At 44.3% G+C, this 56074-nt stretch carries 61 protein-coding genes and 1 tRNA gene (1 of these 62 cut by a window edge); 25 read left to right on the top strand and 37 right to left on the bottom strand.

What is annotated here, in order from left to right:
- Nucleotides 1–1897 carry the 3' portion of an AAA family ATPase gene (locus BP688_RS09215; protein WP_290623962.1) on the top strand. Its footprint begins 1568 nt before the window's first position, so only the last 1897 of its 3465 coding nucleotides appear in the window; its start codon lies beyond the left edge, outside the window; it ends in the stop codon at nt 1895–1897.
- Here BP688_RS09215 and BP688_RS09220 read toward each other — a convergent pair.
- Nucleotides 1875–3575, bottom strand: a complete 1701-nt coding sequence (locus tag BP688_RS09220; RefSeq protein ID WP_290623960.1) for a hypothetical protein — start codon at nt 3573–3575, stop codon at nt 1875–1877. The two genes, BP688_RS09215 and BP688_RS09220, sit on opposite strands and share 23 nt — an antisense overlap.
- Nucleotides 3576–3891: 316 nt before the next feature.
- On the opposite strand from BP688_RS09220, the gene BP688_RS09225 reads away from it, so the two are divergent.
- From BP688_RS09225 to BP688_RS09240, 4 genes are read left to right on the top strand one after another with little or no spacing between them, the layout of a single operon-like run.
- Nucleotides 3892–4080, top strand: coding sequence for a hypothetical protein (locus BP688_RS09225; RefSeq protein ID WP_290596762.1), 189 nt, complete (start codon nt 3892–3894; stop codon nt 4078–4080).
- A gap of 49 nt (nt 4081–4129) precedes the next feature.
- Nucleotides 4130–4591: a hypothetical protein gene (locus BP688_RS09230; protein WP_290623958.1), complete on the top strand. Its 462-nt coding sequence runs from the start codon at nt 4130–4132 to the stop codon at nt 4589–4591.
- A gap of 19 nt (nt 4592–4610) precedes the next feature.
- On the top strand, nt 4611–4940 hold the full coding sequence (locus BP688_RS09235; protein WP_290596761.1) for a hypothetical protein: 330 nt from the start codon (nt 4611–4613) through the stop codon (nt 4938–4940).
- Nucleotides 4941–4955: 15 nt separating this feature from the next.
- Nucleotides 4956–5300, top strand: a complete 345-nt coding sequence (locus tag BP688_RS09240; protein WP_290596760.1) for a hypothetical protein — start codon at nt 4956–4958, stop codon at nt 5298–5300.
- A gap of 261 nt (nt 5301–5561) precedes the next feature.
- Here the strand turns inward: BP688_RS09240 and BP688_RS09245 are convergent, their stop codons facing one another.
- Nucleotides 5562–6671 (bottom strand): 3-hydroxyacyl-CoA dehydrogenase, encoded by a 1110-nt coding sequence (locus BP688_RS09245; RefSeq protein ID WP_290623956.1) that lies wholly within the window; start codon nt 6669–6671, stop codon nt 5562–5564.
- Between the two features lie 122 nt (nt 6672–6793).
- Nucleotides 6794–7207 (bottom strand): Tfx family DNA-binding protein, encoded by a 414-nt coding sequence (locus BP688_RS09250; protein WP_290596758.1) that lies wholly within the window; start codon nt 7205–7207, stop codon nt 6794–6796.
- Nucleotides 7208–7247: 40 nt separating this feature from the next.
- On the opposite strand from BP688_RS09250, the gene modA reads away from it, so the two are divergent.
- Genes modA through BP688_RS09265 form a run of 3 tightly spaced genes read left to right on the top strand, consistent with a single transcriptional unit; the run spans nt 7248 to nt 9473 of the window.
- Nucleotides 7248–8078, top strand: coding sequence for a molybdate ABC transporter substrate-binding protein (gene modA / locus BP688_RS09255; RefSeq protein WP_290623954.1), 831 nt, complete (start codon nt 7248–7250; stop codon nt 8076–8078).
- Entirely contained in the window at nt 8050–8856 is an 807-nt protein-coding gene (locus BP688_RS09260; RefSeq protein WP_290597470.1) for an ABC transporter permease, read from the top strand. Before modA ends, BP688_RS09260 begins: the two co-directional genes overlap by 29 nt.
- Nucleotides 8853–9473, top strand: a complete 621-nt coding sequence (locus tag BP688_RS09265; protein ID WP_290597469.1) for an ABC transporter ATP-binding protein — start codon at nt 8853–8855, stop codon at nt 9471–9473. Before BP688_RS09260 ends, BP688_RS09265 begins: the two co-directional genes overlap by 4 nt.
- Before the next feature lie 110 nt (nt 9474–9583).
- On the opposite strand, the gene BP688_RS09270 is transcribed toward BP688_RS09265, so the two are convergent.
- From BP688_RS09270 to BP688_RS09290, 5 genes are all read right to left on the bottom strand, one after another.
- Nucleotides 9584–10399, bottom strand: coding sequence for an acetoacetate decarboxylase family protein (locus BP688_RS09270; protein WP_290623952.1), 816 nt, complete (start codon nt 10397–10399; stop codon nt 9584–9586).
- Nucleotides 10400–10409: 10 nt separating this feature from the next.
- Nucleotides 10410–11156: an acetoacetate decarboxylase family protein gene (locus tag BP688_RS09275; RefSeq protein ID WP_290597467.1), complete on the bottom strand. Its 747-nt coding sequence runs from the start codon at nt 11154–11156 to the stop codon at nt 10410–10412.
- 6 nt (nt 11157–11162) lie between these two features.
- Nucleotides 11163–12479 (bottom strand): acyl-CoA dehydrogenase family protein, encoded by a 1317-nt coding sequence (locus BP688_RS09280; protein ID WP_290623951.1) that lies wholly within the window; start codon nt 12477–12479, stop codon nt 11163–11165.
- A 25-nt stretch (nt 12480–12504) separates the two neighbouring features.
- Nucleotides 12505–13128, bottom strand: coding sequence for an SCP2 sterol-binding domain-containing protein (locus BP688_RS09285; RefSeq protein WP_290597465.1), 624 nt, complete (start codon nt 13126–13128; stop codon nt 12505–12507).
- Between the two features lie 110 nt (nt 13129–13238).
- Nucleotides 13239–13802, bottom strand: coding sequence for a hypothetical protein (locus BP688_RS09290; protein ID WP_290597464.1), 564 nt, complete (start codon nt 13800–13802; stop codon nt 13239–13241).
- Between the two features lie 130 nt (nt 13803–13932).
- On the opposite strand from BP688_RS09290, the gene BP688_RS09295 reads away from it, so the two are divergent.
- The gene (locus tag BP688_RS09295) at nt 13933–14649 is read left to right on the top strand and encodes an RAD55 family ATPase (protein WP_290597463.1); all 717 of its coding nucleotides are present in this window, start codon (nt 13933–13935) and stop codon (nt 14647–14649) included.
- On the opposite strand, the gene BP688_RS09300 is transcribed toward BP688_RS09295, so the two are convergent.
- The 3 genes from BP688_RS09300 to BP688_RS09310 are packed head-to-tail and all read right to left on the bottom strand — an operon-like array spanning nt 14619 to nt 16979.
- A complete protein-coding gene (locus tag BP688_RS09300) occupies nt 14619–15266 on the bottom strand; it encodes an energy-coupling factor transporter transmembrane component T family protein (protein ID WP_290597462.1) in 648 nt (215 codons plus the stop codon). The genes BP688_RS09295 and BP688_RS09300 overlap by 31 nt on opposite strands.
- The gene (locus tag BP688_RS09305) at nt 15263–16366 is read right to left on the bottom strand and encodes an ATP-binding cassette domain-containing protein (RefSeq protein WP_290624611.1); all 1104 of its coding nucleotides are present in this window, start codon (nt 16364–16366) and stop codon (nt 15263–15265) included. Before BP688_RS09305 ends, BP688_RS09300 begins: the two co-directional genes overlap by 4 nt.
- A complete protein-coding gene (locus tag BP688_RS09310) occupies nt 16359–16979 on the bottom strand; it encodes a biotin transporter BioY (protein ID WP_290597460.1) in 621 nt (206 codons plus the stop codon). Before BP688_RS09310 ends, BP688_RS09305 begins: the two co-directional genes overlap by 8 nt.
- 89 nt (nt 16980–17068) lie before the next feature.
- Between BP688_RS09310 and BP688_RS09315 the strand changes: the two genes are divergently transcribed.
- The gene (locus tag BP688_RS09315) at nt 17069–17836 is read left to right on the top strand and encodes a DUF169 domain-containing protein (RefSeq protein WP_290597459.1); all 768 of its coding nucleotides are present in this window, start codon (nt 17069–17071) and stop codon (nt 17834–17836) included.
- On the opposite strand, the gene guaA is transcribed toward BP688_RS09315, so the two are convergent.
- The 3 genes from guaA to BP688_RS09330 are packed head-to-tail and all read right to left on the bottom strand — an operon-like array spanning nt 17820 to nt 20504.
- Nucleotides 17820–18731: a glutamine-hydrolyzing GMP synthase gene (gene guaA / locus BP688_RS09320; protein WP_290623949.1), complete on the bottom strand. Its 912-nt coding sequence runs from the start codon at nt 18729–18731 to the stop codon at nt 17820–17822. The genes BP688_RS09315 and guaA overlap by 17 nt on opposite strands.
- Entirely contained in the window at nt 18721–20325 is a 1605-nt protein-coding gene (gene pyrG, locus BP688_RS09325; protein ID WP_290623947.1) for a glutamine hydrolyzing CTP synthase, read from the bottom strand. The genes guaA and pyrG overlap by 11 nt, the downstream gene beginning before the upstream one ends.
- Nucleotides 20322–20504 (bottom strand): methytransferase partner Trm112, encoded by a 183-nt coding sequence (locus BP688_RS09330; protein ID WP_290597456.1) that lies wholly within the window; start codon nt 20502–20504, stop codon nt 20322–20324. The genes pyrG and BP688_RS09330 overlap by 4 nt, the downstream gene beginning before the upstream one ends.
- A 73-nt stretch (nt 20505–20577) precedes the next feature.
- On the opposite strand from BP688_RS09330, the gene BP688_RS09335 reads away from it, so the two are divergent.
- Nucleotides 20578–21765: a sodium:calcium antiporter gene (locus tag BP688_RS09335; RefSeq protein ID WP_290597455.1), complete on the top strand. Its 1188-nt coding sequence runs from the start codon at nt 20578–20580 to the stop codon at nt 21763–21765.
- Between the two features lie 2 nt (nt 21766–21767).
- On the opposite strand, the gene BP688_RS09340 is transcribed toward BP688_RS09335, so the two are convergent.
- The gene (locus tag BP688_RS09340; protein WP_290597454.1) at nt 21768–22103 is read right to left on the bottom strand and encodes a hypothetical protein; all 336 of its coding nucleotides are present in this window, start codon (nt 22101–22103) and stop codon (nt 21768–21770) included.
- Nucleotides 22090–22374: a hypothetical protein gene (locus BP688_RS09345; protein ID WP_290597453.1), complete on the bottom strand. Its 285-nt coding sequence runs from the start codon at nt 22372–22374 to the stop codon at nt 22090–22092. The genes BP688_RS09340 and BP688_RS09345 overlap by 14 nt, the downstream gene beginning before the upstream one ends.
- A 123-nt stretch (nt 22375–22497) precedes the next feature.
- Between BP688_RS09345 and BP688_RS09350 the strand changes: the two genes are divergently transcribed.
- Complete coding sequence (locus BP688_RS09350; protein WP_290597452.1) at nt 22498–24204, top strand: long-chain-fatty-acid--CoA ligase; 1707 nt, start codon at nt 22498–22500, stop codon at nt 24202–24204.
- Between the two features lie 5 nt (nt 24205–24209).
- On the opposite strand, the gene BP688_RS09355 is transcribed toward BP688_RS09350, so the two are convergent.
- From BP688_RS09355 to nrfD, 6 genes are all read right to left on the bottom strand, one after another.
- Complete coding sequence (locus BP688_RS09355; protein ID WP_290623945.1) at nt 24210–26138, bottom strand: heterodisulfide reductase-related iron-sulfur binding cluster; 1929 nt, start codon at nt 26136–26138, stop codon at nt 24210–24212.
- Nucleotides 26131–26574, bottom strand: a complete 444-nt coding sequence (locus BP688_RS09360; protein WP_290623943.1) for a hypothetical protein — start codon at nt 26572–26574, stop codon at nt 26131–26133. Before BP688_RS09360 ends, BP688_RS09355 begins: the two co-directional genes overlap by 8 nt.
- Complete coding sequence (locus BP688_RS09365; protein ID WP_290597450.1) at nt 26571–26927, bottom strand: hypothetical protein; 357 nt, start codon at nt 26925–26927, stop codon at nt 26571–26573. The genes BP688_RS09360 and BP688_RS09365 overlap by 4 nt, the downstream gene beginning before the upstream one ends.
- A 73-nt stretch (nt 26928–27000) precedes the next feature.
- Nucleotides 27001–27414: a multiheme c-type cytochrome gene (locus BP688_RS09370; RefSeq protein WP_290597449.1), complete on the bottom strand. Its 414-nt coding sequence runs from the start codon at nt 27412–27414 to the stop codon at nt 27001–27003.
- A 12-nt stretch (nt 27415–27426) separates the two neighbouring features.
- Nucleotides 27427–28164, bottom strand: coding sequence for a 4Fe-4S dicluster domain-containing protein (locus BP688_RS09375; protein ID WP_290597448.1), 738 nt, complete (start codon nt 28162–28164; stop codon nt 27427–27429).
- Nucleotides 28161–29363 (bottom strand): NrfD/PsrC family molybdoenzyme membrane anchor subunit, encoded by a 1203-nt coding sequence (gene nrfD, locus BP688_RS09380; protein ID WP_290597447.1) that lies wholly within the window; start codon nt 29361–29363, stop codon nt 28161–28163. Before nrfD ends, BP688_RS09375 begins: the two co-directional genes overlap by 4 nt.
- A 165-nt stretch (nt 29364–29528) precedes the next feature.
- Here nrfD and BP688_RS09385 point away from each other — a divergent pair, with 165 nt between their 5' ends.
- On the top strand, nt 29529–31124 hold the full coding sequence (locus tag BP688_RS09385; protein WP_290623941.1) for an amino acid permease: 1596 nt from the start codon (nt 29529–29531) through the stop codon (nt 31122–31124).
- Here BP688_RS09385 and BP688_RS09390 read toward each other — a convergent pair whose 3' ends face one another.
- Nucleotides 31125–32093: an amidohydrolase family protein gene (locus tag BP688_RS09390; protein ID WP_290597445.1), complete on the bottom strand. Its 969-nt coding sequence runs from the start codon at nt 32091–32093 to the stop codon at nt 31125–31127.
- 37 nt (nt 32094–32130) lie between these two features.
- Between BP688_RS09390 and BP688_RS09395 the strand changes: the two genes are divergently transcribed.
- Nucleotides 32131–32313 (top strand): preprotein translocase subunit Sec61beta, encoded by a 183-nt coding sequence (locus BP688_RS09395; protein ID WP_290597444.1) that lies wholly within the window; start codon nt 32131–32133, stop codon nt 32311–32313.
- The gene (engB, locus tag BP688_RS09400) at nt 32297–32914 is read left to right on the top strand and encodes a GTP-binding protein EngB (RefSeq protein ID WP_290597443.1); all 618 of its coding nucleotides are present in this window, start codon (nt 32297–32299) and stop codon (nt 32912–32914) included. Before BP688_RS09395 ends, engB begins: the two co-directional genes overlap by 17 nt.
- On the opposite strand, the gene BP688_RS09405 is transcribed toward engB, so the two are convergent.
- On the bottom strand, nt 32889–33626 hold the full coding sequence (locus BP688_RS09405) for a Nif3-like dinuclear metal center hexameric protein (protein WP_290597442.1): 738 nt from the start codon (nt 33624–33626) through the stop codon (nt 32889–32891). The genes engB and BP688_RS09405 overlap by 26 nt on opposite strands.
- An 87-nt stretch (nt 33627–33713) precedes the next feature.
- On the opposite strand from BP688_RS09405, the gene BP688_RS09410 reads away from it, so the two are divergent.
- Nucleotides 33714–34421, top strand: coding sequence for a TrmJ/YjtD family RNA methyltransferase (locus BP688_RS09410; protein ID WP_290597441.1), 708 nt, complete (start codon nt 33714–33716; stop codon nt 34419–34421).
- 4 nt (nt 34422–34425) lie between these two features.
- A complete protein-coding gene (locus tag BP688_RS09415; protein WP_290623938.1) occupies nt 34426–35442 on the top strand; it encodes an AI-2E family transporter in 1017 nt (338 codons plus the stop codon).
- Here the strand turns inward: BP688_RS09415 and BP688_RS09420 are convergent.
- Together BP688_RS09420 and BP688_RS09425 are read right to left on the bottom strand one after the other, a co-directional pair.
- The gene (locus tag BP688_RS09420; RefSeq protein ID WP_290623936.1) at nt 35417–36097 is read right to left on the bottom strand and encodes a TIGR00153 family protein; all 681 of its coding nucleotides are present in this window, start codon (nt 36095–36097) and stop codon (nt 35417–35419) included. The genes BP688_RS09415 and BP688_RS09420 overlap by 26 nt on opposite strands.
- On the bottom strand, nt 36094–37095 hold the full coding sequence (locus BP688_RS09425) for an inorganic phosphate transporter (RefSeq protein ID WP_394335552.1): 1002 nt from the start codon (nt 37093–37095) through the stop codon (nt 36094–36096). Before BP688_RS09425 ends, BP688_RS09420 begins: the two co-directional genes overlap by 4 nt.
- Nucleotides 37096–37189: 94 nt before the next feature.
- Between BP688_RS09425 and BP688_RS09430 the strand changes: the two genes are divergently transcribed.
- The 4 genes from BP688_RS09430 (at nt 37190) to BP688_RS09445 (ending at nt 41048) form a co-directional block, all read left to right on the top strand.
- Entirely contained in the window at nt 37190–38155 is a 966-nt protein-coding gene (locus BP688_RS09430) for a phosphate signaling complex PhoU family protein (protein WP_290597437.1), read from the top strand.
- Between the two features lie 37 nt (nt 38156–38192).
- Nucleotides 38193–38759 carry a 6-phospho-3-hexuloisomerase gene (gene hxlB / locus BP688_RS09435; RefSeq protein WP_290597436.1) on the top strand — a complete coding sequence of 189 codons (567 nt, stop codon included), beginning with the start codon at nt 38193–38195 and terminating at the stop codon, nt 38757–38759.
- Between the two features lie 69 nt (nt 38760–38828).
- A complete protein-coding gene (locus tag BP688_RS09440) occupies nt 38829–39803 on the top strand; it encodes a M42 family metallopeptidase (protein WP_290597435.1) in 975 nt (324 codons plus the stop codon).
- 66 nt (nt 39804–39869) lie between these two features.
- Entirely contained in the window at nt 39870–41048 is a 1179-nt protein-coding gene (locus BP688_RS09445) for an inositol-3-phosphate synthase (RefSeq protein ID WP_290597434.1), read from the top strand.
- A gap of 17 nt (nt 41049–41065) precedes the next feature.
- Here BP688_RS09445 and BP688_RS09450 read toward each other — a convergent pair whose 3' ends face one another.
- Both BP688_RS09450 and BP688_RS09455 read right to left on the bottom strand, forming a co-directional pair.
- Complete coding sequence (locus tag BP688_RS09450; RefSeq protein WP_290597433.1) at nt 41066–42229, bottom strand: acyl-CoA dehydrogenase family protein; 1164 nt, start codon at nt 42227–42229, stop codon at nt 41066–41068.
- Nucleotides 42230–42412: 183 nt separating this feature from the next.
- Nucleotides 42413–43141 (bottom strand): phosphocholine cytidylyltransferase family protein, encoded by a 729-nt coding sequence (locus BP688_RS09455; protein WP_290597432.1) that lies wholly within the window; start codon nt 43139–43141, stop codon nt 42413–42415.
- A 67-nt stretch (nt 43142–43208) separates the two neighbouring features.
- Here BP688_RS09455 and BP688_RS09460 point away from each other — a divergent pair, with 67 nt between their 5' ends.
- Complete coding sequence (locus BP688_RS09460) at nt 43209–43784, top strand: CDP-alcohol phosphatidyltransferase family protein (RefSeq protein WP_290597431.1); 576 nt, start codon at nt 43209–43211, stop codon at nt 43782–43784.
- A 3-nt stretch (nt 43785–43787) separates the two neighbouring features.
- Here the strand turns inward: BP688_RS09460 and BP688_RS09465 are convergent, their stop codons facing one another.
- The 5 genes from BP688_RS09465 to pheS form a co-directional block, all read right to left on the bottom strand.
- Nucleotides 43788–44549 carry an acyl-CoA dehydratase activase gene (locus tag BP688_RS09465; RefSeq protein WP_290597430.1) on the bottom strand — a complete coding sequence of 254 codons (762 nt, stop codon included), beginning with the start codon at nt 44547–44549 and terminating at the stop codon, nt 43788–43790.
- Nucleotides 44550–44553: 4 nt separating this feature from the next.
- The gene (locus BP688_RS09470) at nt 44554–45729 is read right to left on the bottom strand and encodes a 2-hydroxyacyl-CoA dehydratase subunit D (RefSeq protein ID WP_290597429.1); all 1176 of its coding nucleotides are present in this window, start codon (nt 45727–45729) and stop codon (nt 44554–44556) included.
- Nucleotides 45726–46715: a 2-hydroxyacyl-CoA dehydratase subunit D gene (locus tag BP688_RS09475; RefSeq protein WP_290597428.1), complete on the bottom strand. Its 990-nt coding sequence runs from the start codon at nt 46713–46715 to the stop codon at nt 45726–45728. Before BP688_RS09475 ends, BP688_RS09470 begins: the two co-directional genes overlap by 4 nt.
- Before the next feature lie 40 nt (nt 46716–46755).
- The gene (albA, locus tag BP688_RS09480; RefSeq protein ID WP_290597427.1) at nt 46756–47028 is read right to left on the bottom strand and encodes a DNA-binding protein Alba; all 273 of its coding nucleotides are present in this window, start codon (nt 47026–47028) and stop codon (nt 46756–46758) included.
- 72 nt (nt 47029–47100) lie between these two features.
- Entirely contained in the window at nt 47101–48519 is a 1419-nt protein-coding gene (gene pheS / locus BP688_RS09485) for a phenylalanine--tRNA ligase subunit alpha (protein ID WP_290623932.1), read from the bottom strand.
- Between the two features lie 70 nt (nt 48520–48589).
- Between pheS and BP688_RS09490 the strand changes: the two genes are divergently transcribed.
- Nucleotides 48590–49951, top strand: coding sequence for an amidase (locus tag BP688_RS09490; RefSeq protein WP_290623930.1), 1362 nt, complete (start codon nt 48590–48592; stop codon nt 49949–49951).
- Nucleotides 49952–49962: 11 nt separating this feature from the next.
- Here BP688_RS09490 and BP688_RS09495 read toward each other — a convergent pair whose 3' ends face one another.
- Nucleotides 49963–51924, bottom strand: coding sequence for a molybdopterin biosynthesis protein (locus tag BP688_RS09495; RefSeq protein WP_290623928.1), 1962 nt, complete (start codon nt 51922–51924; stop codon nt 49963–49965).
- Nucleotides 51921–53165 carry a molybdopterin molybdotransferase MoeA gene (locus BP688_RS09500; protein ID WP_290597423.1) on the bottom strand — a complete coding sequence of 415 codons (1245 nt, stop codon included), beginning with the start codon at nt 53163–53165 and terminating at the stop codon, nt 51921–51923. The genes BP688_RS09495 and BP688_RS09500 overlap by 4 nt, the downstream gene beginning before the upstream one ends.
- 78 nt (nt 53166–53243) lie before the next feature.
- Between BP688_RS09500 and BP688_RS09505 the strand changes: the two genes are divergently transcribed.
- Together BP688_RS09505 and BP688_RS09510 are read left to right on the top strand one after the other, a co-directional pair.
- Nucleotides 53244–53316 (top strand) — tRNA-Val (locus BP688_RS09505).
- Between the two features lie 200 nt (nt 53317–53516).
- Nucleotides 53517–54080 carry a nitroreductase family protein gene (locus tag BP688_RS09510; RefSeq protein WP_290597422.1) on the top strand — a complete coding sequence of 188 codons (564 nt, stop codon included), beginning with the start codon at nt 53517–53519 and terminating at the stop codon, nt 54078–54080.
- Here the strand turns inward: BP688_RS09510 and BP688_RS09515 are convergent.
- Both BP688_RS09515 and BP688_RS09520 read right to left on the bottom strand, forming a co-directional pair.
- Nucleotides 54077–54859 carry an SPL family radical SAM protein gene (locus BP688_RS09515; protein ID WP_290624614.1) on the bottom strand — a complete coding sequence of 261 codons (783 nt, stop codon included), beginning with the start codon at nt 54857–54859 and terminating at the stop codon, nt 54077–54079. The genes BP688_RS09510 and BP688_RS09515 overlap by 4 nt on opposite strands.
- Nucleotides 54844–56022: an Nre family DNA repair protein gene (locus BP688_RS09520; protein WP_290597420.1), complete on the bottom strand. Its 1179-nt coding sequence runs from the start codon at nt 56020–56022 to the stop codon at nt 54844–54846. Before BP688_RS09520 ends, BP688_RS09515 begins: the two co-directional genes overlap by 16 nt.
- Nucleotides 56023–56074 lie beyond the last annotated feature (52 nt).

Here is a 56074-nt window from a genome sequence, read left to right on the forward strand (position 1 = left end):
AGAAGTCGATGAAGATTCTCTGAAAAAGGAAAGAGGGCTACTGTATCGAAATGCGTTTGAAAATGGTCTCTTCATCGTATCTGGAGGGGCAGGAACTGGGAAAACTCAAGCTATCATTAATCTGATAAAACATTTCAGAAAAAAGGAGAAAGGACGGATATTTGTTTTTTCACCAACAGGAAAGTCGAATCTGGTAATTAGGAATAGATTGAGGGATTTAGGCCTACACAATGATCCCATGGTCAAAGTTTCCACAATTCATAGGTTTTTATATGGGGGATTAATTGATTCCATGAGGGAGGCTGGAATTAGCATTAACAGGTATTTTGTCGATATTAAAAAATTGAACGAATTTATTACAAAAATACTGGACGGAAAAATAAACATATTTGTTGAGTTCCAAAAACTGGCAGCCAGATGGAAATTCAATCCGTCTGTTGTGATACTTGATGAAGCCTCAATGGTAGATGAAGTCACTTTAGCTGTTTTGTTTTCTATGATAAATGAGCAATCATTAAAACATCTCATTTTGGTTGGAGACGTAAAACAATTACCTCCGATTGGGGCGGGAAGACCGTTCTCTGACATAATATTCTTCCTCAAAAAAGAAGGATACGAAGAAAACATGGTGTGTTTAAAGAATAATCTGAGATTTTTGCCAAATTCATCCATTGGCGGACTTTCTGGCATCTTTGCAGATGATGAAAAACCGACAATTCAAGAACTGGAACACTTCTGCGTCCAAAATGATGATACAATGGAAATTATCAGTTTCAAAGAGCTGGAAGATCTGAAGAAAACTTTACAAAAAATACTTGCGAAGATTTCTGGAAAAGACCACTCTGATAGAAGTTTGTTCGAATTATTCAAGGAAGTCTTCAAGGATGGAGAGAACATTGAATACGTTCAAGTACTCACCCCAAGAAGGGTTGGCGAGTTCGGGAGCTGGGGTCTGAACTTGAAAGCTGTTATGGAGGGGCGATCTGGCATTCTACCCGGTTCTAAACTCATCTGTGAAGAAAATATCTACATAGATGTCGAGAAAGCTGGTAGAAAACAGAGAGTACTTGGATTGGCAAATGGGTCTATAGGATATCTAAAAGAAAATAGATATCTCAAGTTTAGGGAGATTGGGGAAATATACCAAGAATACGGTAAAAGTGGTGGCTACCAGATTGTTGAAAGAATTCGACAAGATATAGAAAATCCACTAAAAACTGATAGGAGTATAGATTTAGCATACGCAATCACGGTGCATAAATCTCAGGGAAGCGATTTCGATTACGTTATTCTTGTTCTTAAGGATGTAACATCATTTGTTACTCGAGAACTCATTTATACTGCTTTAACGAGAGCGAAGAAGAAAATTTATCTTCTTATTCATGAGGATCTTGCAGGAGAACTGCCTTTCATTCTATGGGAAATCTATCAAAACTCTGCAACAGAGAAAATCAAAACTATGCTTTTCAACGCCAAGAGATCGCCATTCAGACCTTATCTTCTTGAACTCAGAGACGGAAGGAAGATTACAGTAAGATCTAAAATTGAGTATGTTATTGCAAAAACTCTTGATGAACTCGGAATAGAGTTTGAGTATGAGCCAGAAGATTTCCGTGATAAAAGAATATATCCCGATTTCAGAATCAGCATTAATGGTGAAATCTACTACTGGGAACATTTGGGTAGACTTGATGACTTGAGCTATCGTGAACGCTGGATCAGAAAACTTTGGATTTACCGAAACCTCGGCTTGGAAGATCAACTTATCACAACAACCGAATCTGAAGAAGTTTCAAGCATAGAGAATGCGGTGCAACAGATAATTGAGGATTTGAAAAAAGGAAAACCGAGAACCACAGAAGACGGTTATCCGTCTAAACACCATTATGAACTGTAGCAACTGAGAAAAGACTTTCCTCAAACTCAAACCTCCACTCTCCTTTCTTTAACTTTTCTCTTAGCTCTTTTACCGTGATTTCTCCTCTATTAAGCATCTCCTCAACACGCTTCCACTCATCCTCGTGCCTGTACCGCCTTCCCGTTATCTCGCTGATAAGCCTGTCAACAGCCGAGAAGTAGAGAGTCATTATTCCAAGTCTCCTCGCGATGTGCAGAGCCTCATTGTTCCAGCCAAGACCGATCATCAGGGGGAGAACGTTTCTGCTATCCCCAAAGGCAGCTTTTATCCTGTCATCGAAAGCTGTAACGTCTTCGGGCTTAACCATCCTGTACTTGCACTCGATGGGTATGATTATGTCGAGCGATTGCCTTCCGCCTGCCATGATGTCAAAGGGATAGAAGGTTCCCCTTATCAGCACATCGAATTCAAGTTTTCTGCCGTTCTCAGTCACAATCCAGACATTCGTCACCCTCTCATCCCTGAACACGAAGGGAAGGGAAAATTTTGAGAGAGCAGGACTGTCAGCCCTGCTGCATATGATCTCGAATAACCTTGCAACAAGCTTCTCGTAAAAGCTGCCTATTACCGTCTTGATGTTAACTCTTGCAAGCGACTTCCTCACAGCTATTTTCAGTGCATCAACCCAGTCAGATTCGAGATCAACGAGAAAGCTCTCATAACCAAAGCCGGACTGCGATCTTGGAACAACATAGCCCAGCCAGTCAATGAATGAGTCTCTCCTGAATTCAGGAACAGAAACGTGAACCTCCATTTTCCCGTTTTCGGTCTCAACCCTGATATCAACCGGTATGTACTTCGCAACCCTCTTTAAATGGTACTTCGCTTCATCAGGAGTTGCTGCGATTTCGGAAAGCACCCTGCTAAGCGGCACCGCTTTTTCGCTCTTAACAAGATCTCTTGCAGTCCTGAGCAGTACACTCTTCCTTATGTACTCCTCCCTGTAATTTTCGAGCTGCTCGTCCGTGAAGTACCAGACCCACTTTCCGTCAAGCTTCAGTCCTCGAAGCCCCTCTTTACGCAGTGGCTTGAGAACAGCCCTTGTGATGGAGCTCACCGCATTGTAGAAATCGCGCCTTGTCTCGATTTTATATGCATTATACCTCCTGCATATCTCGTCGACTATCTCGCCGGCTGTCATTGCCCTCTCAGAGTTCTTCAGCACTTCCAGGATCATCTCCTTCTTCGGTTTTTCCTTCACCCTCTCGGCATAGCTTATGAATCTGACAGAGACAGCATTCCCGTTCACCTGAAAGCTCAGGGTTTTTCCCGCACAGTCAGCGGGAGCGTAGAAGTACACATTCACAGTCCTGCTCTTAACACTCGCGTAAGGTGAGGCGGGATAGTTCTCGAGTTTGACCTGCTTTTCGGATCTGGAAAGCTCACCTTTTTTGAAAAGCTCTCTCAGAGCATGCTCTATCTGGTCGGTCTTCCTCCAGCCACGGGATTTTACAACATCTCTTTTCTCCACGACGTTGAAGGCCTCTTTCAGGTCACCTATGTGAATCGGTCTTTTCTTTTTCTCATGAAGCTCCAGAAGTTTTTCAAGCACAGACTTCTGGGTAATTCGCATGTCATTTTCTCTACCCTTAGACAGTTCAGGGATCACGTGACGCTTCGGGTGACAGCTTCTCAGAAAGCTGCTGTTCGAGCCCATCAGTGTACACTAATCCGGTCCATGGTTTTTTCCTTGTAATCGGGTGATTTATCGAATGCAGGAACTCTATAAGCTTAGTTTCGAAGAAATGGCTCAGATTGGAGATATCTTTTCTGGCAATGTATGAGTTCGAGAGGATGGTTAGAAGAATAAGAAATAGAAGAGCATATCTATGACGAGGAAATGCGGAGGGCTTCTCCTAAGAGAAGAGATTTTTGTTCATGGGGACTGATTAGAAATCGAAAAATTTAAAATAGTATGCCGTAGGTATCCTTAAACACTATAGTACGTGTAAATTTTTAAGAGGATATCCGTGATGGGTGATGAACCAAAAAAAATCTGGCTAAAAATTGATGGAAAAGTAGTTGCCGATGGCAGGATTGAAATCTACACATTCGGCAATTTATTGGTAAATTTACAAAAGATAATTAACATCATCTCTAGATACAGATGGATACGTCGTAAAAAGGATGAATTTAAGCTGTTTTTTAACGCAAATCTCTAAAGGAAGTGTACTTGCTGAATTTCAACCACAATATTACTATTCTTACGATATGGAAAAGGTCGCCCCCCTCAATATCGTCATAGACGAATTTTCGGAGCTGGTCACAACCTTAATTAGAGATCCAGAAGAATTTAAGAGATCTATTGAAGAAAAAATCCCTCTACCCAACAGGCGGGTACAATTCCTTCAGAACTTGAAAAATATCTGGTCTAAAGAGAAATATCACGTCTATACTGCTGCTGACACGAAAGAACCGAAGAATTTTATTTATCTGGACCCATCTCGTGAAGAATACATAGAGAGTCTCATAAAAGAGTACAAGGGCGAAGACCAAGTATCTCTTAGAGGCGTGATTATAAGGATTAAGGGGGATGACTCAAGACATTTTGTGGTTGAGACCACTACTGGGGAAAAAGTCAAATGTTATTATCACCCAGACTTAGAGAGTCGTGTAAAGAAATTTTACAAAACACCTGTTTATAGTAGAAGGGTTTCTAAGGAAGGGAGCTAAAACTGCTGAGATAAAAAAGTTGTCTAAAATTGAACCATTTACTATGTACCTTACCGACAGAATTGGTAGATTTGAACTCAAAACTTCTGTAATATTCAATGTTTCTTATGATGCACAAGAAGGCCTGTGGTGTATCGGAAATGAAGAACTTGCGTTAGGAGGGTACGGATCAAGTTATCAAGAAGCCCTACTGGATTTGGAGTCGAGTTTAGAATCGCTAATTATAGGATTTCTCAGTATCCCAGACGAGAAACTAAACGATAAATCAAAAGGAATAAAGTCCAAATTATTGAAGTATCTTGATTTAGAGCAACTCAGAAATTCCTACGATTTAGTTCTAAAAACTTGATGTGAGGTCTCGAAAATGTCTTTGAAAAAAGACAGAGTAATCAAAAGTCTGACAGGTAAGGGCTTCGTGGAAATAGTAGATAGAAAACGCGACCACAGGATTTTTTGCCTTAGAGATCCTCAAGACCCTGACAAATACATTCCTCACATCCGAACGCAAGTAAGCATGGGTAGCAGAAAATACAAGGCTTTATCCGAAGATTTAGTCTCAAAAATGAGGAAACAATTGCATTTCGATAGTAAAAAACAGTTTCTTGACTTTCTTAAGTGCGATTACACCCTCGAGGAGTATTATGCCTTACTGAAGGCCAAGGATTTTGATCTAATTATCCCTCTTATCAAATTCAGAAGCTCTAATTAGGTTCATGAACTTTCTAATAGTTATTTCATCTGGAACCAACTTCATTTTTCCCCATGCTGCCATGTACTGCTCATAGATTTCAGAGGGGAGTTTTTCATCATAACTAACGTTAAAGTTTGTCAGTATTGTGCTGTTTTTTAATTGCTAAGATATTAAGCAATGGAAACTGCTTTTATGTGTTCAAGAAAAAAGAGAAGAACCTCGAGCTACCGAAATCCACAGAAAGGTGTGAATACCTCTGTTTGAATAGGCTTCTCTAAGCTATTTCATTAACTTCAAGCTCTCAGCAGGTCTGAAGACCTCAAGCCCAGTCTTGGCGTAGATTTCTTCCAGTGCTTCAAGTATTCTCTCGTAGCCAAGCATCTCGGCAATATCGAAAACGCCTGCAGGAGAGTTAGTTGCCAGCTTGTAAACCTCATTGACCGTCTCTCTGTCTGCAATCTCATCCTCCACTATCCTAAACGCTTCATTAACGATTGCAGCAATGAGGGGAGTTAAGTCTGCTGGCTCAGCCTCTGATATGATTGCCTTTCCGTCAACCCACTTGTAAAACCCTTCTCCCGTCTTCTTCCCCAGCTTTCCCCACTCAATCATCTTTTTGATGATTGTTTCCGTCACCTTGAATCCAGCAAATTTTTCTCCATACACCTCTCTGTAGCTCATCAGAACGTCGTATACAACATCAAGACCTATTAGATCGAGAGTTTCGAAAAAGCCAAAGGGGGAGCCAAGATTTTTCATTGCTGCATCTATCTCCTCCGGACTGTAGTAGAGGAGGCAGTAGCCAACTCCCGCACCAGCGGCACCGAGAATGCGATTCAACACATGTCCTCTGCACTCTTTTTTGAGCATGATCGGTGATTTTCCAATATACTTCGCTATCTCTACGGCTTTTGCAACAACATCCTCTGCCACCCTCTCCCCGCCAACCTCAACAAGCGGCATGAGTATCGGAGGGTTCGAGAAATGGAAAAGAGTTAGTCTTTCAGGCTTTCTTAGATGTATCGCCATCTCAGAGGGTTTAAAGCTTGAGGAGTTGGTTGCGAGAATCGTGTCTTCTCCAACAATCTCTTCAACCCTTTTTAGAAGCTCTATTTTGTCCTTAAGTCTTTCCTTTATGCATTCAACAACAAAGCTACAACCCTTAAGTTCTTCCAGATTCGTTGTATACTTTATCTTGGAGACCAAATCTTCTTTTCTCTTCAACCCGGCCTGCTCAAGCTCCTCTAAACACTCCCCTCTGTGTCTTTCCTTAGCTCTCTTCAACACATCTTCACTAACGTCAACAAGAACCACATCATAATCGGCATTGGCAAAAAGGGCGGCTATCGCAGCACCCATCGTTCCTGCCCCAACAATACCCACTTTCATATTCTCACTCTCAAACATTTATTTATGATAGTTTCGGTTTTTGTGCCACATTGTTGTTACACCACTGCCATACTGGATCGTGTGGAAGTTTAAGTCGAGAAAATAAACGACTTTCTGGCCATTTACAGTATAACTACCGATCCATCTCGACTGATAGCTATCCTCATTTTTCCAACAACCTTCCTACCACGAAGTTTGCCGCCACAGTTGTCAACCAAGTATTTTAGCAATACCGGTCCGCTCATTGATATTTTTATCCCCATCTCATCTCCTTTTTTGTAAATAACTCCCGGCACATCGTAAATATCTGTCTCAGGATGAATTTCAACCACCGTTTCATACATAAGACTCTCCAAGAGCTTTATGGTGTTGTAAGCTCTCTCTACGTTCCTCTTCGCCGACTTTTCGATTGCACATATGTTGCTCTTCGTGGTTCCCAAATCTCTTGCTATCTTTTCCAGAGTTTCACCCTTAAGTCTTCTCACATACACTTCCAGTTGCCTTTCCGTCAGGAAAGTATCGTTAAACGATTTCATTTAACAAAAGCTTTAAGTTCAGTATTTAAGGGTAACGATAATGTCAAAACGTATAATTCTACCAATCGGAATCATGCTGATCCTCGGAATTTTTATCGGCTGGTATGCGGCAGGGCTTTTCCATCCAACAGGTGAAGAAAGAATTGTTGTTTTTGCAGGAGCCGCAGCCACACCCGTTTACGAGGAGGCTGCAAAGCTGTTTGAAAAGAGGTATGGTATAAAAGTTGAGCTGATACTGAGCGGTTCGGGTAAAGTGCTGTCTGCGATGACAATAACAAAAAGAGGTGATCTGTTTATTCCCGGCTCACCAGAGTATATGCTTAAAGCCATGCGGCAAGGCGTGGTGGATAACTCGACGGTCCAAAAACTCGCTTACTTGATGCCAGCAATAATAGTACAGAAGGGGAATCCGAAAAACATAACATCTCTGGAGGACTTGTCCAAGCCGGGGGTGAGGGTTGGAATTGGCGATCCTCAATCGGTTTGCGTGGGCTTGTACGCAAAGGAGATTCTGGAGAGATCCGATTTGTGGGAAAGGGTTAAACCGAACATAGTGACCTACGCTCCAAGCTGTTCCGCAACAGCTTCACTCATACCAACGAAATCAGTAGATGCCATCGTTGGATGGCATGTTTTCCACTACTGGTATCCGAACAAGTCAGAGATAGTGTGGATAAAGCCTGAAAGAATACACAAGATATCTTGCATAACGGGGACTGTTACAAATTTTACGCAAAATAGAGAAGGAGCCCTGATGTTTCTGGAGTTCTTGAAGTCAAAGGAAGTTAAGGAGATATGGAGAAAATACGGGTATTTCGCGACTTTTGAGGAGGCAAAAGTACATGCACCAAACGCTACGACTGCGATTTGAGAATTTTGTCTTCAGAGCAATTACTACGCTCAGCCTCTTTCTTCTGCTATTTTTTGCAACTTCAATTGTCCTCTCGATATACATATTTACAGAGCCTCTTGCAATTGTATCCTCTTTACTCTCTCCCGAAATCCGGTTTGCCGTCTTTCTTTCTGTAACAACTTCAACAACTTCTACGCTACTCGCATTGCTGGTCGGTTTGCCTGCTGCATACGCTCTGTCCCGACTAAACATTAAAGGGAAAAACATAATTGAATCAATCTTAAACATTCCAATCGCTTTACCACCAGTAGCCATCGGTGCTGCGCTCCTAATATTTTTCACAAACACACCATCTGGTATCTTCATAAATAGAATTCTGAACGTTGTGTATGAGGTTCCAGGAATAATCATTGCTCAGTTCAGTGTTGTTACACCTTACATCATCAGACTGACTAAACCTGTATTTGACAAAATTGATCCCAGATACGAAAAAATTTCAAGGAGTTTTGGTTATTCTTCGTTGGAAACGTTCTTTAAGGTAACAATACCGCTTGCGAGAGTTGGTATTTTAAGTGCGACCACTCTGGCGTGGGCGAGAGCAATGGGGGAGTTTGGAGCGACTGTCACCTTGGCGGGAGCTACCAGATACAAAACGGAAACACTCCCGATCGCAGTATACCTCAACCTGGCTCAGGCAGATATCCACAAGGCCATGGCAACAATACTTGTACTGATTCTCGTGGCGCTTGTGGTATTCGTGGTTCTGCAAACAACAGGCGGTGGTGAAGAGTTATGATTAAACTGCAAAACGTCACGGTTGTGCTGGGCGACTTTCTTCTGAAAGCGAATTTGGACGTGCAGAATGGGGAAGTTGTCGCGATCTTTGGACCAAATGGCTGCGGAAAGACGACGTTGCTTGAAACAATTGCCGGTTTTTACAAACCCACACATGGTCGCATAATAATAAATGGTAGAGACGTAACGAGAGAGCCTCCAGAAAACAGAAATGTTGGATACGTGCCTCAAGATTTGTTGCTCCTTCCTCACCTGACTGTAGTGGATAACATAAAATTTGCTACGAGGAACAGAATTTCTGAAAGTAGAATTGCAGAACTTACGCGGATGTTTTCTATAGATAAATTACTTAACAGATTCCCCAGAACGCTAAGCGGAGGAGAGAAACAAAGGGTGGCAATTGTAAGAGCGATCGCCCGAAATCCCGATATTCTACTTCTCGACGAGCCTTTTTCATCAGTTGACCATAGCACAAAACTCGAACTTCAGGAAAAATTCAGGAAGATTTACCGCACGCTAAATATTCCGGTAATTCATGTAACTCACGACCTTGATGAGGCAGAATATCTTGCAGATCGTGTTATCTTCATGAAAGATGGTAAAATCATTGATGAATAGAGTTATTCTTAATAGAGTTATCCTTAAACGAAATGTCAAAGTTGCATAACCAGCTTTATCGTGACTGCTTGAATCTTTAATCCCGATCTTTAATCCCGAATGGGAAAAAATTAAAGTCTCCACTCCTTCACAACCTTATCAGGCCTCAGACCCATGTCATACTGCATGTATGCTCCCAGCAAAACGTCTTTGACTTCAATCTTGTGCACTGGATCGGAGAGAGAGGGAGAATCATAAAGAACGGTGGTCTCTCCACCCCATATTCTCTTCGTTCCGAGCTTCACGTGATGGTATGTCACCCTCTCCTCGTCATCTTCGTGTAGCCTAATGTATCCATACCATTTGACGAGCTGAGCTAAACCGTCTCCTCCCTCAATCGGTGGAAGAAGCCTGATTGAGTATATTGGCGTAGCCTCCTGCAAGAATGCCTCAACCATAGCGTCAGGTATTCTCTGTTCGGGCTTGATGGTTATGGACAGAAGTCTCTTACCCGGTGGCCTTTCCAAATAACCCATCACGAGATCATTGTATTTCACGATCCCCATTTTGGCAAATTTCTTCGGAGCGCCCACGACCTCTCTTCCACCCGCCATTGCTGCATCGTTGTCTACGTAGATGTAGGGCAAGTAGTAGGCAAGCTCACCCTCAAAATCCACCTGAATCAACGTGAACATCTCATAGTACGGGCCGAGAGTTGAGAATGGATAGTGGGCTATAAAGATTGCTGCGTTTGGAGGTTTAGCAGCTAACTCCATTCCTTCAGGCAGCAATCCCTCAACATCCTCAGTTGTTGTGAAAAAGGCCATGACACACTCGCAGTTAAGATATTCAGTTACAGCATCCCTTGCAACCATCCCTGCACCTAATGCACCATACAAGCTTGCATCTAAAGGGATAGAGAGACCCTCTCTGCTTCTTTTCAGCATTGTTTCACCATCAGTATTCTCTTAAAATGTCAACAAATCCGAGCTTCATGTCAAACTGGAAGTACACGGCGGTCATGAGACTGTCAATTTCAACCTTGTGAACAGGATCAATTACCGACGGCGAGTCGTAAGTCACCGTTCCCGGTCCATTGAATATCACTTTCTCTCCATTCGGATCAACGTGGAAATCAATCTCAGCATACCACTTGATAAGCTGCGTAACACCACCCTTTCCCTTTATTGGTGGAAGATGTCTTACAGAATACAGGTAGGTTGGTTTGGGAAGTACGAAGTCAATCAAGCCACCGGCAGCCCGCGTGTTCGGCTTCATGACGAAGGTTACAAGTCTCTTTCCGGTAGGTCTTTCAAGGTAGCCCATCACAACATCGTTCTCCTTTACCAGACCAATCGTAGCCAGTTTCTTTGGTGCTCCGGCAAGCTCTCTGCCAGCAGCAAGAGCAGAATCGTTCGTTACGTAAATGTATGGTATATAGTAACCCATATCTCCCTGCTCGTCCTCAACCTGAATCACGGTAATGTACTCATGATACTCCCCAACAGTGCTGAAGGAGTAATGGGATATCCATATCCCACCCTGAGCCGGTTCGCTGTAGGGCTTGAGACCTTCTGGTAGCAAATCGCTGATGTCATTCTTAATTGTAAAAAACCCAGTTATGGCATCACAATTCCTATACTCAATCCCCCTATCCTCATCCACCTCATAAAGAGGCGAATCAAACGGAATTCCCCTCAACATAACACATCACCTCTCAAAATGATCCATCAACTTCGTTATATGTTCAACATCGTAATAATCTTTCTCGTAGTTCGAGATAACGTCATCTGCAGCCTCCAAACTCAAAACTTCTACCGTTCCATCCTCAATTAGCATACATCTCGCATCTCTAAAAAGCTTCTCGATTATGAACTCCTTGCTCAAGCCATAAGCCCCAAAAATCTGGACTGCTTCATGCGCAACTTCGAATGCAACTTTTTTAGCATATATCTGCGCTGCCCTTGCATGTCTTGGTGATGCATCTGTTGTTTTCTGTTCTATAACCTTTCTGTGAGTATATTCAGTTGCTTTTCTAACATAATAACGAGCTGTCTCGATTTTCTCGAACATCTCGTAAAGTTTGAGCTTTATGTTCTTGTGCTTGACAATTGGCACACCACCCTGAACCCTCTGCCTCGCATAGTTCAAAGCCTCTTCAAAGCAAGCTCTTGCTAACCCAACTGCAAAGGCGCCCATTCCGCAGCTTGTTAAACATAGCAACTGGTCGGCAAACACACCGTAGAAGAATCCGGGAGCAACGATAGTGTAATGGTCGGGAATCCTTACATTGTCGAAGAATAGCTCTCCCTGAGGATCATCACGCATTCCAAGCATATCAACTGGCTTACCCTTCTTCACTCCATCGAGGTCAAGTGGGACAAGGCAGAAGGCTCCGTCAGCGAAGAATTTCGCATCCTTGATCTGAGCATGGAGTCCACAGTGTGTGGCAACTGGCGCGGAAGACACCCATGCAGATTTCTGTCCATTGATGACCCACTCATCTCCATCTTTCTCTATGATGACGTTGCCTTTACCAAACTTTCTGAGTAGATCCGGTTCCTCTCTTAAAGCTATTAGGTAATCACTGCCATGTTCAGGTTCCGTAACTCCCCAACACCCGTGATACTTCCCTTTGTCGTCCTCAATCCAAGGTATGACTGCCTCCTCGTAAAGCTTCTCTGATCCAAATAGTGCTGCCGTTGCAAAGGGTATCTGGTCAACACCTATGGCTGTGGCAAGCCCAAGACTGCCCCAACCGAGTTCCTCGAATATCATGTAGCGCTGAAGAGGTGTCAAACCCAGTCCGCCCTTCTCTTCTGGTAGATTTATTTTGTGGTATCCAAGCTTTTTCATCTGCTTGAAAACCTTAAAGTAGGGCGAATCTGGCTTAATCCTGTCTTCAGGACTCATTCTGTCCAGCTCTACGGATGCGGGTCTCATCACCTCGGCAGCAAATCTATGAACCTCCTCTTTGAGCATCTTATCTTCTTCAGTAAGCTCATCTAAATCAAGAAACTTTGGCATGTTTTTCCCCTTTTAAAATAAAAAATTAAGATTCGATTGGAATTGAAGCCATCAACTCAGTGAATTTTCTTACAGCGGCCATGTTGCGCATCATGTAGCCCATATCACCCTGCAGTTTTAGCTTTCCACTCACAACAAGTGTTATGGCATCTGCCTTACCCATAACAAGCTGCTTGAATACTGAATACGGGCCAATAAGTTTAAACTTCGCATCCTCGTGCTCTCCCGGAGCAGCTACCTCGATATTTCTCAACTCACCATGCCAGAAGTCCATCCAGAGATTTAGCGATGCTCCCTTTGCAGCGTCTAATACGACTTTTGGATCCATTTCAGCAATTTTTTTGGCAAGCTCATCAACATTCACACTGCTTATGTCCATGTCAACTGAAAGACCGAGAGCTATTAGCAACCCCTCGTTTACAGTTCCCTTGAACCTTTCCCTCTTTTCCTTCGGAATGCTGTCCAGCATTTCAAGAAAGCCCTTTAAAATCTTCGGGTTCTGGAAGTCCTTCAGAGCCTCCTCATCCAACTCTACAACGCACAGGTAGTCGCCTTCCCAGTTTGCAGCCACCTTCTTATATTCTTCATCGCTGTTCACTTTCTTATAGAGTTCTTCCATCCATTCCTTTGACGGATAAACCACTGCCATGTGCACTTCTAATAATGAGCAAATATTTTAACTTTTTGACATTACACTGATTAAAAATTAGTTTTCCAACGCATAAATTAACATGCAGAAGTATATATGTGTATATTTACTCATAAACGCGGTTTTTTGAGTATTATGTTGAAACCATGACTATAGATTGAGTAATCAGTTTTTAACCCGAATTTAGACTCCGCGAAATGTTTCACCGCTTTGCAGAAAATTTCACTGAGATTTTTCCCTACATTGGATCTGACAAGCACGTGAACTTCATCCCCCTCGTCGTTTATTTTTACATCCGACGCCCAGTTTCTTGCAAGAAGAGCAACTTTGAGGAAATTCACAGCCTCCTCAAAAGATATCTTGCTCAGAGGTTTGCCGTAATACCACTCCAACATAAACTCAATCTCATTCTCCTTTACAGCCTTCTCGACGTCACCACTCGCAGCATGTTCAGCACTTTCAAACCCGATAGCGACCATACCAACCTCTTTCATCATTCTAATCAGAAGGTGATCCAGTTCTGTAACTTCACCCATTTCCTTTGCGTAGAGATACTTTACCGCCTCCTCAATAAGTTTATTCAAATGACCATATTTTGGGAGTAGCTTTTTGATTATACTGCTGTAAATTTCAGAATCCAATGTGGTTTGAATTCTGACTTTTCTTGAATTCATCATAATTTTCTTAACCTACAGAAATAAAAGTTTTTGTTGTTGAATTTTATAATCTACTAACTTAAATAATCAACTTACATTATAATGATGATGGGAAAAGTTTAAATTACAAAATTACAAGTAATTAATAATGGATCAAATACAGGTGCTCAAGACTGCCGATATACCAACTGGTATTGTTCTCCTCGACAGAAGACTTGACGGTGGACTCCCTCAAGGTAGCTTTGTGTGTGTTTATGCAGACCCAATTGCGATGCCTGAAGCTTTTCTGTATCAATTTGCGACCGTTATGAAAAGTTATTACTTTACAACTAACAGATCCTCGAAGTTTGTCAAAATGGATATACAAAAGCTGGGTTTGGATGCTGAATACGTCAATTTTGTTGACGTTTATACCCAGTACTATCTGAACGAATACGGGCAATTCGTTGTGGAGGATAAATACAGGGACAAGGAGATTTTCGATTTTGTGGACGATCAGCTTACAAAAATAACTGAAGAAGGTGGAGAGTTTAATATTATCTTTGATTCTCTATCATTTTTCCTGAATCTCTCAGTGGAGTGGGGACTGAAGGATTGGTTGCTGAACAAGCTCTATACAATCTCTAAGGAAAACGGAACTGTTGTTTATTGCTATCTCGTCAAAAATCTTCATCCAGTAAAGGTCGTTAACAAGGTTCTCGACATCTCGGACGTTGTTTTCGACATCGAGTCGGAGAGGGTTGGAGAGAGAATAGTGAGTAAGTTTGCAGTTCCGAAGTTAAGGGGCAAGAGACCTGTGAGCGAATACTTCAGGTTCTACGTCGAAGAGGGTGTTCAGGTCGATACTTCGAGGGATATTGCGTAAATCAAAATCAACACTGAGAGCAGAAACACCGCAATATCTTTTATTTCCGGTTGCCTCAATTCACCCACAGCCCTATAGCTGAAGCTTTTTGAATAAAGGGATTCCGAGATGCTTATTGCCCTGAGGATCGTTGTTGACGTGAAGGCCTTGAGAAGTCTGTAGTACCCCTTTATGCCCTTTGAGTTGTGAATTTCCCTGATGTTGTTGAAATCGGACACAAGCAAGGGCAGCATGGAGATTGCTAAGGATACCACGCTAACAACCCTTTGAGGCACTTTGAAGTATAGCAGAGCGCCGGTAATCTCCTTTATGTTGGTCGAATAAATTAATGCTCCTGCTGAGATTACAGCCATGAAGGCAAGCAGACTTTTGACTACCTGAAATCCGAAAAAAATTGCAGTTATAGCAAAAAAGACATAGAAGGGGAGAAAGGCCTTTAGGACTTTCAGCGACCTACCCGAAGTTACGATTGCTGATAACGTTATGATTAGCAAAGACACCTCAATAGCCATCGCTGAGATATACACGGAAAGGGAAAGGATTACTGCTGAGGTCAAACAAACTCTACCCTCCCTTCCTCCTCCCCTTAAGCCTTCCTTGAGAGAGTTGATTATCACAACTCTATCCTCCAATCGCAGTATTTCACAAGTTCTTCATCATGTGTCGCTATTACTGCAGTTTTGCCGCACTTCCTCAGCAGACACACGAGCTTTTTTCTAAAATTGATGTCCTGCGCAGCACTTGGTTCGTCGAGGAGCAGAATTTTTGCTTTAAAGGCTTTGGCAATTGCTACCCTCCTCATCTGTCCACTGCTGAGGGACTGTGGATGTCTGTTTTTTATGCCTTCAAGCCCGAATGCCGTAACAACCTCCCTGTTTACACCTTCAACCTCCTTTTCCACCGTATTTTCTGTTAGGTGATAGGGGGGATGTTGCAAAAGGATGGAGAAGTTGATTCCCTTTCTCCGCATATCCTTCGCAATGCCTTTCAGCATCATCGTCTTTCCAGCGCCGTTATCACCTGTGATAGCTACAATCTCCCTCTCCCTGAGTTCCAAAATTCCGTTATAAACAACATCTCCCTTCTCTGTTTCTGGAATATCAATATTCTCAATTTCAAGCCCAAGATTAACGGTTCTATCAAAATACTTCTCAAATTCAATTCGGTGCTCCGATACAACATGCTTTAAATTCTTGATTATTTTTATAACTCTTAAAGCATTTCTCCTACTCAGATGAGCGAATGGTTCGTCTAAAACAATGAATTTACTACCCGAAGTGATTGCAGCAGCAATTTCAACCAGCTGAAGTTCACCCGTTGATATTTCATAGGTTTTCCTGTTTGCCAGATGACCAATTCCAATCTCTTCACAAACCTCTTCCGCCTCTCTTTTAGCCTCCGAAGCCTTTTTTCCCTGCTGAATTGATGGATAAGCCACTTCATCAATGACATCGAGGCAGGTCACCATCTCTTCAGGATTCTGCTTGATGTAGTAGATATCTCTCGGATTTGGCTTATTTCCAAAAGCCCTAATAAATCCATCGAGCTTACCACCGTAGAATTCGGGAATTAGACCGTTCATCATCCTCAAAATAGTTGTTTTGCCTGAACCTGTCCTTCCCTTCAGGAACTCACAGCCCTCAAACTTTTCTGAAAAACATTCCAACCCAAGCCTTCCGTTAGGATAAAAATAAGAATTAACACTGAATTCAATCAATTTCAATCCCCCTCTCCTTAAGCATCTCGTGAACGTAGCGATAAACGAGCACAGCAAGTAAATGATCAACAAAGAAGTCCTGTGGTAGAAATATTAGAACTGTTGCTGTAAACACAATCAAAAATGGATCAGAGAGGTTGAAACCAAAGGTTTTTGCTGCACTATCTGCCCATCCAAGCAGTTTTGCATCTCCAACAGCGAAGCTATAGAACACCGCAAATCCGAGAAGATAAGTTGGAATTACTGCTATCAGCGTTGATAGCCACAGCATAATAACCTCCTTTGTAACTCCCTTTCTCCAGATCATCTTCCTCAGCAAACCTGCCAGAAATGCCGATATTGCGAATCCGTAGATGAAACCTGCTGTAGGGCCAAGTAAAACACCCAGCCCACCACCTCCAGCTGCAAAGGGAAGGGAAAGGGCTATCAGGGCCACATATACCAACAAAGCCAGAAGCCCATACCATGGCCCAAGTAAGAATCCTGAAAGCATAACCCCAAAGTTCTGCATCGTATACGGTATAGGACCAATCTTGAAGTTCAGCTGAGCACTTATTGCCGTGATCAAAGCCATCGCTATCGCCAGCACAACCCTTTTAATATCGTCAACCATGAATTAAATTAGGTTTACAAAAAATAAAAGTTTTGCGCTTTCGGTAAGCCAAAAAATAAAGTTTATAAGGATTCAGTCAATGATCAATCATGAAACCGTCCGAATTAGCGAAGGTTATTGACAGATACATCAAGCCTCAGACCTTTCCACTTGGCTTCAAACTCGTTAAGGATAGCAGTGAAGTTCCCGAAAAGGTGAGAAAGTTCAAGAACCTGACAATCTGCCAAATATACAATATCGCAAGGCGATATAGGTGGACAGTATACTTTGACCTCAACACAACCTGCCCTCTTGGCATAGTCGCATACGGATTTTCAGAACCCGATGAGCTTTACGAGGAAGGAGTGCTCGCCTACGAAGCAGGTTATGCGGCAACTAAGGAGATAGGAGTAAAGTTTGAGCAGGCTGTTCCAAGACTTAAGCCGGGTGAGTATGTTGGATGTGTTGCTTTTCCATTGGAAAGGGATGAGATGGAACCAGATTTTGTTGTTGTTTACGCAACACCCGCACAGATTCTGAGATTCGTGCATGCGGTGCTTTACAAAAAAGGTGGAGCGTTCGAGGCAACAGTCCTCGGAAGAGCAGCGTGTGCAGAGTATTTGGGTGCTTTCATTGAAAAGAGACCACGGTTGGTAATTCCGTGCTATGGCGACAGGCTTTTCGGTCTAACTCAGGATTGGGAATTGGCTTTCTCATTCCCATTCGAGATGGCAGAAGAAATTGCAGATGGGCTTGCAAATACCCACAAAAGGGGAATAAGGTATCCAATACCTGTAACATCCCTTAGAGTCGAACTTCCGATGATAGAGAGTTACAAAAAATCTGTAGATTCAATGCGATCTACTCATACTCGATAGTGGCTGGCGGCTTTGGCGTTATATCATAAACCACTCTCGAAACCTCCGGAATCTCACCGGTGATGCGCAGAGCGATGCGTCTAAGTCTTTCATACTCGATGTTAAGCGGATCGGCTGTCATCCCATCCCTTGATCCAACAGCCCTGACGGATATAACATATCCCCATACCCTGATATCCCCTTTCACTCCAGTGGCTCTGCCTATCAGAGCCGCAAAGCACTGCCATTTGTCGTAGTCCGCAAGTTCCTCCTCTACTATCCTGTTCGCCCTTCTAACCACCTCCACCTTTTCGGGTGTCACTTCTCCCACTATCCTCACAGCCAATCCTGGACCAGGGAATGGCATTCTCTCCGAAATTTCCTCTGGCAAGCCCAGGTATCTCGCCACCTCTCTGACTTCATCCTTGTAAAGTTCCCTGAGAGGTTCAATTACATCTTTGAATCTGTATTTGGTTGGAAAACCCCCAACGTTGTGGTGACTCTTTATCCCTCCCTGACTCTCAATGATATCTGGATAAATCGTTCCCTGAATCAGATATTCAGCTCCATGCTCCTCTGCAACTCTCTCAAATATTCTTACAAAAAGCTCCCCAACAACCTTTCTCTTCTCTTCAGGATCGGTAACACCCTTCAGAGCTTCGAAGAACTCATCTTTTGCATCAATGAAGACAAGTCCCATCTCCCCGAATATCTCCTTAATCCTCTCTGGCTCTCTTTCTCTCATCAGACCAGTGTCAACGAAAACAGGAATTAGCCTGTCTCCGATGGCCTTGTAACCCAACACTGTGCACACGGAACTATCAACCCCACCGGAGAGGGCTATTATTGCCCTCCCATTTCCAACCTTCTCCCTGATCTCCCTTATTGCATTTTCCACAAACTTCTCAACGTTCATCGTTATCCCTCTTAAACTCCAATGCTGCTGCAACAAAACCGACAAAAGGCGGTGACGGGTTGTAGGGGCGGGATTTGAATTCCGGATGGAATTGAGTGGCGAAAAAGAATCTGTGATTTGGCAACTCGGCAATCTCCATCCTTCTTCCTCCATCCGAATATGCGCTGAAAACAAGTCCGTGCTCTTCGATTAGCGGTATGTACTCTGGATTTACCTCAAACCTGTGTCTGTGCCTTTCATAAACCTTCTCCTTACCGTAAAGCCTGTGGGCAATCGTGCCAGGTTTAATGATAACCTCAATATCTCCAAGCCTCATCGTTCCCCCCATCTCCTCAACTTCCTTCTGCTCTGGCAAAAGATCAATGACGGCGTGTTCTGCTTTCCCTTCTGCAAGTTCTGAACTTGTTGCACCCTCTAACCCAACAACGTTTCTTGCAAATTCAATCACTGCAAGCTGGAAGCCAAAGCAAATACCAAGGAAGGGGATATTATTCTCTCTTGAATATTCTATCGCCCTTATCTTACCCTCTGCCCCTCTCGATCCAAAACCACCGGGAACGAGGATGCCGTCAACGTCAAGCTCAAATTCGTCAACTCTCTCAAGTTCCTCGCTATCCACCCACAGATAATTAACCCTGCATCCGGCGTAAATTCCTCCGTGTTTCAGAGCTTCCCTTATGCTGAGATAGGCATCCCTGACATCCACATATTTACCAACAATAGCAATGGAGACCTCTTCGTTGAGAGACTTCAGCTTGTTAACTATCCTGTCCCACTCACCCCTCCTCTCTCTGCTCTCAAGTTTAAGTTTATTTATCAGATACTCGTCAAGCTTTTCCCTCTTGAAAATCAATGGGACTTCGTAGATATCTTCTGCATCTTCATTGCTTATGACTGCCTCTACTGGCACATCACAGAATAGGGCGATTTTTCTCTTCGTAGCCTCCCTTAGCCTCTCCTTACATCTGCCGACTATAACATCAGGATGCAAGCCAACCTCTCTCAGTTCTTTCACACTATGCTGGGTTGGTTTTGTTTTCTGCTCTCCTCCAGCATCAAGAGGGACAAGAGTTACATGCACAAGAGCAAAATCCTCCTCCCTTTCCTCGTTATGCATCTGCCTTACAGCTTCAAGGAAAGGCATTCCTTCAATATCACCGACAGTTCCACCAATCTCAACAAGACATATTTCGGCATTGCTTTTCTCCGCAACTCTCCTGATCCAGCTCTTTATCTCGTCTGTAACATGAGGGATAATCTGCACCGTCTGTCCGAGATAATCTCCTTTCCTCTCCTTCTCAATTACGCTCTTGTATATCTTTCCGGTTGTTATGTTGTGGTCTCCTGTAAGCTCCATCCCTATAAAGCGCTCGTAGTGTCCAAGATCAAGATCAACCTCAGTTCCATCCTTTAAAACGTAAACCTCACCGTGCTGAAAGGGGTTCATTGTGCCAGCATCTATGTTAATGTAGGGGTCAACCTTAATTGGAACAACTCTGTAACCCATTTCAACAAACAGTCTGCCAATGGATGCCGCTGTAATCCCCTTACCAAGCCCGCTCATTACCCCCCCAGTGACGACAATATACTTCATGTTCTCAGCTCCGGAGGAAGCATGTTTGGAATACCGTTCTCAATCGGGAATTCTACGTTGCACTTCTTGCATCTCAATTTACCCGAAATGATCTCTTCTTCACTCTCCTCGTGAACTTCAACCTTCAGATCGGACTTGCAGATCGGACATGCAAGAATTTCAAGGAGTTTCCTTCTCATAAAATTCTTTGGTGGTATGAGTAAATAACGATTTCCGCCGCAAATTTAAATAACGAAAGACTCTTCCTCAGCCATGAATTTTGTAAAAGAGAAAATTCAAATGATCGTGATAATCCTCCTAACCCTCCCTTGGCTCCTTTCATTATCAACCCACACTCATCATCCACCAACTTTGCAGACTTTTCTTTCAGGTCTTGCGGTAGTTTCTGCATCTTTTTTGATATCATGGGCTGCTGAAACAGCAGAGATGGATGTTCCAAGGTCTTTCAGCCTTGCAGTGGTTGCCCTACTTGCGGTGCTTCCAGAGTATGCAGTTGACGGCTACTTTGCATGGAAAGCAGGCACAGTGGGTGGGAACTACATACATTACGCAACAGCAAACATGACTGGGGCGAACAGACTGTTGATAGGTATAGGCTGGAGTCTTGTGGCTTTTATAGCCATCCTCACTACAAGAAAAAGGGAAATACACCTTGATGAGGGAATAAGACTTGAGAACTTCTTCCTCCTGATTGCAACCCTCTATGCCTTCACTCTCCCTTTTAAAGGTCAAATATCTTTTTTTGACATGTTTGTGTTTGTTTCCATGTACATCCTTTACATTATTCTGACTGTAAGAACAGAGAAGGAAGAGCTTGTTGTAGTTGGAGTGCCAGCGTATCTCTGCAGTTTGAAGAAGGGGACAAGAAGATTTTCTGTTATAGTTCTCTTTCTTTTTGCTGGTGCAGTGATATTACTGAGCGTTGAAGCATTCTCTGAAGGATTGCTTAGCACTGCCAGAGAGTTTGGACTTGATGAGTTCTTAGCTGTTCAGTGGATAGCCCCTCTGGCAAGTGAGGCGCCAGAATTGATAGTTGCAGGATATTTCGTCAGGAGGTTGAGGGTTACTGCAGCTATGAACACCCTGATATCATCAAAAGTTAACCAGTGGACGCTTCTTATCGGGACAATAGTCCTCATATACAGTATTTCAGCCTTCAGAGTTCAGAGCTTACCTCTCGATGCAAGACAGAGTGAAGAAATTTTGCTCACCGCATCTCAATCACTCTTCGGCCTCGCAATCCTGTGCGATCTAAAAATAAGCTGGAAGGAAGCATTCGCTCTACTCACTCTCTTCCTTATCCAGCTTGTTTTACCCGGAGTCGAAGTAAGATACATCATCTCTGCAGTGTACATAGCACTCTCAATCCCTATTCTCGTGATGAAGAAAGAAGAGATGATTAAAAGTTTCAGGTTAGTTAAAGAACTTGCAAGCCGGTAAATTTATTCCTTTATCCTTTTTAAAACTTCTTCTATGGGAAGTTTGTCAATTTCCTCAGCAAATTTCAAGATATTCTCCAAATCGTCCCTTTTAATGAAACCAAGCTCTCTCAGAATTTTTCTTGCATGAACCTTTGCTTCCGAAATCTCACCCTTCACTTTAACAAAAATTAAAACTGGATTTCTCAACAAAATTCCAGAAAAACCGTTAGACGAGAAGGCAAGTTCAGAAATATTGTTTTCAACAACAATATCTTTCACTGCCTCCAAGTACGAAATCGCAAATCCTGAATTTCCTTTAATTCCCTCATCAAAGTATGCAAACTCAACCTCCTTCATTGCCGAATATCTCCTTCATTTTGTTTAAACACCATCTAATTCTGTTTCTTTCGACAGTCACTAACGCCAGACAGTCACAATCCTTTCTAAAGACTATGCCCTCCCCATCAAGTAAAATATACCCAATGTAATATTCAGCTGGGATTAAAGCATCTATCAGCTTTTTTAATTCTGATGCAACATAATAATCCATACCACACACTGACACATCATTCCCAAACAGAGCTGCCTTCTCCACCTTTATTTTTTGGGACAATACAACTGCGTCCACTGAGCCTATCAAAATTTAAAGGTAATTTAATTTTTTTCTTGGTCTATCCATAATATAGCATCCTGCACTTTAAAAATTCAGCAATTAAAAAAATTAAAATACTCATGAAGAAAATAAAGAACTATGCTTGGAGTAGAAGGAAAAACAATTATGGAAGTGGACGAGAAGGAAATAAACAGAATATGGCTCAGATTCTATGACGAAGGGGTAAGACCAAACATAGATTATCCCGAAATACCACTCTACAGGCTTCTGGAGGAAACAGCCAGCAAGTATCCAGATAAGGTTGCTCTTATATTCTTTGGAAAGAAAATAACCTACAGGCAGCTTGATGAAATGAGCGATAGGGTCGCCAGCTTTCTATACAAACTTGGAGTGGGGAAAGGTAGCAGAGTGATTGTTGACCTCCCGAACACCCCCCAGTATGTCGCAGCATACTATGGTATTCTCAAGACAGGTGCGACCGTGGTGCAGTGTAATCCGCTCTATACCGAGAGGGAAATCACGTATATTCTTGAAAACAGTGAAGCTGAGTATGGCTTTTTCGTGGAGATGGTTTACCCGAGGATTAAGAACCTAATAAAAGAGGGGAAGATAAAAAAGGCTGTTATATGCAAAATTGAAGATTATCTGCCATTCCCCCTTAACTTCTTGTATTCACTGAAAAAGGAAAAGATAAAGGTTGAGAAAAATGATAGGATTGTTTACTGGAAAGATGTGCTAAAGAGTCCCCCAACAAAGGATAGGCCAGAAATAGACCCCAAAGAAGATATTGCAACATTCCTATACACTGGTGGAACAACTGGCGTGCCTAAGGCAGTGATGTCCACCCACTACAATCTTGTTGCCAACGTATACCAGACCCTCGAATGGGTCACTGACAGGTCTCCAGATGATGTGTTTGCTGGAGTTCTTCCGTATTTCCACAGTTTCGGGATGACAACCTCTATGAACGCTCCTATAGCTCTTGGAGGAACCATAATTCTCCTACCCGATCCAAGAGATATCAAGAGAATTCTTGACGCGATTCAGAAGTATGGGATAACTATCTTCTGTGGCGTCCCAACGATGTATGCGGCAATAATAAACTACCCCGAGGTAAAGAAGTACAATTTGAAGTCAGTTAAAGCCTGTATAAGTGGCGCAGCACCCTTACCAATCGAAGTGAAAAGGAGGTTTGAGGAAATAACCGAGGGAAAGCTTGTTGAGGGATATGGACTGAGCGAGACCTCTCCCGTAGCACTCGCAAATCCAGTTTATGGGGTGAACAAAGAGGGAAGCATAGGAATTCCATTCCCAGACACCTATGCAGTGATTATAGATGATGAGGGCAAAATTCTACCCGTTGGCGAAGTCGGGGAAATAGCCATCAAAGGACCACAGGTGATGAAGGGCTACTGGAAGATGGAAGAAGAGACAAAGAAGGTGCTGGTCAACGGATGGTTGCTGACTGGTGATGTTGGGAAAATGGATGAAGACGGCTACTTCTACATTGTTGACAGGAAGAAAGATATGATCATCGCTGGCGGTTACAACATCTATCCGAGAGAGGTTGAGGAGGTGCTTTACGAGCATCCAGCAGTAGTTGAGGCTGCTGTCGTTGGTGTTCCTGACCCCTACAGAGGAGAAACTGTAAAGGCCTTTATCGTTCTAAAGCCGGAGTACAAGGGTAAAGTGAGTGAGGAGGAGATCATCAAGTTCTGCAGAGAACGGCTGGCAGCTTACAAAGTTCCAAGAATAGTCGAGTTCAGAGATGAACTGCCAAAATCTGCTGTTGGGAAGATTCTAAGAAGGGTTTTGAGAGACGAAGAAATTAAAAAATCCGCTTAAATTTTTTATTCTTCTTCTCTCCCGTACACCGACTCATACACCAGCTCAATCACGTCGAGAACCTGTATCCTGTCGTCCAGCTTTTCGGTCTTAACACCATCTTCAAGCATTATCATACAGAACGGACATGCCACCGCAAGTATTTCAGCATTCGTTGATGCAGCCTCTCTGGCTCTGATGTTATTCGGTCTATCCTCTCCCGGATACTCTCTCACGAGGTTTCCTCCACCTGCACCGCAGCAAAAACTCTTCTCTCTGTTTCTCGGCATTTCAACAAGCTCAACACCCGGAATTGCCTTCAGGATTTCCCTTGGGAGATCATATATGCCATTATATCTCCCAAGATAGCAAGGATCGTGGAAGGTCACCCTCTTGTTTACAGGATGCTTCAGCTCAAGCTTACCGCTCTTTATTGCATCATATAGAATTTCAAGTATGAACTTGACCTCATAACCTTCATACTCGTTCTTGAAGGTGTTGTAGCAGTGAGGTGAGGTGGCAAACAACCTTTCAACACCATATTTCTCAAATGTCTGCATGTTCTCCTCCATGAGCACCTGGAACAGCCCCTCCTCACCCACTCTCCTCACGTCGTTTCCACAGCAACCCTCTTCTCTGCCGAGAACCGCATAGTTTACCTCAAGATCATTGAGAAGTCTTGCAAGTTTTCTTGCAACCGGAATGTTTCTGTTGTCAAAGCTGTGGGCACAGCCAACAAACCACAACCACTCAAATTCAGGGTTTTCCTTGACAGATGGAATTTCTATCTCACTCTTTTTGATCCACTGATCCCTCTTGAACTTGCCCTCACCCCATGGATTTTTCTGCTTCTGGATGTTTTGCAGGAAATCTCTTACGTCTGGTGGGGTTTCGCCACTCTCTATCAAGCCCCTCCTCATTTCCCCTATGATCTCCATCTGCTCCACGTAAACCGGACACATCTCCATGCAGGCTCTGCATGTTGTGCATGCCCACACAGCCTCCTCATCAAGCACCGTTTCTATCAGGAGAACATCCTCTGGATTCTGAACTTCCTGCTCTGATTCCTCTCCACTACTACCATTACCATTACCTTTGCTCTTTCCCAGAAGGACTTTTTCCAGCCTCCGTATGTTCTGCATCAGAAACATGGGATTGAGTGTCGTTCCTGAATTTGCTGCCGGGCAGATGTCTTGACACCTTCCGCATCTCATACATGCAAGACTTGCAAGCAAATCTCTTCTCGTGAGATCGAGAGGTGTTACGGCACCCGTGTACTCCTCACTTAGTGGTTCTCTCATCACACCCGGCTTCCTTTCGCTTCTCGTGAAGATGTTAACTGGCGCTGCTACAATGTGGAGGAGTTTTGTGTATGGGATGAGAGCGATGAATCCAAGAATTAAGGCAGTGTGAAGGAACCAAAGCACGTAAGGTAGAGCGGTTGAGTTGAGCGTGCTGAACCGGACAAATTCTTTGAGAAGGAATCCAAAGACTGCAGCAAGGATAAAGACAACAAGTACGGGATTGTCATCCCAAGCAAACTCAAACTTCTTCGCAAATCTGCTTGGTTTAAGCACATACCTGTTTACGGCTGCTATCGCCAATCCAAGCAAAATCATAACTCCTGCTGCTGTCATTGACGCCTTCAACCATGGATATGTTGCCCTGAAGAGGTCTGGAATCGCAAAGGAGATGGTGAAAACCAAAATATTGACGAGTATTACAACCACACCCCACAGGAAAAGGAAGTGTGACAATCCCATTTTAGATTCACGGAGATACAGCCTTACCAACAGCAAACCATCTCTTACGACAAACCATATTCTTTGCAGGGAATTGCTTGTTCTGTCCTCCCCCTTCAAACCCATGTTTATGAACTTCCACTTCTGCCACAGACCATAGAAGAAGATGGAAAGGCTTGTGATCAGCATGATGTAGTAGATGACCTCAAACATCACCAACACCTCCTACAACGTCAGCTTTCCTGTGTATCTCGTTGATGTTCTGGTGGCAGCTCTGGCAGTTCTCCTCATGAACAACAACAAGGTTCTCATCATGGCAGGCTTTGCAAACAATACCATCGGCAATCGGCACAACAACATCTGGGTCTGCTCCATGGCAAAATGGTGTTAAAGGCTCATTCTGGTGACAGGTTTTGCAATCAAAGGTGTGGACTGGATGAACGTCCGAGCCATGACATTCTTCACAGTAACTGTAGCCGTCGAGATGCTTTGGATAGCTCTTTGCATTGCTGTGACAGTCAAAGCATGAAAGGTCAGAATTCAGTGATTCCTTCTCGACCTTATCATCGCCGCTGCCGCTTATTGCCAATGAGATGACAGGAAGCATCACAAAAAGGGAAACCAGAATAAAAACAGTTGACTTTCTCATTCTGTCCCCTCCACAAACCTCTTTTCAAACTTCTCGTGTATTGTTTTCGCATCACCATGACACACGACACATGAATGCTGGGGCATGTGGATTCTGAAGAGGCTTGATTCGTGACACTCGGAACAATTACCAGCTGAGATCACAGCACCTACATCCGGGTGTTTCTCGATCTCGTGGCAGTTAAGGCAGTAGGGTGTGCCATTGACGTGCTTTGGATACTTGTAGGCAAGTTCGTGGCACTGACAATCCTTCAATTCTTCTACCTCAACAGATGTAATCTTTTCTTGCTGAACACATCCGAGGACAAACACACCTGTTAGGAGGATAGCGAAGACTATTAGACTTCTAATCATTGGATAACCTCCAATTCGGCCGTTACGGGATTTACTTATTAATCTTTCGATTTTCAAAGTTCACACCCCCAAACTACCTGTGCGGGTCGTGACAAACAACACAGTACACTCCAGCATGGTGGGTTTCGTTTACCGTTTCAATTACATCCCTTCCCTCCACATCCAAGTGACACTTCAGACAGGCATCTCTGGTCTTATCTACCACAATAGTATCACTCGACCTCTTGATGGTGTGTTCAACACCACTTCCATGACAGGCCTCACAGTTTACTGTGGAGTGATTCTTCATTCCGATGTAAAGCTGATAATGGCACTCCTTGCAAATTTCAGTGTCTGAGAACTTTGGTTCCTTGGAAAGTTCTATCTCCACCCACTTTGACTGGCTGCTGCTTGTGATCATAGGGGCAAATCCGAAAACGTAGAAAAACAAGACCAAGTAAACGAGTGCCGCAAACCCCAACCCAAGTACCATCGTTTTTCTCTTCACCTCAACCACCCTTTATTCCACCACATACGAATCCAAGCCTATATACAGCACTCTTGGAAACGTCCCTTCCTCTGGCTTCAACACAGCAACCCTGTTCTCCTTCACCAATTTGCTTACCTCGCTGTTCTCATCACTTATGTCTCCAAAAACTCTCGCTCCTGTTGGACATGCAAGAACGCATGCAGGTTTAAGACCCTTCTTAATTCTGTGGTAACAGAAGGTGCACTTGTCCGTAACCTTCTGCTCTGGATGGAGGAAAGTTGCCCCATAAGGACATGCAACAATACAGTACTTGCAACCAATACAGGTATCCTTATCCACCAGAACGACGCCATCTTTGGTATAAAATCTGGCGTAAACTGGACATACGTTCACACAGGGCGCATTTGCACAGTGGTTACACAATTTTGGAACGTAAAAGGTTTTTCGACCCTTTGTGGTTTCAATCCAGCTTTTATCGAGGAACGGGTTTTTGGATGTGCTGAGTACTTCCTTTCTAATATCGCTTTCTTCAATCGGAATCTTCTCTTTGATCGAATACCCCTCGATCCAAGTTCTGGAAAGTTTAAAGTCCATTGGAACGTCATTTTCGGTTTTGCATGCTACAACGCAGTTTCCACAGCCTATACATTTATTCACATCCACAACCATTACATAACTCTTCTCTGAATCTACTGCACTCTGTCCCCTGACAAGCGCTACAGCCGGGAGAAATCCAGCGATTAGCTTGAGAAAGTCTCTCCTGTTCACTCTCTCACCTCCATTGGTAGCAGCTTGTAGCCGACATAGTAAAGGAAAATCGTGAGCGCAAAGAAACCGACTGTTGCCATGATCTCGAAGGGATGATAGACTGGCGATGGGAACGTCATCCCTGTAATGAGTTTCAGAACAAGCCCACCCATCACGAGATCAATTCTCAGGAAGAAGATGCCAATCACTGTGAGAAGAGACGCTGCAAAAACCCCTTCAGCTTTTCTTCCAGTCTGAGGAGCTGCAAGCAGAATTAGCGGTATAAATAGACCCACCAACACTTCCATTATCCAGAAATTGAAGGCAAATTCTCCATTCATGAAGGGTATTACACTTTCCCTTGACAGCAGTGTAGAGTTAGGATAGGCTTTAATCACAAACTTCCAAGCTGTAAAGAAAATTGTTACAACAATAGCAAACCCCAGAATAACCCTCAGCATTTGAATTGCTTCGTATCTTTCACCCTCGATTTTAACACCTCTGATATAGTCGGTAATGTAGACGCCAATAACGGTAAGTGCTGCACCGCTGACTATAGCCGAGAGGATAAAGTAGACCGGGAGCAATGGACCATGCCAGAAGGGAAGATAATTGACTCCAAAAAGTGCTCCAAGGTTACTGTGGGCAACGATGGCTGTAAAAACCGTCACAAATCCGATAACCTTTGCAAAATCCTTTGTGTCACTTGCTTTTGGAATGGTAAGTATTCTCGCAACCAAACCCCTGAGTCCGCCTTCCTCCCTTTGCTTTATCAGGTCATCGTAAAAGTAGAACCACATCTCCACGACAAGAAAGATGACATACAGAACGTAAAACATAATCATCCAGAACATCACACTGGTTGTATTCACGTGCCCAATAAGGGCAAAGTAGCCCCTCATAACTTGCTCTATCTCAAGACCAATCGTCATCAATCCGACGAGTATTGTGACGAGGGCCATCAGCAGACCTTCCTTGACTATTGGTTCAAGCTTCGTAAATCCAAAAACTTCTCCGAGAGACGCTATTATACAAAGACCAGTTGTGGAAACGACAAAGAAGACATAAAGGGCAACCAATAGCCTCCAAGGGATTCCTTCTGCAGACTCAAAGGGTTCGATGGGTATTATGGGGTGAGTGTGCATTTGCAGTATACCTAATGCACCAACCAATATTAAAAGCAATAATGTTAAACCAGATACAACCTCAATTTTTTTCACGGATATCACCTGTTTTCTTTTTCAGATACCAGTGTTCTGTAAATCCGATACCTCGGTATCGGGCTTGTCTGTTTCTGATTCACTAAGTAGTTTTTAAAATTTTCCTTTTTAAACTACTGTAGGGATTCACAAAACTTGTATAAATGATCCTAAAAATTTTAGGTCATGCGTGAAAAAATCGGGTTTTGGGAGGCTTTCAGCATAGGCGTTGGAGGAATGATTGGTGGAGGCATATTTGCCGTTCTTGGTTTGAGTGTTCAGCTCGCCAAGGGGTCTGCTCCAATAGCCTTCTTCCTTGCGGGCATAGTGGCGCTGACAACTGCCTATTCATACGCCAAGCTGAGCCTGAGGTATCCGAGCGAGGGAGGGACTATTGAGTTCCTGACAAAAGCATTTGGGACTGGGTTGTTTTCCGGTGGGATGAACATTCTGCTTCTCGTAAGCTATGTTGTAATGATATCTTTGTATGCCTATGCATTCGGCAGCTATGCTGCGAATGCGCTTGGAATACCATTGCTCAGGAGCATCTTTATCACCTTTGTTATCCTGCTTTTCACCGTTCTCAATGCTTACGGAGCAGTTGTAAGTGGAAGAGCTGAAGACTTGCTCGTAGCTTTCAAGCTAACAGTCCTTATAATCGTCACTGGAGCTGGCATAGCTCTTGTCAACCCGGAGAGACTGACGCCTTCTTACTGGGCTGATCCAGCCAGCATCGTGGCAGGTGGGATGATTATATTCCTCGCATACGAGGGGTTTGAACTCATCGCAAATGCGGGTGGGGATGTTGAGCACCCAAGAGTTCTTTCAAAAGCATTTTACGCTTCTGTAATACTCGTGATAGTAATTTACATCTCCATTGCTATCGTTACAGTTGGAACTTTGCCTTATGAGAGAATAATTGAGGCGCGAGATTACGCTCTGGCGATAGCAGCAGAACCCTCTCTGGGAAACTTTGGATTCTGGCTTGTAACCTTCGCAGCCTTGGCCTCAACAAGCTCTGCAATCAACGCAACTCTCTATGGCACGGCAAGGGCGAGCTACATGGTGGCAAAGTTTGGGCAGCTTCCGCATGCAATCGAGAGAAGGGTGTGGAGGCAGGCTTACGAGGGATTGGTTGTAATATCTCTGCTCTCAGTTATCTTATCAAATACTGCGAACCTCGAAACAATAGCGACTGCAGGTAGTGGAGGGTTCTTGCTCGTATTCTTCGCTGTCAATCTTGCTGCGGTAAAACTTAGGGACAAAATCAGGCTCAATCCTGTTATATCTTCTCTGGGAGCAGCAATGGCCTTAACTGCCTTTACAATTCTGGTATTGAGAATGATGGAAGAGAGCACGTATGCCCTATCGGTCATGTTTGCCTTAATTGTTGCCTCATTTCTCTTCGAATGGGTGTATAGGCTGTGGACGGGGAGAGAGATTGAGAGCTACATTGACAGAAAGCTAAGGAAAAGGGAAGAAAACGTCAGAACATGGGACACATGGATTCAGGGTGTGTTGGATGAAATAGGAAAGAGATTTGACGACAGCGAAGTTTATCTTGTGGGGAGCGTGGCAAGGGGAGATGTTGGAAGGAGCAATGATGTAGATTTGCTGGTTCTAACGGATAAAGCAAAGAGGGGTGATAAAGAGGCAATTACAAGAGAGATAAGGAATAAAGCGGGACTTACTCCACAGCACTGTATAGACCTTCACTTCGAAAGGAGGAGCTTAAAAGAGGAGGCTTTGAAAAAAGCTAAGGAATATAGACGTTTGAGATAGTCAGGGAAGCACGACTCTTTCAATGTCCCGAATCCCTGCTTTTCTGACGAGCGTTAAAATTGGATTAGATGTTCGTTTAAAGCTGTATTCTTTGTTGAAGACTATGTAGCCATGTCTTAAACCAAAAATTTCATAGCCAGACGTTGCTGCTCTGAAAATCGCCTCTTCGTTACCCACTAAATAAGCCGCAAAGTGCATCTCGTCGAGCATTGAGGCTGTAGAGATCATCGCATTGTCGGTTCCAAGGAGCCAAAGATCGTATTCGCTAAGAATCCCATAGCTTTTTAGGTTGAGAAGGTTGAAAAAGGCGTTACTTCGAATACAGCTTACAACAGGGATTTCTGAATCAATAAAAGCCTTGATTCTCTCTGGGCACATGTTCATGTGCACGACAAAGTCAGGATGAAGAGACAATGCAGATTCCACATCTTCGCAATCCCTTTCCCCGGCGTGAATTCCAAAAACCTTTTTCTTCCTTTTCGCAAGCCTTCTAACTTCCTCAATCAATTCCATTTCGTGATCTCTTGTGCTGCTGTAGGCAAAGCCAAAAACGTCCAATTCCTCAGCCTCATCAACGCTTGAGGGTCGGGCAAGGGTCAGAACACCATCTAACCCGCGAGTTACAGCCAATCCAGCTTTTCCACCCTCTCTGAAGTCGAGAAAGTGTGATGTGCCGCATTTTTGGCTCTCCTTTACCTCAAGAGCAGCATACTCTCTCAAAACAGATATGTTAGTTCGAGTAAGCATTCTGTGCTTGTAGCCCTCCGGTCCAACAAGTAATTCCAAATCCTTTCTCGGAACTTCGCGGAGAGCAGCATCGCCAAGATGTGTGTGAGCGTTGAAGAATGTTGGAGAGATAATGAAATCGTCTTTCTCAATCCTGCTTTCCTCGAAAGTCAACTCGTCAGCAATCAAATCACCGTAAAATATCCCTTCGTGGGTGACCAAGATGCCGCTGTAAATGTCCATGGGAAGAGTTTAAATATTCTCCCACAAAACTTTTACCATGGCTAAGGCTCAGAAGGGGAGGGCCAAGACTCCACCACTGATGTCGTCAGCAGGTATAATGAGGTATTTTGAGGAGGAGAGAACTCAGATCAAAGTCAGCCCAAAGACGGTCTTGGTTGCGGGCATTCTTACCGGCGTTCTTGTCATAATACTAAACGCCTACTATGGTCTCTGGCCTTAAAGAGGTCGTATTCGCCGGCAGATCAAATGTGGGCAAGTCAACCCTCTTTTCAACCCTCCTAAAAACCAACGCAAGGAAAGGCAAAAGGCCGGGAACGACCATAAAGCCGAACACATTTCAGATTGGCAGGGTTCTTTTTACCGATTTACCGGGTTTTGGATACGTTAGTGGGGTTGGGAAAGACTTCAACGAGAGAATCAAAGATTTTGTTGTCCATTACATAGAAAACAATGCCTCAAGGATAATAGCGTCTGTTGAGGTTATAGACGCCAGCTCCTTTGTTGAAATAGCGGAAAGATGGGAGAGAAGAGGAGAAATTCCGATCGAGATTGAGATGTTCGAGTTTCTCGATGAAGTTACACCCAAGGTATTTGTTGCGGCGAACAAAATGGACAGGGTTGATGATCCAAGACTGCTGGACAAGATAGTTGAGAAGCTCGGAATGCAACCCCCGTGGCAGAACTGGAGGCATGTGATTTACCCTGTTTCAGCAAAAAAGGGAGAAGTTGAAAATCTAAGGAGAGACCTGAAGCAGTATCTTATTTCTATGGGCTTAAAGGATGCTTCAAAGGCCTTCAGAGGTTCGTCGGGACGTAGATGAAGACGGTCTCTATTCCGAGCCTTTCAGCCACAACATCTCTCAAAGCCTCAACTCCAAACCTCTCGCTCTCGTAATGTCCGAGGAAAATGATGTTTAATCCCCCTTCTTTGGCAATATGGTAAGCTTCATGTTCAGGTTCACCTGTTATAAGCAGCTCAATTCCCTCCTCTATGGCCTCAGTGATGGCAAAGCATCCTCTCCCTGATACCGCTGCTACCCTTCTTACCTTATCCTTGCCGAAGGGGAGGATGAGCGAGCGGTCAAACCTTTCAGCTATCTCCATCACGCTCTTTGGACTGGGAAATTCAGCAGAGTAGCCAATCTTCACACCCTTGTATTCTCCAAACTCCTCTTGAGCTTCTGCACCGATTTTTTTCAGGATCATGACATTGTTCCCGACTTCTCTATGGGCATCGAGGGGCAGATGTGCGGCGTAGAGAGATATACCATTCCTTAGGAGATACTCTACCCTTTTCCTAACCATGCCCTTCACGTAATCTATCCCGCCCCAAATCATACCGTGATGAACGACGAGCATGTCTGCCCCATTTGCCTTTGCAGCCCTAAAGCTTTCCATGCAGGCATCAACGGCAAAGGCGATCTTCTCGATCTCTTCTCTACCTTCAACCTGCAGACCGTTGTTTGAAACATCCTGATAGCCTTTAATGTTCAGGTATTCGTCAAGAAATTCACAGATTTCAGTAAGTTTCATGAGTTTAAGTTTACCATGCTCGTGTACTTGAACCTAACCGAAAGGAAGTAGAAACAAAAATTAACCCCAAAAGCTTCAATAGCAACAATGGACATCTACATCGTCCTTGTTGAGCTAAAAATCCCTGAAAATGTAGGATTTATGGCGAGAGTCGCAAAGAACTACGGAATCAAAAATATGTGTCTGTATAACTGCAATGTAACAGAAGAAAGTTACCACACAGCAGCACATGCAAAGGATTTGCTTGAGAAAGCCATCAAAGTTGAGAATCTGCAGGAGTTTTTACATCAGATGAATCTGGTTGTGGGCACTACTGGTATTGAGGGGGGCGACTACAAGTATCTTCGCAAGACTTTAGCAACACCTGAGGAACTTCCCGAACTCGTTAAAGGGGCTAATAAGGTCGCAGTTCTTTTCGGGAGAGAAGATTACGGTCTTTACAACGACGAACTGGCTCTCTGCCACATTATCACAAGAGTTCCAACCAGTGAGGAGTATCCTGTTATGAACGTCAGCCATGCTGCTGCTGTTATCCTTTACTTTCTCCGTTCTCTGGAACTTAAGATGAAAGTTGATGAGGGTGAGGAGCCAGCTACCGCAGGAGATATCGAAGTTTTTCTGAACAATCTCACAGATATGCTTGAAACTGTTGAATATCCAGAACACAGAATAAAAAGAACTGTTGTTGTATTTCGCAGGATACTTGGCAGAGCAAAGGTTAGAAAGCATGAAATACAGACCCTAAACGCCATATTCCGAAAGACCGTTAGCTACATAAAGAGAATGAACAAGTAATGACATGAATAAAATCTGGACTATACTACTGATAGTATCGGTCCTCGCCATAATTTGCCTGACCTTTTATTTCTTCCTACCTCTGCTCGATGGAATAGTGATGGGGATTGTTTTTGCTTACGTTGCAAAACCGATAAAAAGGAAATTGGAACCGATCGGGAAAATAAAGGCATCTGCAATTGCAACTATAATCGTGATCGTCCCAATTTCCGTTCTGATTTTTTATGGCCTCTTTCAGGGGTTGAATCAAGCCATTTACCTTATCACACACTACCAAATAATAGAATCCGGGCTGCTCGATTTACTGAGCAAATTCGGAGTTGAGAGGGGAGAGGAATACGTGAAATGGATTACCTCAAACATATTCTCCATACTTCAGAGAACCGTGCAACCATCGGCGGTTGAGATCACAAAGAGAGCTACGCTGCTAATCCTGAACTTCTTCATCTCCATTGTAGTGTGCTTTTACTCCCTCGCGGATATGGAGAGATTCGTCAGTAGGGCAACGAGCATCGTTCCTGATGACAGTAGAGAAGAGCTAAGAAGATTTATAGAAGAAATTGATTATACTTTTGAATCCTTGTGGTTTGGAAATTTTGTAGTTGCGATTCTGATTGGTCTTGCAAGCCTGCCATTTTTCCTGTACTTCAATGTCCCCTTCGCTCCGCTCCTTTCCGGTTTGATGTTTCTCGCAGCGCTGATACCCATCTTTGCAGAATGGATGATTATTCTACCCGTCTCACTCTATCTACTCCTAATTGACGTCGGAAAGGGCTTAACGTTCCTCGCAACGGGCGTAGTGTTTCTATACATCCTGCCTGAATTAATATTAAGACCACACGTCGTTGGATACGCCTCAAAAATCCACCCTCTGATTCTCATGCTCGCATTCATCGGAGGGGGCATTGTGGGAGGAATTAGCGGTTTCTTTATAGCCCCGATGATTGCTGGCTTGGCCACGGCTATATACAACTACTACACGAGTGACGAAAATCTTAGCGACCAAGAATCATTATCCTGAATCTGTCAGATGCTCTTGCAGCCGCGTTTGCAACGTAGCCAAGATGAGCGACCCACGTTACCATCAGCTGGATATCCAGCGGATTTGCCTCTTCAAGATTGAAAAGTCTCGTGTGGAGACCAATCTGGATGAGGTCGCATTCGTGTTCAAGCTGCTCTATGACCGGAATGTATTCCATAACTCTCTCCACTTCCCTTTTGCTGAAAGAGGTATCAATTAGCTGTCTTATGCTTTCAACCATTTCCTCATAGTGGTTGACAATTTCCATAAGCTTGGAAAGCAGAACTGAGAACTCATCCCAAACATCATGAGGAACTTTAACCCTCCTGAAGGTCACCATGTGTCCCACATGCTCACAATTGTTTATTATGTCATCCTGAACCTTTAAGAATTCGAGGAGGTCGTGTCTGTCAACTGGAAGCATCAACGATTTTGTAACGTTCCCCCTTATCTCCTCCTTTATCTGATCCGCGTGATGCTCAAGTTCATCAATTTCATCTCTTAGCTCCTCAACTTCTCCATAATTCTCCAATCTCAATGCTTCAAATTGATGCTGAAGCAGCCCCACCGCCCTCCCACACATTCTGGCGTGCTGAGCGAGAGACCTGAATGGCGAGTATCCAAAGACTTCACCTACAGATCGAAAGAACTTCATGCAAACACCACCATCAGTGTATAGAGGCTTATTGTCATCGCAGCCGCTACCGGAAGTGTTACAATCCATGAGAATATAATTTTTTGCACTATCTTCAGATTGACACTTGCCAGACCGCCGGCAAACCCTACACCGATGACGCTGCCTACAAGTGTGTGAGTTGTTGAAATGGGCATTCCAAGAGATGATGCTGCAAGAACGGTTGTTGCAGTTGCGAACTCAGCAGAAAATCCCCTTGTATAAGTAAGCTCAGTTATTTGCTTACCAACAGTTTCAATAACTCTGTAACCCCACGTTGCGATTCCAATCGCAATTCCAATGCCTCCGAAGAACAGAACCCAGAAGGGAACTTCACCGCTGTAGCCCATTATGGCTGCAATGGGGCCTGTTGCATTTGCCACATCATTGCTTCCGTGGGCGAAAGCCATGTAGCTTGCCGTTAAAACCTGAAGGTAGCGGAAAACATGCTCAACACTTCCACTGGCATATCTATTGAGCAAAATAACGCGTATTAGCATGAAAACAACAAAAGCTATTGCAGCACCCATCAGAGGAGAAACAATCCAGCTGAGAACAACCTTTGCCAGCACATCCCATTTAATCTGCCCAAGCGAAAGATGATTCTGTGATACTGCTGCGAGACCGAATCCAAGCATCGCACCGACAATCGAGTGTGTGGTTGAGATTGGGAGGTGGTAGTAGGTTGCGATTGTGATCCAGAGTCCGGCGGAGAGCAGTGCTGCCAAAGCCCCGAACACGACAAGATGGTGGTCCAGCAATTCAATGGGGACTATTCCCTTTGCCACGGTGTGCGTTACTCTCTTTCCAAAAAATGCTGCCCCGCAAAACTCCAGCACGGAGGCCAGAATAATAATCTGTTTCAGCGTTAAAGCTCTACTGCCATAAGAAGTTGCCATGGAGTTTGCAGCATCGTTCGCACCGATGTTCCACGCGACGTAGAAGCCCACGATAGCTGCTGAGATGATGAAAATGTCTATAACCATGAATTGCGTTCGATTTGAAGTATATATCTTTTTCCATTTAAATTGATAAAAGCGATAGAGATATATACCTCCATTTTGATTATATACCATGTTAGAGAGCAGAAAGGTTTTTTTCAGTGGTAAAAGCAGCTACATCTTAACCCTTCCCAAGAAATGGGTTAAGGAGAACGGGATTGAGGCAGGAAATGAGGTTATAATGAGCATAGGAAAGAATTTCATAACAATATATCCAAAGAAGGCCGATTTGAAGAAGAAACTGGTCAGTATTGATTCCAAGGATTTGAGGCATGAGACCCTTATGCGAAGAATAATCTCCTACTATCTCGCGGGCATGGACTCCATAAGACTGACAGTTTACAACGAGGAGCAAAGGTCTGCAATTTCGAGGGCAACGGACATTCTAATTGGTGCCGAGGTGGTGGAGGATACCGGAAAGGAGATTGTAATGGAGATATTTTTGGATAACTCAAGATTAAAGACTGAAAATATCATGAGAAGGATGGGGAATACCTGTGTGGGCATGGTTTCAGATTTCTGCACCGCCCTTAAAAAGTTTGATAGATACATCTGCAACTCAATAATAGCAAGGGAGAGAGAAGTGGACAGGCTGCATTTTCTGCTTCTCAGACAGTTGAAACTGGCAAACATGCATGCTGACGTAGCTTCTGAACTTGAGATACCTGTTGAGAAAATTCAGGAATATAGAACGGTTGTCAGGTCTCTTGAGAGAGTTGCAGACCATGCCGCGAATATGGCAGAGAGTTTACTTGAGCTTGGTAAACCCGTCGAGTATCTATGCGAGTTAGTTGATGCAGACCTTGAAATGCTACGCACAGCGGTTGTCGCCTTTCTTGAAAACGAAATAGAGCTTGCCGAGGTAGTACTTGAAGAATTTGACGAATTTGAAGAGCTTGAAAAAAGATTTTACAGCCGTGTCCTGTCTGCTGATGTAGAAGAGGCCCTGTATCTCAAATCAATAATTGATAGCATTTCAAGAATTGCGAGCTATTCGGCAGATATTGCGGAAGTGGTCGTTGATATGGCTGTCGTATAGTTTAAAAACAGAAAGATGAAAGGGGGTAATAAGACCTATGGCAGGAGAAACTCTGCTTAAATTTCTTGATGTGGTTTCAGAACACATAAGGAATCTGAAGAATCACATAAATCCAGAGAGTGTCGAGAACGTGATCAACCTGATTGACAGTTCTAAGGCAATTTTCGTCATTGGGGCAGGAAGGAGTGGTTATATTGCAAAAGCCTTTGCCATGCGGTTAATGCATCTGGGTTATGCAGTTTACGTCGTCGGAGAGACTGTTACGCCAAGAATTACAAAGGATGACACGCTTATAGCCATATCGGGCAGTGGAGAAACAACATCTGTTGTTAACATAAGCAGAAAGGCAAAAGACATAGGCTCAAGGCTTATAGCCATCACAGGAAGTAGAAAATCAAGCCTCGCCGAAATGGCGGATGTGATTGTTCTGATAAAGGGCAAAGTGAAGGATGAGAGGGACGAAAAGTTATCTCAGCTTGCCCCTCTTGGTACAATGTTTGAGCTAACAACAATGATATTTCTGGATGCCCTTGTTGCAGAGATAATGATGAGAAAGCATCTAACTGAAAGTGATCTTGAGGCGAGGCATGCTGTGCTTGAGTGAGGTGATATTCTGAAGGAGATTATTGCAAAACTGAGCAATGCTCATGGAATAAGTGGATATGAGGACGAATTGAGGGAAATAGTAAAGAGGGAGCTTGAAGGATGGGCTGATGAGATTAAAACAGACAGTATGGGGAATCTAATCTGCACGAAAAACGGAGGAAAACCTGAGATAATGGTTGCTGCGCACATGGATGAGATCGGCTTTGTTGTGAAGTATATTGACGAGAAGGGCTTTATAAGAGTAGCTCCAATTGGGGGCTGGTTTTCCCAGATAGCTCTCGCACAAAGAGTAGTTCTCTACGGAAAAAAGAAGATTTACGGCGTTATTGGCTGCAAACCGCCTCATCTTATGAAGGACGAGGAGAGGAAGAAGGCTGTTGAGATCAAAGACATGTTCGTGGATGTTGGGGCGAGCAGCAAAGAGGAGGTTCTTGAGATGGGAATAAATGTCGGAACACCGGTTGCTCTTGATAGAGAAGTGGTTGAGCTGGCAAACGGAAGGCTTACAGGAAAAGCCTTCGACAACAGGGTTGGCGTAGCTGTGATGATTGAGGCTGTGAAAAGGAGTAAAGCCGACATCACGATCCACGCTGTTGCAACTGTTCAGGAGGAAGTTGGGTTGAAGGGTGCAAGAACATCGGCCTTTGCCATTGAACCTGATGCTGCGATAGCTGTTGACAGCTGTGTTGCTGCCGACTTTCCAGGCAGTGAAACCGCGCATATGGACGTAAAGCTCGGAAAGGGGGCTGCTATTACTGTGATTGACGCTTCTGGTAGAGGCTTGATCACATCGCCCAAAGTTCTGAGGTGGTTGACCGAGACTGCAGACAAACACAACATTCCCTACCAGCTTGAAGTGGCTGAAGGGGGGACAACAGATGCAACTGCAATCAATCTCACAAAAGCCGGAATTCCTGCTGGAGTCGTCAGTGTGCCTGCAAGATATATTCACAGCCCGGTGGAGGTCGTGGATATCAAAGATGTGGAGAGTGCTGTTGAGATAGTAGCAAAATCTCTGGAAAGTGCCAAAGAATACTTTTAGAGAAAATTTTTATTTCGAGTGGCTTTAGGAATCAAAAAGACTGCAGATTTCTGGAGGTGATAACTCATGAAAATCTGGGTTATTGGTGCTTACGGTATTGTTTCTACCACTGCAATGGTGGGTGCAAAGGCGATAGCCAAAGAGATTGCTCCAAGAACAGGTTTAGTTTCTGAGCTTCCTCCCTTTAGAGGGATTGATAAATACGCCCCACTTGAATTTGAATTCGGTGGCCATGAAGTAAGAATGCTCAAAAACGCTTTTGAAGCTGCAGAAGAGCATTGGGAGCTTAACAGACATTTTGAAAGAGACTTACTCGATGCAGTCAAAGAAGACCTCGAAAAAATAGTTGCAAACAAGGGCACCGCCCTTAACTGCGGAACAGGAATCCAAGGGCTTGGAAAGATAGAGACACTTGAGGATGATGGGCTTACTCTGAAAGAGATAGTCAACAGAATAACAGAGGATATCAAGAGATTTGCCGATGATGAGACGGTGGTTATAAACCTTGCCTCCACCGAACCGCTGCCAAATCTCAGCGAGGAGTACCACGGAACATTGGAAGGATTCGAGAGGATGATTGACGAAAATAAGAAAGAATATGCTTCAGCAAGCATGTTATACGCTTATGCAGCCCTAAAGCTTGGACTGCCATACGCGAACTTCACACCCAGTCCCGGCTCGGCTATACCTGCGTTAAAGGAGCTTGCAGAAAAAATGGGTGTTCCACACGCAGGAAATGACGGGAAAACGGGAGAGACACTTGTCAAAACAACCCTCGCACCGATGTTTGCCTATAGAAACATGGAAGTAGTGGGATGGATGAGCTACAACATCCTTGGTGATTACGATGGCAAAGTGCTCTCAGCGAGAGACAACAAGGAGAGTAAAGTTCTGAGCAAGGATAAGGTTCTGGAAAAAATGCTCGGCTACTCCCCTTACAGCATCACAGAGATACAGTACTTCCCAAGCCTCGTTGACAATAAAACTGCCTTCGACTTCATACACTTCAAGGGCTTCCTCGGCAGGCTGATGAAGTTCTACTTCATCTGGGATGCCATAGACGCTATCGTTGCTGCTCCTTTAATCCTCGACATCGCTCGCTTTCTACTCTTTGCCAAGAAGAAGGGTGTGAAGGGAGTTGTGAAGGAAATGGCCTTTTTCTTCAAGAGTCCAATGGACACCAATGTGATCAACACACACGAGCAGTTTGAAGTGCTGAAGAAGTGGTATTCCAAGCTATCCTAATTTTTAAAAATAAAAAATTAGCGAACTCCAAGCAGATTTCTCGCCACAATAAGCTTTTCTATTTCCTTTGCACCTTCGTAGATTTCAGTTATTTTCGCATCCCTGTAGAACTGATTTATCGGATATTCGTCAATGTAACCATAACCACCGTGGAATTGGAGAGCCCAGTTGCATGTTTCAACAGCAACGTCACCAGCATACCATTTAGCCATAGCTGAAAGCATGTTGTCTGGCTTACCCTGTTCAACCTGCACGGCAGCAGCTCTGTAAACGAGTGTTCTCGCTGCCTCAATTTTTGTTGCCAGCTCAGCAAGTCTGAACTGGATGTACTGAAAAGCAGCCAATGGAACGCCGAATGCTTTTCTCTGCTTGACATACTCCACTGCAAGCTTCAAAGCCCCCTTGGCAATCCCAACAGCCTGTGCGGCAACCCAAACTCTGCTTATGTCGAAGAATTCCATCATGTAGTAGAATCCTTTGCCCTCTTCCCCAACGAGGTTCTCGTCTGGAACTCTGACGTTGCTGAAGCTGACCTCTGCCGTATCACTCGCCCTGATCCCCATCTTCCCCAAAATTTTTGTTGCCTTGTATCCCTCTCTGTTTGTTTCGACGATGAAGTAGCTAATTCCTCTATGCTTAGCCTTCGGATCCATTTCCCTCGTCCTTGCAGTCACCAGCAGAAAGTCAGCTATAGTTCCATTGCTGATGAACTGCTTTGTCCCATTAATTACCCACTCATCTCCCTCCTTAACCGCTCTCGTTTTAATGTTAGCAGCATCACTGCCCGCATCTGGCTCAGTATTGGCCATTCCCATTATCACATCTCCTCTTGCCAGCTTTGGGAGCCACTTCTCCTTCTGTTCCTCACTGCCATGCAGATGCAGTATCTCAAAGCCAAAGGTCGGAATGAGGCAGGCAAGCCCAAGACCGGGATTTACCGCTGAAAATTCTTCCATCACAATCATTTTCTCTATTGGCCCGTATCCACCACCGCCATACTCCTCTGGGATGTCCACCGCATGAAATCCGAGTTTAGCACATTTCTTCCACAGCTCGAAGGGGAACTTCTCCTCTCTATCGCATTCTCTTGCCAGTTCAGGTGTGAACTCCTTTTCTGCAAACTCCCTTGCAGCCCTTCTGATGTCTTCCTGCTCTTCGGTAAAGGTAAAACCGATTGCCATAGTTAAAGTAGAATATGAACCTATATATTCTCTTTGATTCGTGTTATGGTCTTTTAGTCGGGCATGTTGTAGAGCAATGCTTACAACGCCAGTGTGGTATTTGGGATGGCATCAGCGATGACTGCAGTGGCAGAGCAGCTGTTGGGAAAACAGCAATTTTAGAAAAATATTCTGCTACTCTTTTTAACTTTGCTGAATGCTCGGATAGATGATATACCTTGCGGCCATTAAATCAGATGGAGTGTCTATTTCTATCCACGGCAAACCCTTCGTGGACTCGTAGGACACTTCAAGTCCAGCATCAATCATTGACTGAAAAGCCTCCTCGTAGAAGACCCTTCTCCCTTTTTTGTCCATAACCAGAGTGATATGCTCGCTCAGGTCATCAACAGCATTCTGATGAACCTTCGCAATCCCGATATACTCACCATTAGCTTCGTTCGGTGGTATCTGTTTGCTGATCTTCTTAACAGAACTATCAACAATCTTTACCTTCATCTCTTCTTCTCCAAGCTTTTTAACAGTATCAACAGACAGTGTCAGATTCTCACTGCTGTTGTCGTGAAGATAGTCAAATATCTTCGGATGAAAGAGGACGTCCGAGTTCAAAATGTAAAATCCCTTCCGAACGTAGTCAATGGCAAGATGCAAGCTGTATATATTGTTTGTTTTTTTGTAAAGACTGTTGTGAACGAATTTAAAATTCAGATCGAATCGGGAAAGATACTCCCTCAACTTGTAACCCTTATGACCCGTAACTACGATTATATCCCTTATCCCCCTTCCCTCCAGTGCCTGAACCGCGTAATAGATAAGAGGTTTGTTACCGATTTTGAGTAGAGCTTTTGGGATTTCACGAGTATGATGTCCCAGTCTTGAACCATAGCCCGCAGCAAGTATTACTGCCTCCATGGAAAATGTTAAAAGGGGAGTTATTTAAAACTACCCCCAAGGGGTGATTTGAATCAAATGGGAGTATTTGCTGACGGAACTCGTTTATCGGAGGTTCTCAAGACCTCTTGCGAAACTGCTGTCGAAAACGAGCATTACGCCGAATACGGTGACGTTCATCGCCACAGCAGTCGGATTGGTATCTGCTGCAGTCATAGCTACGCATGAGATATACTTAGGAGTTCTTATACTGCTCATCTCCCAGATACTGGACTGCACAGATGGTGATCTGGCAAGATTGACTGGAAAAACGACAAAGAAGGGAGCATATCTCGATAGGGTTTTTGACAGGTTCGTTGATGCTGCTATCGTTATTGGCATCGTGTATCTCTACCCAGTTTACCTGTGGTTAGCCGGCTTTCTCGCTGCAGTCGGTTCCTTTGGTGTAAGTATAACCAGAGCAATGGCGGAGGCTGAGGGGGCAGAATGCAAGGTTGGTATCGGTGGAAGAGACACGAGGCTTGCGATTATAATGGTCGGACTCGTTGCTGGACATACAATGCAAAAAGAGGTGTTTGTTTACAGCTTGACTCTATGGGTGGTGGCTATTCTCGGCTTCATCACCACCTTCCACCGCATGATCCACACCATAAAGCAACTTTAATCTTTAGCTCATCGCAAACAATGCTGCACCAACAGCTCCCACTATCTGAGGCTCAGCGGGAATTTTTACCTCCATTCCGAGTTCTCTCTCAAGGGCTTTCTTCATCGCTTTGTTTTTTGCCACGCCACCAGTCAGAACCACATCGGGCTCAACTTTAACCCTCCTCGCCATTGCAGCTATTCTTGAGGCTATTGCCTCATGTATTCCCGCAACAATGTCCTCCACCCTCTCTCCAGAGGCAAGATGGCTGATCACTTCAGACTCTGCAAAAACCGTGCAGGTTGAAGAAATCTTCGTTGCCCTATTCGCTCTCTCTGCTACATCTCCGAGGTCCTCGATTTTCAGGTGTAAGGCGGAAGCCATGACCTCAAGGAATCTGCCCGTACCAGCAGCACATTTATCATTCATCACGAACTCTGCGACCTTACCGTTCTCAATCGAGATGACTTTGCTGTCCTGCCCCCCTATGTCAATAACCGTTCTTGCAGTAGGAATGAAGAAAAGAGCACCCTTAGCATGGCAGCTTATTTCCGTAACGGTTCTATCAGCAAAACTGACTTTATTTCGTCCGTAGCCGGTCGCGACTATTCTCTCGATATTTCCTTTATTAATCCCAGCTTCTTCCAGAGCCTCACCAAACACTTTGTCAGCAGTTTCTTCCAAATTTGGTGAAACTTTGATGACTTTATAAGCTACCAACTCCCCGTCTTTCAGCAGAACACATTTAGCAGTCAACGAGCCAACATCTATCCCCGCCACTATCATGGAATCACTTCAGCATCTCAAGAAAGGCTTCAAGCCTCGTCTCCACCTGAGCCTCGCTGAAGACTCTTGAGTCTACCATATCAGCCTCAATAACAACTGAAGGTACATCAATCATCTTCTGCAGCTCGTATTGACCAAAGGAGTAGGGCTTGCAGCTTCTGTTGGAGTGAATAACAACCCCATCAACATCATAGTAATTGATCAGCCTGTTTATAGCCTCAGCCATATGCTCAAGCCCTATGTTGAGGTAGATGAAGGTATAAGTTTCTGCCATGCTCCAGAATATGTCGCTCTTGTCCATTGAAATGAATCCCGTCCACGCGTTGGTGTAGGTGTCGGCAACAAGACACGCATTTCTGTCAGCGAAGAATTCAGCAAACCATCTAAGTCTGTACCACACGGGAATGTTATCCCAGAGGAGCCTAACCTCTTCATTCTCTACAGCCCCCTCTCCTCTCTTGACCCTCTCAACCAGCTCCTTTTTCATCTCTGCGTAGAATTCGATTGGGTAGTCGGTGCCCCTTAAACAGACGATTGGTGCCATATTCAAGAATGCATCAAAGCACGTTAGCGGGGAAGGCTTGTTTTTAGCCATGTGCAGAACGTCAGAGTAGCTATTCACACCTTCAATGGATTTTATTAATGTCTCCTTTAACTTCGAGTCACTTAACTCCCTTCCGGTAGTTTTCTCAAGAAAGTCTACAAATTCGTAAAGCTGATCGTGGACATACTGGATATAACTCTCCTTCAACTCCTTTCTGACGAAGGGTGTATCAAGGATAAAGAGTGGAACCTTGAAAATCCTGCTGAGGACCTGATACCACTTTATAACAGTGTTGCATATGTTGTTGCAGGCAAAGAGGAAATCCGGTTTTGGCAAACCACCAACAGGACTTGTTCCAGCAAAAACGCATCCAATGTCACAGCGGGCATAGGAGCAGAGGTCCCTTGAGAACCCCCTCTTTTCAGCAAAATCACTGAAGTAAGGTCCCTGTTTTGCTGCTCCGATTAACGCGCCGTGATTTTCGGGATATACGGGATAAATGTCCATTGCATAAAGCAGTTCAACCGGAGCGCCGCTCGTGATCCATCCATTAACCTCCGTCTGCTTCCCCATCATGTAGTAGCCGCCCATTATCTGCTTCATTCTGTCGGTTGCTTTCAGCTTCTTCAAGGTCATGCTATCACCTCGTAGAATGCCTCAATCCTCGTCCTCAGTTGCTCGTAAGAGGCAATTGGAAATTCAAGTTCCAGCAGCAGAACTTTTTTCCCCATTTCCTCCAGTTTTTCTTTAAGCTGTGGATAATCGTAAAAATGTGGTTCGCAGAATTTCAAAAGTAAAAAAACAACCCCATCACAGTCCTTAGCCAATTCGAGGATGTAGTTGAACCTGTCATCGTTGGGAAAGTGTTTTGTCGGGCAGGGGGCCTTATTGAAATATTTCTCTACCAGAAATCTCAGACCATCCTCGACACTTTCGATTTCCTTTAAGGGAGTGTTGTATGTGAAAAACCTTGTCCCCGTGCAGATGTCATCCTTTAAAAGGAGTCCTGCTTCTTCAAAAAGCTTGTAAACTTCCAAGAATGGGCAAACGCTACCCGTTATCAACACTTTTGGTCCTACTCCAGATTTCTCTACTTTCCTCAACCTCCTGTCTACAAATTCGATTGCATCCCGCACGTTCATTTCCTGAACCTTCTTCGCAGCCTCATAATCGGGTTTTACCTCAAACAGCTTCTTCAACTTCTCTTCAAGTTCCCAATAAAGTTTCAAACTCTCTCTCAGGCTGTCAACGGTAACATCTCCTCCCCATTCCTTTAAAATATTCACAAAGTCTTGGAGCTCTCGGAAGTAATAATCCTTGCTTTCTTCATCAATTCTTGACGGGAATTCGAGATTGTAAACCTTCATGTCCGTATTCCTCTCCCAGATGTCTGCAAGGCGCATCAGAGTGTCGCAGCACCTCGTAAACACAACAGCTTGCACATCAAGCTCCCCCTTTAAAGCCCGTTCAAAACTCCCTCTCGCCTGAGAGCAGGCATAACTCTGAATATAGGCGGTGGCAAGGCTAATCTGATCATCTCCAGCAAATATTCTTACGGGAGTGAACCCTGCAGCATCTATCAACTCTTTTGGCGTGTAAGTGCAGAGATACCCAATGTTCATGAGGGATTTAACAAGCTAAAAAATTAAAAATTTTCCGTATTTAACCCTTAGCAAGAACAATTTCAATTGTAGAAACGTTTGACCTTCTTCCCTGCTCGGATTCGAGCTCTTCAGTATCAATCTTTATATCCTTCACCTGCACGCCCGGCATGAATCTGTTCCTGACAATCTCTGCAACATCCACTGCTCTGCTGATAGCCCTTCCTCTCGCTTTAATGACGACTTCACTCGCTCCTTCGTTCAGCTGAGTCAGTGTTGCCAGCACGTAGTTCATTACAGGCTTGTTTCCGACAAAGACGACCTGTTCAGCCATGTTTTTCACCTCAGGTTCTCTTGGTTAAGAGGGGAATTTAAATTTTGTTGAAAAATATTTAATCATTAAGTTTTACTTCCTCACAACTGGCATGCTCCTGAGCCAGCCTAAATCAGGCAAATAAAGCCTTCTCAAGTCTTTAAGACCGATCTTAAGCATTGCAAGTCTCCCAATACCCAGCCCCCACGCAAGAACCTTGCCTTTTATACCCAACGGTTCGGTGACTTCCTTCCTGAAGACACCAGCTCCACCAAGCTCAACCCAACCAAGACCTTCAACGTAAACTTCGGGCTCAACACTTGGTTCCGTGTAGGGGAAATAGCCTGGCCTGAATCTGACGTCCTCAAAACCCATCTTTGTGAAGAACTCCCTCAGCAATCCGAGGAGGTGTCTGAAGCCAACATCCCTATCTAAGACAACTCCCTCAAGCTGATCAAATTCCGGAAGGTGGGTAGCATCAATGGTCTCCCTCCTGTAAACCCTATCAATGCAGAACGCTTTTTGGGGCGGTTCAGGATTTTCAGCAAGATAGTGAATGGTTATTGCAGTGGTATGAGTTCTTAGAACAAGTTGTTTAGCTTTTCTAAGACTCCACTGCCCACCCCATCCGGTAGAGCCTGTTTTCCAACCATTTTCGTGTGTCTTCTTTACCCTTTCAACTACATCTTCCTCAAGCTCCACGTAGCGGTCTAAATAGAATGTGTCTTGCATGTCTCTCGCCGGGTGGTCTTGGGGCTGGAAAAGGGCATCGAAGTTCCAGAAGGCTGGCTGAACGTAATGGCCTTTGATTTCGGTAAACCCCATTTCAAGGAAAACCTTCCTGCACTCCTCTATGATCCTCTCGTAAGGGTGGATTTTACCACCATAAATTTCCTTTGAAGGGATGGAAATGTCGTATTTCAAAAATTCCTTCCCCTTCCAACTTCCATTAAGAAGCATTTCGGGTGTAAGATCGGTTATAAGCTCCTGAACGGCAATGTCAGGTTTTTTTATCACCTCAATGAAAACCTGCTTTGACTCATGTTTTTCTACAAGCTTCCTTCTTTCAAGAACTTTGTCAACTTCAATTACCTCACCTTCCTTTATAGCCCTCAAGACCTCTTTTTCTCTGAAGTCCGGCTCCTTTAAAAGTCTGATTTTATCGTCTTTTACTTCAGCCACACCTTTTTTCCTTAACCAGCCGAGACCAATCTGAAATTCTTTTCCTATGGTTTTGCGAAGCTCGTCAATGTTGTCAACACCACTCTTAACGAGGTGGACGAGCTTTTCCTCAGGCAAACCCTCTTTTAGATACTTTTCTCCTTCTTTGGTAAGTCTGTATTCAGTTTCAGATTTCTCAACAACTCTGACATATCCTTTCTCTTGCAAAAGGTAGGCGGCTTTTAAAACAGCATCTTTGTTCATTCCTGAAAGCTCCGAGGCTTCTTCAGGAGTGTATGACCTTCCAGCTTCGAGTGATTTGAGTAGGATTACCTCAATCTTTGAGAGCATAGCTGGAGGTAGTGGAAATGTTTTAAAGTGTTTCTTCCAATAATCTCACAATTAATTCTGAGGTGGTAAAATGGAAAGGGCTGTTGACATCGTCGAGAAGTTGAGGAGTGGTGAATTAAAGCCAGTTGAAGTTTTGGAGGAGTGTCTGAGAAAAATAGAGGAGCTAAACCCAAAAATAAACGCCTTCATCACCATGAATGAGAAGGCAAGGGAGGAAGCAAAGGTTGTTGACGTCAACACACCTCTCGCTGGGTTGCCAGTGGCGATAAAGGATAACGTGGAAACCAAGGGATTGCGGACGACATACTGCTCGAAGCTTTACGAAAATTATGTGCCCGAAGAGGATGCTGTGCTTGTGGAAAGGCTTAAGAAGTCTGGTGCCGTCATAGTTGGCAAAACAAACATGCCTGAGTTTGGTCTGATAGCTTACACGGACAACCCGATGTTTGGCCCTACGAGAAACCCATGGGACTTGTCGAAAACAGTGGGAGGAAGCAGTGGTGGTAGTGCTGCCGCTGTTGCAGCGGGTATGGTTGCTGTAGCGAGCGGAAACGATGGTGGTGGCAGTATAAGGATTCCTGCCTCCTTCTGTGGCCTATACGGTCTCAAGCCGAGCTACGGGAGGGTGCCCTGCTATCCCTCGCTTCCAATGTTCGTCGGATTGCACTCAGAGGGATTTCTGACGAGGTATGTTGAAGATACAGCTTTAATGCTCGATATTGTGAAGGGAAGGGATAGCAGAGATATGCACTCTCTACCTGATGAGGGTGTGAGCTATCTGAAGGCTATTGAAGAGGAGCCGGATGGTGTTAGAATAGCCTTCTCCCCTGATCTTGGCTATGCAACCGTTGATCCAGAGGTCGAGGAGATTGTCAGAGAAGCAGCATTCAAGCTTGAGAAGTTTGGAGAAGTGGAGGAAGTAAAAATTGACGTTCCAAACCTTGAGTCTGACCTCGTGACGAAAGTTGTATTGGAAGTCGTAACATTCATGGGAGACAAAATGGAGGAGTGGGAGAAGATTGCATTTCCACCCTATCTCGGTTTTATGGCTCTTGCCCAGTCTTTGACTTACAAAGAGTACATCAGGATTGAGGAAAGAAAAATGGAGTTGTGGAAAGCCCTCAGAGATGTCTTTGATAAATACGATTTCCTTATAACACCTACTGTTGCAGTTAAACCCTTTGAAATCGGAAAAATCAGCCCGGACGAGATTGCTGGAAAACCAATAACGCCTATCGGCTGGATGCCCTTCACCTACCCCTTCAACTTCACCGGACAGCCAGCAGCATCAATCCCTGCTGGATTCAGCAAGGATGGATTGCCGGTGGGAATGCAAATTGTCGGAAGGCATTATGATGATGTCGGAGTGCTCAGAATCTCCAAAGCCTTCCAAGATATCAGTCCCTGGCAGGATAGGGTTCCAAGCTTGTAATTTTACTATTTTTAAAATTCAATAATTTCCCCAGTTCGATTATAAACCCTCAAACCCTGCACTTTTCTAAGCTCCTCTGCAAATTCTTTCGACTTTAAGACTTTAAGGAATTCTCTGACGATTTTCCTCTCCATTCTGTCCTTTCTCACAAGGAAATCATATTCCTCGCTCCTCAGAGGAATGAAATCCAATCCATACTGAAACGCTACGGTTTTGATTCCAACCCCAACATCAGCCTTACCACTGGCAACAGCAACGGCGACCGAAGTGTGCGTCTTTGCCTCCACATTGTACCCCTTTATCATGCCAACCAACTTCTCAAAGCTCACACCTTCTTTTTCGGCAAGCTCTCTGAGATGCATATCTGTAAGAATTCTTGTTCCGCTTCCTCTATTCCTGTTTATGAACGTCACGTCCTCTCTCAGCAAATCCTCAAAGCCCTTTATTCCCTTCGGATTTCCTTTCGCCACGACCAATCCCTGCTCCCTCAGATAACCCTTTACCAGTATTGCATCCTTAACCCTATATTTTTCAATAACAGGCTCGTTGTAAACACCGCTCTCATCAAGCAGATGTGTTCCGGCAATGTCCGCCTCCCCTCTTTTTACTGCCAGAATTCCGGACGTTGAGCCAACATTTATTACTTTGGCGTTAAAAGCCTCCCTCCTCCGCATGATGGATAGTATAACTTCCACTCCCACGCAGTGGCTGCCTATAATCATCAAGTCAGCTGGCCGCAGTTTGCTATATAGCCTTACATCCACCTCGCTCCCTTCTTCGAGCATAACAATGTTTTCCGGAATTTCAATGAAGCCATCGGTGAAGGCGAAGGCAGTTACAGCCCCGCTGTAAGACCCGCTTACAGGATAGGCAGAGTAACCTTCTGAGCCAGCAACAACGTTTACTGGAAGCAATTCTCTCCTGCCTTCAGCAGAGAAGGTCTTTACTGCAAGATTTGCCCTGATTCTCTCCTCCACAGCCTCTCTCATTCCCGCAAGCTTCCTGATCAGAGGAGCAACAAGAATCTCGAACACTGTCATCGCTGAAGTTGGATAACCCGGCAAGCCAAATACTGGCTTTTCATTGCAGATTGCTACTATTGCAGGTTTACCCGGTTTTATCGCTATACCATGCACAATAACGCCCGGTGAAAATTCATCAAGGATCCTGTACATCACATCTCCAGCACCAGCAGATGTGCTTCCGCTCGTTATCACGATGTCAGCCATCTTCAACCCCTTATTGACTAAATTTCGCATCTCCTCCTCGTTGTCCCTCGCTATCCCCAGAAAAACCGCTTCTCCACCATTCTCAACAACAGCAGAAGAGATTGTGTAGGAATTAACGTCGAATATCTTCGCCTCTTCAAGCTCTTTTCCCGGACTTACGAGCTCGTTGCCTGTGGATATTACTGCTACAACGGGCTTCCTGTAAACTCTAACCCTGCTTATCCCGCATGCCGCCATCACTCCTATTTCCCTGTGTGTGAGCCTCGTTCCCTCTCTAACTATCAGTTCTCCCGCCATTATGTCGCTGCCAGCAAACATCACGTTTTCTCCTGGCGATACTGGGCGGAAGATTTCAACATACCTGTCTCTTTTTCTCGTATATTCTACCATCACAACCGCATTCGCCCCTTTAGGCATCATCGCTCCAGTTGCGATCTCGACAGCATCTCCTTTTCTAACCTCAACTTTTGGTTTCTCTCCAGCCTCAACAACTCCCACGATTTTTAGAATGGCGGGATTATCTTCCTCAGCCTGAAAGGTGTCCTCAGCCCTGACAGCATAGCCGTCCATCGTTGCTCTGTCAAAGGGTGGGACATCATATTTAGCATAAATGTCTTCAGCTGTTACCCTGCCGGCAGCATTCATCAAATCAACTTCTTCAACCTGTTTCTTTGGAGTGTAAAATTCGTAAAGTTTGTTAATAGCCTCATCCACCGTAACAACATCTCTAAAAATTTTCCTCATTCAAACACCTCTGTGATGTCCCTCAAAAGTGTAACCTCAACTTCCTCACCCACATCATATCCTTCTCTATCTTCCGGAACAACGAGAAGAGCGTTTGCTCTGACAAAAGAGCTTAAAACTCCCGATCCTGAAATTCTTATTGGGTAAACATTTCCACCATCCCACAGAACTCTTACGTTGCTCCTAACACCGATCTCAGACGGTATCTTCCCCTGCAGTATCCCCTTCTGAGTGCTCCACTTTCTCGCTATAATTCTCACATTCATCAACCTGTAGAGAGCAGGAAGAGCGAAGGTGTAGAAGCTGAGCAAGGCTGCTGCCGGTGAGCCAGGAAGCATAAAAATGGGCTTATTATCAGCAACCGCTGCAGCAGTGGGCATTCCCGGCTTCATGGATACACCGTGAAAGAGGATTTCACCGTATTCTGACACAATTTCGGGGACTATATCCCTATGTCCAACTGACGTGCCGCCGGTAATCAGGACTGCATCGTAACTCAGGGCTTTTTCAAGCATATCAGCTATACTTTTCCTGCTATCCCTCGCAATTCCAAGATTTACAGCATCAAAACCAAATTCTGCCAAGGCGTTGAAGAGCATGGGATTGTTGGAGTTGTATACTTTCGCCTCCTCAAGCTTGCTTCCAAGTTCAACAAGCTCGTTTCCAGTTGTGATGATTGCAACTCTCGGTTTTCTGTAAACCTTTACTTTCTCAATGCCGAGAGATGCCAGAACTCCCGCATCCTGTGGCTGCAAAATCTCTCCTTTCTTTAGTATCAGCTCGCCTGCTTTTACATCCTCACCTCTCCTTGAGACGTTCTTCATTGGTGTTACAGACTTCAGAATTTCGATAAACTGTCCGCTATCTCTTGTATATTCCAGCATCACAACCGCATTCGCCCCTTTGGGCATCATCGCCCCGGTAACAATTTTAACAGCCTTTCCGGACTCGACAACAACATCTGGAATTTCACCAATTTCAACATTACCAGCGATTTCAAGCATTATTGGATTTGTAGGTGATGCTCCGAAGGTGTCCTCAGCCCTGACAGCATAGCCGTCCATGGCAGCCCTGTCAAAGGAGGGGATATCCTTTTCTGCATAAACATCTTCAGCGAGGACGTATGATTGGCAGGAGAAAACATCAATTTCCTCAACATCTAAGGCCTTAAGTCTATCAAAAAGCTTATTTATGGCAGAATCAACCTTATCCCTCTTCCAGAACCCGATTTCCCTTACCATTATGCATGACTATTCACATCGGTATTTATCCTTAACCATACCGCAAAATTCATATGACACCCATCCAACAATCCACAGGGGCTCGTGGTCTAGGGGTTATGACGTCGCCTTGACGAGGCGAAGGTCCCCGGTTCGAATCCGGGCGAGCCCACTATTTTCCGTTAAGAGTTGTGCGAGGTTAGAACATCTGATGAAGCTTGGTGAGCAGGTTTTAGACTTTGAAATTAAGTAGAGACTATATGATTGATAAAATAGTCGAAGAACTCACACAGAGATTCAGATGGGGCGGAACAAGTATAAGTCACATGTTAGACTTGAAAACCTTTTATATAACCACATTCAACTCACCCCATGCATGTCCTTGAACTGGCTAAAAGAAGAAAAACCGTTAGAAAATTTCTGCCAGATGCACCACCCAAAGATATAATTTTGAAAGCAGTGGAAGTTGCAAAAGAAGCCCCTTCAGGTATGAACGCACAGCCTTGGCATTTTCTGATCGTAGCAGAGCCGTCAACAAAGGCAAAAATCAGAGAGGTCTGCGAAGAACTGGAGCGGGAATTCTACAGAAATGTAAAAGGGGAACTTGCAGAATGGCTCAAAGAAAGAGATTTCAGCTGGAGGAAGCCATTCTTAAGCGAAGCACCATATCTAATTCTGGTTTTCGGGATAGCAAGATACCCCTACTGGCTACAGTCAACTTGGATTGCTGTTGGCTATTTACTCCTTGCTCTTGAAGAACTCAACCTTGCAACCGTTACATACACTCCACCAAAGCCGAGAAAGGTCGAAGAAACTATAAAAGCACCCAAAAATTACAGGCTCCAGACAATAATGCCTGTGGGTTACTCTGCTGATCCAAAGCCCAAGTATGAGAGAAAGAAACTTGAGGAGATTGTTAGTTTTGAAGATTTCTAAATCCTACCAAAGGCGGGTATAGCCTTTACTCCGAGTCTATTGCATATTTCCTGTATTTTTCCTGCCAATACCTTCCAATCTGTTTTTCTTGCCATTTCCGCAATTTCACCCTCAATCCCAGTCTTCATAAATCCTTTCACCCTGAATTTGTCATAGAAAAGTGCACTCTCTGTAGCCTTTGCAATCTCAGCGATTTCCATAACCTCTCCCTCATCCACTTCGGGTAACACCGGGCCGAAGAATATCCAAGTCCTGATCCCCTCGTCTCTCAATCTCTCCAGAGCTCTAACCCTTTTGTGAGGAGGAGGGGCATTGGGCTCAATCATTCCTGCAAGTCTCTCATCGAGCGTTGTTACCGTGAAGCCCACATCAGTAATTTCCCTACTTCGAACAAGTAAATCGAGGTCTCTCAAAACAAGATTGCTCTTCGTCTGTATGCTGACTTTGTGCCCGCTGTTAACCAGAATTTGCAAAATTCTCCTCGTCAGCCTTTCTTTGCCCTCTAATGGCTGATACGGGTCAGTTATCGTGCTCAACATTAACCTGCCTTCTTTTCTTTTATTTCTCAGCTCCTTAGCCAGAACCTCCACTATATTTTCCTTAACTACCACAACCTCCCCCCAGTTTTCCCCGATTTCTTTTGGACAGTATAAGCGGGCGTAGCAGTAGACGCAGCCGTGAGAGCAACCTGTGTATGGGTTTAGAGTGTAGTTTACACCGGGCAGATTGCTCCTACCAATTGCAGATTTGACCTTTTTTCTGATCACACGAACTCCCATAGTGTCCTCTGCCTCCCTGCAGCCTTCACCAGATTAGATGTCTTGACCCATCTCTCCACACCGAGTGAAGAGTGTTCCCCAATATACTTCAGAGCCTCCTCGAGAGTGTCGAATTCCGTGTAATCACCGCCGTACATCTTCCTCAGCATCTCTCTCACGAACCACACACCAATTGGGATTTTGAATCCCGGATAAATTTCTCTCCAAACTATCGCCATCGCCTGCCTTTTTATGTGGTTAAGATACTCTGCCGTTGCGAGTCGGGCTGAATAGTAGCATCCACCAAGCTTGGCATAGGTAGTTCTGCCGAAAAAGCCCTCAGAGTCGGTCAGAACACCCACCCTCTTCGTTCTGTTCCAGGTCGTGTCTGGATACCAAGCTTCCCCCCACTCGAAGCTCCATTGTGATGGGCACAGAATTGCGATGAACAGATTCCTTGCCTCCTTCAGCACAAATACCCTGTATTGGTCTATTGTGTCATGCTGCCTTACTTCCTCCAAAAGCTGCTTTGAAACAGTATCATCTACAGCCGTAATCGCCCATCTCGTCGGTACGAGTTTTCTTCTGACCCCTAAACCTCCCGCAGAAAGGAGTTTCTGGATGTGGGAAATAGCGATGCCTTTCCCATAAAGATAAACCATAGCATCAGCAGCCTTTAGGTCGGTTTCATAGAAAACCCTCTCCACTGGTCTGGGTGGAGAAGGAGTTGAGCAAATCCTCACGTCTTTTGCTGGGGCTGATGGGCCGAGAGGTGGTAAAACATCATCAAAGCTCGTTATCTGCCTTGGAGTTCTTACAAGATTGATCTCAACATCAACTGGCTTATCATACAGGCTGAGCTCCTGAACAACCTCGACCTCCCTGCTTCTCCTAACATCTGCGCTGAACTGACCAAGGATCATGGAATAGCGAAATTCGAGAACTTTCTCAATCGGTAAAGTGTTCCACATCTCTGGCCTATCGTAAATGGTCGTATCTCCCGTTATAGGTGGTAATGCAGGGCATACCCTTACCTTGGGATAGCCGTATCTGCCCACGAAAAATGAGGGAGGAGATGATCCAAAGACGTTCTTCTCTACTTGAACTGATGGTCTGAATGCCGGCAGCATTGGACAGGTTCGGCGGGAGCAGAACATTCTGCCCCTGCACTCAATGCACCGCACATTGATTACTCTAACCTGAAAGTAGAAAAGCCTTCTTGCGATTGAGCATATC

The sequence above is a fragment of the Archaeoglobus sp. UBA230 genome, from assembly GCA_002507545.1.
In the GTDB taxonomy this organism is placed as follows: Archaea; Halobacteriota; Archaeoglobi; order Archaeoglobales; family Archaeoglobaceae; genus Archaeoglobus.

What these genes read in the sequence shown, in the direction of transcription:
- BP688_RS09220 (WP_290623960.1), bottom strand. Translation starts at nt 3,575, where the DNA reads ATGGGCTCGAACAGCAGCTTTCTGAGAAGCTGTCACCCGAAGCGTCAC.
- BP688_RS09225 (WP_290596762.1), top strand. Translation starts at nt 3,892, where the DNA reads ATGGGTGATGAACCAAAAAAAATCTGGCTAAAAATTGATGGAAAAGTA.
- BP688_RS09230 (WP_290623958.1), top strand. Translation starts at nt 4,130, where the DNA reads ATGGAAAAGGTCGCCCCCCTCAATATCGTCATAGACGAATTTTCGGAG.
- BP688_RS09240 (WP_290596760.1), top strand. Translation starts at nt 4,956, where the DNA reads ATGTCTTTGAAAAAAGACAGAGTAATCAAAAGTCTGACAGGTAAGGGC.
- BP688_RS09245 (WP_290623956.1), bottom strand. Translation starts at nt 6,671, where the DNA reads ATGAAAGTGGGTATTGTTGGGGCAGGAACGATGGGTGCTGCGATAGCC.
- BP688_RS09250 (WP_290596758.1), bottom strand. Translation starts at nt 7,207, where the DNA reads ATGAAATCGTTTAACGATACTTTCCTGACGGAAAGGCAACTGGAAGTG.
- modA (WP_290623954.1), top strand. Translation starts at nt 7,248, where the DNA reads ATGTCAAAACGTATAATTCTACCAATCGGAATCATGCTGATCCTCGGA.
- BP688_RS09260 (WP_290597470.1), top strand. Translation starts at nt 8,050, where the DNA reads ATGCACCAAACGCTACGACTGCGATTTGAGAATTTTGTCTTCAGAGCA.
- BP688_RS09265 (WP_290597469.1), top strand. Translation starts at nt 8,853, where the DNA reads ATGATTAAACTGCAAAACGTCACGGTTGTGCTGGGCGACTTTCTTCTG.
- BP688_RS09270 (WP_290623952.1), bottom strand. Translation starts at nt 10,399, where the DNA reads ATGCTGAAAAGAAGCAGAGAGGGTCTCTCTATCCCTTTAGATGCAAGC.
- BP688_RS09275 (WP_290597467.1), bottom strand. Translation starts at nt 11,156, where the DNA reads ATGTTGAGGGGAATTCCGTTTGATTCGCCTCTTTATGAGGTGGATGAG.
- BP688_RS09280 (WP_290623951.1), bottom strand. Translation starts at nt 12,479, where the DNA reads ATGCCAAAGTTTCTTGATTTAGATGAGCTTACTGAAGAAGATAAGATG.
- BP688_RS09285 (WP_290597465.1), bottom strand. Translation starts at nt 13,128, where the DNA reads ATGGCAGTGGTTTATCCGTCAAAGGAATGGATGGAAGAACTCTATAAG.
- BP688_RS09290 (WP_290597464.1), bottom strand. Translation starts at nt 13,802, where the DNA reads ATGAATTCAAGAAAAGTCAGAATTCAAACCACATTGGATTCTGAAATT.
- BP688_RS09295 (WP_290597463.1), top strand. Translation starts at nt 13,933, where the DNA reads ATGGATCAAATACAGGTGCTCAAGACTGCCGATATACCAACTGGTATT.
- BP688_RS09310 (WP_290597460.1), bottom strand. Translation starts at nt 16,979, where the DNA reads ATGGTTGACGATATTAAAAGGGTTGTGCTGGCGATAGCGATGGCTTTG.
- BP688_RS09315 (WP_290597459.1), top strand. Translation starts at nt 17,069, where the DNA reads ATGAAACCGTCCGAATTAGCGAAGGTTATTGACAGATACATCAAGCCT.
- guaA (WP_290623949.1), bottom strand. Translation starts at nt 18,731, where the DNA reads ATGAACGTTGAGAAGTTTGTGGAAAATGCAATAAGGGAGATCAGGGAG.
- pyrG (WP_290623947.1), bottom strand. Translation starts at nt 20,325, where the DNA reads ATGAAGTATATTGTCGTCACTGGGGGGGTAATGAGCGGGCTTGGTAAG.
- BP688_RS09330 (WP_290597456.1), bottom strand. Translation starts at nt 20,504, where the DNA reads ATGAGAAGGAAACTCCTTGAAATTCTTGCATGTCCGATCTGCAAGTCC.
- BP688_RS09335 (WP_290597455.1), top strand. Translation starts at nt 20,578, where the DNA reads ATGAATTTTGTAAAAGAGAAAATTCAAATGATCGTGATAATCCTCCTA.
- BP688_RS09340 (WP_290597454.1), bottom strand. Translation starts at nt 22,103, where the DNA reads ATGAAGGAGGTTGAGTTTGCATACTTTGATGAGGGAATTAAAGGAAAT.
- BP688_RS09350 (WP_290597452.1), top strand. Translation starts at nt 22,498, where the DNA reads ATGCTTGGAGTAGAAGGAAAAACAATTATGGAAGTGGACGAGAAGGAA.
- BP688_RS09355 (WP_290623945.1), bottom strand. Translation starts at nt 26,138, where the DNA reads ATGTTTGAGGTCATCTACTACATCATGCTGATCACAAGCCTTTCCATC.
- BP688_RS09360 (WP_290623943.1), bottom strand. Translation starts at nt 26,574, where the DNA reads ATGAGAAAGTCAACTGTTTTTATTCTGGTTTCCCTTTTTGTGATGCTT.
- BP688_RS09365 (WP_290597450.1), bottom strand. Translation starts at nt 26,927, where the DNA reads ATGATTAGAAGTCTAATAGTCTTCGCTATCCTCCTAACAGGTGTGTTT.
- BP688_RS09385 (WP_290623941.1), top strand. Translation starts at nt 29,529, where the DNA reads ATGCGTGAAAAAATCGGGTTTTGGGAGGCTTTCAGCATAGGCGTTGGA.
- BP688_RS09390 (WP_290597445.1), bottom strand. Translation starts at nt 32,093, where the DNA reads ATGGACATTTACAGCGGCATCTTGGTCACCCACGAAGGGATATTTTAC.
- BP688_RS09395 (WP_290597444.1), top strand. Translation starts at nt 32,131, where the DNA reads ATGGCTAAGGCTCAGAAGGGGAGGGCCAAGACTCCACCACTGATGTCG.
- engB (WP_290597443.1), top strand. Translation starts at nt 32,297, where the DNA reads ATGGTCTCTGGCCTTAAAGAGGTCGTATTCGCCGGCAGATCAAATGTG.
- BP688_RS09405 (WP_290597442.1), bottom strand. Translation starts at nt 33,626, where the DNA reads ATGAAACTTACTGAAATCTGTGAATTTCTTGACGAATACCTGAACATT.
- BP688_RS09410 (WP_290597441.1), top strand. Translation starts at nt 33,714, where the DNA reads ATGGACATCTACATCGTCCTTGTTGAGCTAAAAATCCCTGAAAATGTA.
- BP688_RS09415 (WP_290623938.1), top strand. Translation starts at nt 34,426, where the DNA reads ATGAATAAAATCTGGACTATACTACTGATAGTATCGGTCCTCGCCATA.
- BP688_RS09420 (WP_290623936.1), bottom strand. Translation starts at nt 36,097, where the DNA reads ATGAAGTTCTTTCGATCTGTAGGTGAAGTCTTTGGATACTCGCCATTC.
- BP688_RS09430 (WP_290597437.1), top strand. Translation starts at nt 37,190, where the DNA reads ATGTTAGAGAGCAGAAAGGTTTTTTTCAGTGGTAAAAGCAGCTACATC.
- hxlB (WP_290597436.1), top strand. Translation starts at nt 38,193, where the DNA reads ATGGCAGGAGAAACTCTGCTTAAATTTCTTGATGTGGTTTCAGAACAC.
- BP688_RS09445 (WP_290597434.1), top strand. Translation starts at nt 39,870, where the DNA reads ATGAAAATCTGGGTTATTGGTGCTTACGGTATTGTTTCTACCACTGCA.
- BP688_RS09450 (WP_290597433.1), bottom strand. Translation starts at nt 42,229, where the DNA reads ATGGCAATCGGTTTTACCTTTACCGAAGAGCAGGAAGACATCAGAAGG.
- BP688_RS09455 (WP_290597432.1), bottom strand. Translation starts at nt 43,141, where the DNA reads ATGGAGGCAGTAATACTTGCTGCGGGCTATGGTTCAAGACTGGGACAT.
- BP688_RS09465 (WP_290597430.1), bottom strand. Translation starts at nt 44,549, where the DNA reads ATGATAGTGGCGGGGATAGATGTTGGCTCGTTGACTGCTAAATGTGTT.
- BP688_RS09470 (WP_290597429.1), bottom strand. Translation starts at nt 45,729, where the DNA reads ATGACCTTGAAGAAGCTGAAAGCAACCGACAGAATGAAGCAGATAATG.
- BP688_RS09475 (WP_290597428.1), bottom strand. Translation starts at nt 46,715, where the DNA reads ATGAACATTGGGTATCTCTGCACTTACACGCCAAAAGAGTTGATAGAT.
- albA (WP_290597427.1), bottom strand. Translation starts at nt 47,028, where the DNA reads ATGGCTGAACAGGTCGTCTTTGTCGGAAACAAGCCTGTAATGAACTAC.
- pheS (WP_290623932.1), bottom strand. Translation starts at nt 48,519, where the DNA reads ATGCTCTCAAAGATTGAGGTAATCCTACTCAAATCACTCGAAGCTGGA.
- BP688_RS09490 (WP_290623930.1), top strand. Translation starts at nt 48,590, where the DNA reads ATGGAAAGGGCTGTTGACATCGTCGAGAAGTTGAGGAGTGGTGAATTA.
- BP688_RS09495 (WP_290623928.1), bottom strand. Translation starts at nt 51,924, where the DNA reads ATGAGGAAAATTTTTAGAGATGTTGTTACGGTGGATGAGGCTATTAAC.
- BP688_RS09500 (WP_290597423.1), bottom strand. Translation starts at nt 53,165, where the DNA reads ATGGTAAGGGAAATCGGGTTCTGGAAGAGGGATAAGGTTGATTCTGCC.
- BP688_RS09510 (WP_290597422.1), top strand. Translation starts at nt 53,517, where the DNA reads ATGCATGTCCTTGAACTGGCTAAAAGAAGAAAAACCGTTAGAAAATTT.
- BP688_RS09515 (WP_290624614.1), bottom strand. Translation starts at nt 54,859, where the DNA reads ATGGGAGTTCGTGTGATCAGAAAAAAGGTCAAATCTGCAATTGGTAGG.